This window comes from Legionella sp. 39-23 (assembly GCF_001897665.1).
In the GTDB taxonomy this organism is placed as follows: domain Bacteria; phylum Pseudomonadota; class Gammaproteobacteria; order Legionellales; family Legionellaceae; genus Legionella; species Legionella steelei.
Genome location: NZ_MKTO01000037.1, coordinates 57,672 through 115,342 on the forward strand (window position 1 = coordinate 57,672; position 57,671 = coordinate 115,342).

The window sequence follows — 57,671 nt, forward strand, 5'->3', positions numbered from 1 at the left end:
AAAAATGGCGGTTACTTTAATCAACGAAATGACGACTAAATGGCAACCTGAGAAATATCATAATGAATATCGTGACACATTGAAAAAATGGCTCGATCAACAAATAGCCAAACAACCGGTCATCAAAGAAGAGGATGCTGCAGAAATTGCTGAAGAAAGCTCAGCAGATGTAGCTGATTTTATTACACTTTTGAAAGAAAGTATGAAAAAGAAAAAATCCACAGAAAAAACGAGCAAGAAAAAGAGCTCGTAAATCAGAAAATAGACCTGTCAGTAAACTGATGCTCTTGCCAAATTAAGTCATTTTATGCAAAGATAATTCTTGAAACACTTTGATAAATAATTGTAACGTGTTCACGCTAATCTCGGAGGGACCTATGATGAAGCGACTATTTAAGATTGCCAAACCCACACAACAAACTAACGCCACATTTAAAACGACCCAAGCACAATCGGTGCCTTCGGCAAAAAAAATAACCCCAATGAGCGCCCCCCCAAAAAAAGAAAGCAATCCTGTTGCGAAAGAACCCCAATCCCATTTTTTTAAAAAATTAAAAGCAGAAGAACACAAGCAATTTTCAGATAGAAGACACCGTTTTGATTACAAAGACAATTACAGTGCTGCACTTAAATTACCACACTCAAATTTTTTCTTAACAATAAACCATCAGAATCAAAATGCACTTCTTAAGCTCTCTAAAGGAAATATCATAGAGCATGCAAGTCGACGTGTTGATTTATTTTTTTATACCTTAATTGCTTATTATAAAACAGGGGTTTTGCCGACATACGGTCATACCACTTTGCAACATGGAAAAGGGCGTACCACCAGAAAAAATATAAGCCTTTCTGAGGCCTGTCATAGTAGTTTCACCCCCTCATTACTTGATAAAAGCATTTATCAAAATTACAAGACGGGAGAAAAACATAAGAGCTTATTATCGGATACGCATCTTATGGACAGTCTGAATTCAACTGTTGAGTTACCTCCGTTTGTTAATGATTTGGATGATCTATTAGAAAATTTATGCAGAGAAAAATGCCTAAGCATTTTGCGTGCAGTGTCACTTGGAATAACCAATCCCATTGCCGGATTAACTCAGTTTCTACAAATAATGAGCACCACTTTAAACAAACTTAAAGAGGATGCTGAATCTGATTCATCCCGGCATTCGATTAACCCGAATCTGCTTGAGCTGGTTACCAAAGGCACCCTATCAACAACTTTTTCAACACAAACACGAACCGCAACAGATGCATACATCCAATTGTTGCTTAGAATGACACCCACAGAAAAAGCATTATGCAAGGACAAACTGAGTAAAGAAGAAATGTATATGGAGAAAGTTATGGAATTACAGGATGAAATTTTAAATTCGAAAAGTAAACATCATTCGCCTTAGGCTAAGAATCTTGAGAAGTCAGTTTTGCGTGTAGCCTAGTTGCAGGCAACCAGGCTACCGAGCAATGCCCCGCATTCAGGGAACCACAACTGAAAAACATAAATAATCTCTGGCCATGCCTTAAGGATTTAACTAGAATGAAACAGTTTAACTACTGATAAATAAATACTTTTTACACAGGCATCCATTCATGAATATCCACACGGTTGTTGAAGAGCAGAGAAAGTTTGCAGCTGGCGGAAAAGCGAAAGCAATTGATTTTCGTAAGCAACAACTTCAGAAATTAAAAACCATTCTTAAGCAAAATGAGCAACTCCTCTCTGAGGCACTCTATGCGGATATCAAAAAATCGCAATTTGAAACGTATTTGACTGAACTTGCCATAATTTATCATGAACTTGATAAAGCAATTAAATACGTACACAAATGGGCGAAACCCAAAGCAACACGCACCGAATTGGTAAACCAACCAGGAAAAAGTTTTATCTTGCCAGAACCTTATGGTACAACGCTGATTATCGGAGCATGGAATTACCCTTATCAGTTAACGTTAGTTCCTTTGATTGCCGCTATGGCAGCTGGCAATACCAGTATTATCAAACCCAGTGAGCTGCCACAGCATACTTCTGCAGCGCTAGCAAAAATAATCAATCAAAATTTTGAGCCGGCTTATCTTTATGTCGTAGAAGGCGGCGTTGATGTCACTCAAGAGCTTCTTAGTATACGCTTTGACAAACTGTTTTTTACCGGCAGTACTACTGTAGGTAAAATTGTTGCTAAGGCTGCGGCAGAACACCTGACACCCATTACCCTGGAATTGGGTGGAAAAAGCCCTTGTCTTGTTTTTGCTGATGCAGATCTGAAAATTTCAGCACAGCGAATTATCTGGGGCAAGTTTTTAAATGCAGGACAGACCTGTATTGCACCTGATTATCTTTTAGTTGAGGAAAAAATTTATCAACCCTTATTAACAGAGCTTAAAAATCAAATCAGCAAAATTATTGGTCCCAATCCTCTTGAGAGCGATAGTTACGTGCGTATTATCGATCAAAAACACGTACAACGCTTAAAAAAACTCATTGATCCTCAAAAACTATTCACTGGTGGACAGGTCATCGACACAGAAAACTACATTGAGCCAACCATTCTGAAGGATGTGAGTTTTGCCGATGAAATCATGAAAGAAGAGATTTTCGGCCCAATTTTACCCGTTATTCCTTTTACTGATCTCGAGCCGGTCTTACAAGAAATCAAATCACGTCCACGTCCTTTGTCTCTTTATGTTTTTGGAAAAGATTCAAAATTGCAAACACGAATTGTCAATGAGGTTTCTTTTGGTGGTGGGTGTATTAATGATGTGATTATGCATATTTGCGATTCACACCTTCCATTTGGTGGGGTAGGTGAAAGCGGTATGGGAAGTTATCACGGTGAAGCCGGTTTTAAAACATTCAGCCATTTCAAAAGTATTTTGAAAAAAACGTTCTGGTTTGAGTTGCCCATTAAATACATGCCATATACCCAACTGAAATTAAAAATAATTCGCGCACTTTTAGGGTAACTCAGCGTGCTTGCAAGAGACTCCTATGTGTTTAAATATTAAAAGGATTTTTTCTTTATTATGCACTATTGTTGTTTGTTCAACTGCTTTTGCAAATGTACAAAATTTCGGTTCCTTTTGGTTGACCGGAATCTTTATTGGCCCCTTTTCTAATGAATACAAACAATGGAAATATTATGTGGAACCGCGGTTAATCCTAATTGATGATCGGTATGGAATGGATGAAGCACATATCTATTCCGGCGCTGGATATCAAATTACCCCTAATTTTACACCCTATATTGGGTATGCCTATTTTTTATCAGAAAATACTCAAGGAGTTATTTCACATGAAAATGTATTGTGGCAACAATTTCAGTGGAAACTCTATCACTCTAAATTGTTTAATGTATCCAATCGTTCCCGCCTTGAGCAACGAAAAAATACTCTATACTCCGACTGGGCAACACGTTTGCGGGAACAAATCACCCTTAAAATTCCTTTTAAGAATACCAAATATTCACTTTCAACCTTCGATGAAGTGTTTTTGAACTTCAATCATCCAATATGGGTTAGTGATAAATTTTTTGCTGAAAACCGAGCCTTTTTGGGTATAGAAAGGCAGCTCTCAAAAGCTGCCACATTTGATATAGGGTATATAGACCAAGTGAAATTTCAAAGACAAAACCAAAAGTTATTCACTCATGGCTTATACTTGAAACTTACCGTAACCCAATAATGATGCGTACTTCATAAGCTATAGCTTAGGTGCTTCCCAATTTTTTGGTTCTTTTTCTGCCATGCGTCGTGCCCTATGAGCAATAGCTTCTTGCAACTCAAGAAAAAAAGGAGAAGCCCCAAGAGAGATATTGGGCTCTGATTCAAGTTGCTTACCCCATGACTCGTCTAATTCGGGTCGAATCTTTAATTCAACATCCAACATTGAATCTAAAGCATGAGTCAGTTGTTGATAGGCAATTAAAAATAATTTGCATTGCTGCGCAAAACAGGAATTTTCATCCAAAATCAATGCAGAGGTACTGAGAAAACCAATAATTCGTTCGTCTTTATGATCTTTTTTATGTTGCAACACGAGAAACAACAAATCTTTTAATAAGGAATAGATCAAGGGGTAGTCTTTATCATTCTTTCCATCTTGTCCATATTGATCCACTAAGTTTTGCAACAGCTTAATGCATTCTTTACTCACAGACATTTTGGCTCCAAGTAAACAAACATTTATTTATTAAAGACCCTGATAGCTCATTAAGCAAGGAAAGATAATTCTTTGAAACATTTTTTAAAAATATGACTTGTTTGTCTTGTACGTGTTGAATATTAGGTCTATAACTTTAAAAATAAAGAGAGCAACTTATGTCAGAAAAGAAACGTAATAAAATCAAAACTAATCATTTCAAGGAACCCCCTACTCCAGTTCCATCTGCAGAAAATTCCTCTGTCATTTTAAGCATTATCAAAGCATTACCAGGAAGTATCTATTGGAAAGACAAAAATGGAGTTTATTTAGGTTGTAATGATGCGATGTTGGAAATGACTGGGATGAAATCTGTAATTGGAAAAACAGATTTTGAAATGCCTTGGGCTGCGTCTGCAGAAACGATTCGTAATAATGATTTAAAAGTAATGACACTTAATTCCCCATTGGAGTTGGAGGAAATTGGTACCATCGCGAATGGAGAACGCGTAGTCGTATTAACTAGGAAAACACCTCTGCACGATGCACAAGGTAATGTCACTGGTATTATTGGTATCTCATTAAATATAACCAATCGCAAGAAACAAGAAGCTGATCTTTGGTCGAGCCAAGAACAAACACAATCCACCTTGGAAAACATTCTGGCCCATATGCCAGGACACGTTTACTGGAAAGATAAAAACGGGGTTTATTTAGGGTGTAATAACCGACAAGCTCAAAGCGTAGGATTTCTATTTGGCTATGAAATCGTAGGCAAAACCGATTTTGATTTACCATGGGGTAAGAATCAAGCCGAATTATTTCGTCAAAATGATCTGCACATCATGCAAACTGGTGAAACCGAGATTATTGAAGAAAAGGCACTCACAGAAGGTAAAGATGCTATTTTTTTAAGTCATAAATCGCCAATGCGTAATAAAAGAGGGGAAATTACAGGTGTATTGGGGATTTCCATTGATATCACCGACAGGAAAAAAATTGAAGCGGAACTCAAGATTGCAAAAGAAAAAGCAGAAGCCGCGAGCCTGGCAAAAACTGAGTTTCTTGAGAATATGCGCCACGACATCCGCACCCCGCTCTCTGGGATTGTTGGCTTTACCGACATCATCAAAGCTGAAGCAGAAAGCCCTAGAATTAAAGAATATGCAGAGAATCTGATTGCCTCAAGCCATGCCCTACTTGATTTTATGGATGATGTACTCGAAGCGATTCATGTAAGCTCTGGTGAACTTCCCAAAGTGAGGAAAAAATTTATCTTAGAGAAAATAGTTCAGCATGTAATTGATTTGAATAAAGCCAAAGCGTCCTCTAAGCGTTTGACTTTATCTTTAGAGTTTGACCCCAATATCCCACGATTCTTTATCGGAGATCCCATTCGCATTCATAGAATTTTACTGGAACTGATTTCCAATTCATTAAATTTTACAGATGCTGGGTTTGTGAAATTAATAGCCATACTAGCGAAACGAGAAAACCGTGAAGTGGTCATCAAATTTGTCGTGGAAGATAGTGGCATGGGGATTCCCAAAGACAAGCAACAAGAAATTTTCTTGCAATTCAAACGCTTAACGCCTTCCTATAAAGGAATTTATAAAGGAGCAGGTTTAGGTCTTTCTGTAATCAAACAGTTCATTGATGAATTAGATGGGGAAATATATGTCGAGAGTACTGTTGCTAAAGGAACAACGTTCACATGCATCATCCCCTTAAAAACAGCACTCTTAGAAGATGAAACCGGTATTGATAAAGATTTTGAGCCTAAGATTGACCATCTTGAACAAAATACTGTAAATACCCCCTCTTCTCTAGCTCCATCAACAAAATCATTAAAACATCGTATCTTACTCGTTGAAGACAATTCTGTGGCGCAAACTGTAGCAAAAGTCATGTTGAGTGAATGTCACTGTCAAGTAGATACAGCGATTGATGGACAATCTGCATTACAACTATGGAAAAAAAATAAATACGATTTGATTTTTATGGATGTTGGATTACCTGATATGGACGGTTATCAAGTAACCCATCACATTCGTGTGCATGAAGTTGCAAAAAAATATTACACTCCCATCATTGCACTTACAGCCCATGTAGGTGAGGAAAACAAACAACGATGCATTGAGTCGGGCATGAATGCTGTAATCAGTAAACCACTAACACAAAAAAAATGTTGTGATATTTTAAGCTCATTCATTCCTTCCATACAAAAAGCAAAGGAAATCCCTGAACATAGACTTTTTGATTTACCTGCAACAGTAGAAGAACTTTTTGAGCTGTCTCAATTCCCAATATTTGATGTTGAAGAGGGAATTAAAACTACCGGTACAGAAGATACACTTTGCGACATACTCAATCTCATGCTCAATCAATCACTTGTCGAAGATATTGCGTTGCTCAAAAAAGCACATGCCCAAGGGGACTGGGAACAAACTCAAAAAATTATTCATAAAATTAAGGGAGGCGTAGTATATGTTGGCGCAACTCGAATAAAAATAGCATGCCAATATCTTGAGCGCTACTGGAAATCAGGGCAGCGCGATTTATTGGAGCAATTGTATCAGCAGGTGCTTAAGGTAATCAATGAAACGACTTTTGAGATGAAACAATGGGTAAACGCAAACGCCTCTCATTAATCCAACACCTACAAAATGTACAAAACCCAACGCCCGTCCTGTGCTATATCTTGGAGCTCTCTCGTTAGACTCGAGATGATGAAGTTCAAAGACACACTCAAAAACCGCCAATTGACTCACTTTCATGACCCGCTTTTTGCATTATTTTCAGGTTCTCTTCTGTTGCTTTTGCAGGATATTTTTTAAAGCGAAGGGCAACAGGTCTTAAATAGTCTGGATAATGAGGTTTAATTAAATATTCATAAGTCGCAGCCATCGCTTTGTTTCTGCCGCTAGGATAAACTTCGAAATCGTATGCCTTTTCTGTCCACAGACACATCACGGAACATTCTTCAATCAAATAATCAAGACAAAGTTGGAATGCTCGTTCAGAATCAACATCTTTCGTAGAAAATCGGCTCAGATATCGCGTTAAAAAATCATCAATGTTGGCATGCATTGCTTGCCGGAATAATTCATTGGAATCATATTCTTTTTGGACACGTACGTGGCCGTTAATGTAATTCTGACTGTTGTACCAATCATCCCAACGCATGATCTCAAAAGGTATGGTTAATTGATTGTACGCCATTTCATTACGCTTTAACCAATCATCCCCTTCTTTTACAGCAAGCTGGTATAATTCATCGGAAGATGCATGGTTCATAATGCCAATTGTATGGCGTTGCACGCTATCATCCACGAGGATGGTACACTGTTTAAATGAGGTATTAATTAGTTTAATTACTGCTGCAAATTTTTCGCCTTCATGGATTGCTTGTCCAACACTAATGGGCATAAGGCATGAGGATTGAGGAAACAATTTTCTTTCCTCTACGGGGTTTTCTCTAAAAGAAGCTTTCACAATCCTGTTCTCAACTAAACTCATCTTCCTTATCTCCTTTTACTCGATAAGCACTATAATTTGCATAAAAAGAGATCATATTTTATTTTATTAAAATCATCCTGTCTATTAATAAATCATTGACATAATACTTAATTAAGGTTTTTATTATATAATGTACTTAGAGTGGACCATTGATGCGAGTATAAAAATGACCTATAGAATCGATAATCCTGGCGGTGGCGATTGCGGGTTTTATGCGTTCGCAGTGGGTTTAATCAAAATAATTCAAGAAGAATATGCGCTTCATAAAAAAAGTGAAACTTTTGCTCGGTGGCAACGTAATGGCCTTAATAATACAAGCTTGGAAGACATTCTAAGTATTGATATCAATAAGTTATACAACTCGCCTTATGCTTATAAAAAAGACATTTTAGATAAATTGCAAATGTCTTTAAGAGGTATTTCTGCAAACGCACACAAAACCCATCTTTTGGATCAAATACAAGTTGAAGCCATTAGGGGTGGCGGTACCTACGTAGAAAGCACATCTGTATTCCATAAATTTATGGAGTTAGTACATTTTTACCTTAAAAAAGAGGATGCAAAAAAAGGTGCCCTAGATAAGGTAATCAAATTTAATGAATTAGCTTTATCACCTGAAGTTCTGAGCTTAGCAAAACAAACAGCCAAATCACTGAAGCCAAAGCTTAAAAGCTCGTTGAATGAAGCAGAAACGCACACAATAGAAAATGCCCATGTCAAAGCGGCCTTACTCAACGACGTAATGTCCGGCCGTGAAGCAAACCCTCGCTCCGTCATTTTAAAAGGTGCAGACAAGATTAAAGAGAAGGGTCGATGGGCAACCCACAGTGATTTAAAAGAAGTAGCCGATCAGCTTAGGGTAAATCTCAATGTAATCCAAGTAGACGCTGTTAAACCTATAGTGAATGGAGCACCTCTCCAGGGTCGTCCTACTGTTACGTTAAATAACGAAGGTGATACACATTGGACAACTCAAGTAGAGCAGCTCTCTGTCTCTAGTCAAGAACAAACACCAGATGAACGCCCCTCTGCTAAACCACAGGCAGCCAAAAGAGAGGTAACTCTCTCTGCAAAACAAGAACACGTTATTAACGCAACGGTAAGCAGTCAACCTAAAGCGGAAAAAGTTGAGCGTTATCGACAACACATAAAATCGCTTATGGAAGCTGCATCAACGCAGGGCTTATTTTCCACAGTGAAAAATACAATTACAAAACTTGATGATGAGAGCCTTAAAAAAGAAAAAGCTAAGTCAGGTGAATCAGATGAGGATTTTGCTAAGCGCTTACAAGAAGCTGAATACAGGCGCGCTCTGAAATAGCAATTTAAACCATCTTTGAAATAAAGCTTGTGGAAAACACAGGCTTTTTTTTTATTAAAATGATGTGGTATAAAAATCTTACGCGTTTTTCATTAAAGGATGTTTTGATGAGCACCATTCAACGCTTTATTAAAGCCCAACAAGGCCAAGAAATGTATACGCCCTTCCAGCAGGCATATAATGAGCTCAGAGCCGGTAGCAAACAAAGTCATTGGATATGGTATATTTTTCCTCAACTCAAACAACTCGGGTTCAGTACAACAGCCCAATATTTTGGGATTATTGATTTCAAAGAGGCGTGCGACTATTTACACAATGAAGAACTTTTTCAAAATTATTATGCAGTGGCTCAGCTAGTAGAGCAACAGCTAAAAACGATTCCTGTTTTGACGCTGATGAGTGGGCAGATTGACAGCAAAAAACTGGTCTCAAGTCTGACCTTATTTCATGCTGCAGCTTCTTTCCTGTTTCATCAAGGAGATACCTCTCAGGATTTTTTAGCACTTGCCAGTTGCTGTGAGCGAACTCTTGCAGAGACGGCAAAACAAGGTTATTTTCCCTGTACGCTTACTCTCAATTTTTTAACATCAAAAAAGTGAATCAAATTTTATAACTTCTGTTTTCTCTTTTTTAAAGCAGTGTATGATTGCTTACAGGTCATAACACAACTATTGGAAACAAAATAATGAGAAAACTCACCTGTGTTTTTTTTCTATTACTCAATCAAATAGCAAACGCAGCTCACCTCACTCCAGTAGAAAAAAATATAGCTCAATATATTACCACCCAGTCTCAAGAACAGCTGTCATTATTGGAACAATTAGTCAATATAAACAGTGGCACTACCAACATTACAGGAATTCGGCATGTAGGGAACATTGTACGCAAACAATTAGACCAGCTTGGATTTAAAACGTATTGGGTTAATGAACCGCCTGCACTACATCGAGCAGGAACCTTAATTGCTGAGCGCAGTGGAACTAAAGGCAAAAAACTGCTTTTAATTGGGCATCTTGATACAGTATTTCCTGAAAATAGCCCCTTTCAACATTTTGAGCGGAAAAAAGCTGTTGCAACAGGGCCAGGAGTTATTGATGACAAAGGCGGAGTAATTGTCATTCTTTATGCATTAAAAGCGTTGCAAGGGGCAAAAGCGCTAGATGATGCGAATATCACTGTTGTTTTAACTGGTGATGAAGAAGACTCTGGGAAACCTACTTCGATTTCAAGAAAACCTTTAATCGATGCAGCAAAAAAGTGTGATGTTGCTTTAGATTTTGAGTGGGCAATTACGTCAGATACTGCAACTGTTGCTCGCCGAGGCATAAGCCATTGGACATTAGAAGCACATGGTAATGAAGCGCACTCATCAGAAATTTTTCAAAAAAAAGCAGGTTATGGTGCGACATTTGAATTAGTACGAATTTTAAATACCATGCGTACGCAGCTTGGTAGAGAGAGTTTTTTATCATTTAGTCCTGGCCTTATTTTAGGTGGGACTACGGTTAAGAATAATCATATTCAAGGCGAGGCCTTTGGCAAAAGCAATGTCGTTGCAAAAATTGCTGTAGCAAATGGAGACTTACGCTTCATTAGCGAAGAGCAAAAAAACGATGCCGAGGAAAAAATAACCAATATTGTTGCCGATCATCTGCCAGGAACAACAGCCTCCATTAAGTTCCAAGATGGAATTCCAAGTATGCCACCTACTGCTGCCAACGAATCCTTATTAAGACAATATAGTTTAGTCAGTGAGGACTTAGAGCAAGGAATGGTACTTCCTCTTGATCCAGGAACGAGAGGTGCAGGTGATATTTCGCACATTGCTTCTATGATAAATGGTGCATTGGCCGGTTTAGGCCCTGTAGGCACAGGAGCACATTCTGTGAATGAAACCTTAGACGTTCCTTCGCTTACAACTCAAACTCAACGTTCGGCTTTATTGATTTATCGGTTAATCAATAAACCAAAATGAAATGAATTTTTCGACAGACTCATGATATAACGAATGGTGCATAAATTGTTTATATAAGCTGTTACTCCATCTGCGCTATAATAGATAAAAGGTTCCCTTTAATTCAGCAATGACTCTCGCTAAAATTTGGTGGAGAGTTATTGGGTTTTCTTAAATTCTAGTTGCTGCGCACATTGAAGGATTTTTGTTAAACATTTAATATACAATTTTTATGGGTTGGCTTGAATTTGATTCCCTATATTCATCGCAGTTCTTACTTAAAATTACCTTCTAATTTTTATGAAGTGATCGCCCCGACTCCGATCGCAAATCCTTATTTAGTCAAATTCAACCATGAATTAGCTGCTTTTCTTTGTGCGCCAAACTCCCCTTCTACCCCCGAAAAAGAGCGCCTATCTTTTTATGCCGGAAACACGGTTCCCACACACCTAAAAAGTATTGCCTTAGCCTATGCAGGACATCAATTCGGATACTATGTTCCTCTTTTAGGAGATGGTCGTGCTGTATTACTTGGCGAGATACGCAGTCAAGATGGAGCACGATGGGATATTCAGCTCAAAGGATCAGGAAGAACCAGGTTTTCACGAACAGGTGATGGCAGAGCCCCGCTTTCTGCTGTATTAAGAGAATATCTCATCAGTGAAGCAATGCATGGATTAAATATTCCCACTACCCGTTGTTTGGCTGCAATTGCAAGCAAAGAGCAAATCTATCGCCAAAACGGCCCCGTCCCTTTAGGTGTATTAACTCGTGTTGCCTCCAGTAGTTTACGCGTTGGTTCTTTTGAATATGCGGCTGCTCAAAAAGAGAGTCACTTACTAAAATCTCTAGCGAATTACGCTCTGGAACGACATTATCCTGAGCTTTTATCCTGCGAAAGCCCTTATCTTGAATTATTTAAACAGGTCGTGGATCGGCAAGCACATCTTATCGCTGAATGGATGGGTGTAGGCTTTATTCATGGAGTCATGAATACGGATAATATGACAATTTCCGGCGAAACAATTGACTATGGACCCTGTGCGTTTATGGACGAATTTGATTTTGGTACCGTATATAGCTCCATTGATGTAGCCGGTCGTTATGCATTTGGAAATCAAGCTTCTATCGCAAAATGGAATTTAGCGCAGTTTGGCAAAACTCTATTGCCTTTATTTGAAAGTAACGAAGCCCCCCAACAGTTGCAAGAAACTCTCGACTCATTTAACACAGTTTTTTCTCAATACTGGAATAAAAAAATAAGCGAAAAGTTAGGTCTGTCTGATGATAATGCGAACACCTTAGAACTTATTAAAAACTTCTTTGGCTTATTACAAGAACATAAACCTGATTATACCAATACATTTCGTCTTCTCAATCAAGCGATTGACTGTAGAAGCCGCCAGAACGAGTTAATAAACACATTGGGCAATCAGCCTAATAGTGAACGGTGGGTTTCTGACTGGTTGCAGCACATAAAACACCAAAATGCGGATCTCATGGCAATAAAAACCAGGATGAATCAAGTAAATCCCGCATATATCCCAAGAAATCACTTAGTTGAAAATGCAATTAACACGTTTATTGAAGACAATGACCCTACGTTAATGGACGCTCTTTTAAGTGTATTGAAAAACCCTTTTCAACAGCAAAAAAATACTGAAAACTTACAGGGTTTGCCTTTACCTCACGAACGAGTCCATCAAACATTTTGTGGTACTTAAATTAATTTAATATGTAGCCCGGGTGCAACGCAGAGGCCCCAGATTTAAAGGTTTATATCCAGAACTCCGGGTTCCGCTGCGCTGCACCCAGGCTACGAACCTACATATACTCAAATTTTGAGTTCAGTGAGAGCTTAAAGAGCTTTCTGATAAAGCACTTCCTTTAATAACGCCCCACCCTCATAAAACTCTTCTAACTTAGTCGAGTCTGTAGCCTCAAAACCTATGGCATCGTAGAATTTGCGTGCCTGAATATTGTCCTCAAATACCCATAAAAGTATCTTTTTATATCCCTGGTTTGCGAGTTCAGAAATTGCAGCCTTGCATAATTTGGTACCTAATCCAACTCGCCAATAGTCCGGGTGTAAATAAATCGCACTGATTTCACCCATAGTATTGTCTGCGCTAAAATCACGAAAACAACAAATGCTCGCAAAGCCAACGAGTTGATTGTCTACTTCGATAACTAATACATTCCCTCCCTGTTTTATCAAATCATACCATTGCTGAGTTCGCTCTTTTATGGATAAATTTTGTAATATAATTTCTGGAATAAAATCTCGATACATTTTTTGCCAAGAGCAGATATGGATTTGTGCTATAGCTTCGGCATCTTCTGATGTAGCAGTTCTTATATTAAGTGTTGAGTAATTTTTAATCATAGTAACAAACCTTAATGACGTACTTAATTTCCATCATTATTTAGTTTTTAAATTCAATATTTAGATAATGTCTTGCTAATATGCTATGTTAGAATGAAAAAATTGTCACTAAAAAGGATTTCTCCATGAAAAAAAACAAACAAAAAAAACAAATGATCATGGGGGCGTTGGTCTTATTTACAGCCTCAATAGCCACTGCAGATACGGTCACGAGTGATGTATCTACCACAGATGGAACCCCCATAGGTAAAGTTACTTTTGAAGACAGTAAATACGGTTTACTGATTAAACCTCAATTGACTGGACTTCCTGCTGGCATTCGTGGGTTCCACATCCATCAACATCCTGATTGCGGTGATCATGCTAAAAATGCTGGTAGCCATTTAGACCCAGCGAACACTAATAAACATCTTGGCCCATATGGCGAAGGTCATTTGGGAGATTTGCCAGTGCTCGTTGTTGACAGTAACGGAACAGCAAACACCCCCACATTGGCGCCTCGTTTAAAGACTCAAGATATTAAGGGTCATGCCGTAATGGTTCATGCTGGTGGAGATAATTATAGCGATACCCCTCCTTTAGGTGGCGGTGGTGATCGCATTGCTTGTGGAAAAATTCCGGCATAAGATATCGAGAGTTTTTTGAACAATCATGTCGTTTAGCAAGTGTTTGCAGTGCTCCGCCATCCCGATCATAGTGAGGGCTCTCCATGATGAGGTGACGAGGGCGCGAACATTCTTTTTTATGGATATATTAAATTTTCTGTCACCGCGTAGGCAGGAATGACAGAAAATTTAAATCAAACTATTTTCTTTTTTTTTATTAATTGGCATGATACGCCCCTCAAAAAAATAATAAAAAGGGATGTGTTATGGCTAGTTTTTTTTCAAAAGTAGAGTCACATTGGAATACTCACTCAGGCCTAAGAAGCAAATACTCTCAGCTGATCCCCATTCCACAACCATCTTATTTTCACCCCATTCATGAGCTAAGTGAGTTCACTGACTTACTTGTTCGCCCGCTCCATAATCCCATTTGGTTAGGAGTGAATGCATTATTACTCTTTTTGAAAGCTTTTCTTTATTTGGCAGCTACTTTATTACTCCTTGTGCCTGCTGTGCTATTAGCCGTTTTTGCCCCCAGGTCTGCAGCCAGTTCCAATACATGTTCCTCATTTAAATCATGCGCCGCCCATGTGGTTGTCGATGCAACTATGGGGATTATTGGAGCCTGCGCCGCTGTCGCTGCGGTTGTTTTTAATCCAATATATTTGCTAACGCGTTGCCTAAGCAGTGTTGTAGAGCATCTCAATGAAGTAACTAAAGAATGTTGTGGTTTAACCATTGCCCGATTTTAATTCTTAATACAACAACGCTCAATGACGTCAGTTTCGGAGTAGCCTGAGCAAAGGTCTGAAAGACCGTAACCCGGGCTTCACTTCATTACACCCAGGCTACAGAATAACTCATTGACTGTATCTGCCAATAAATTCAGTCTGGCCAATAATATGATTTTGCATTGCGGTCTCTATCTCTTTTTTCGTCGCATCTTCACCTAAATTTAAAAAGGTATCCAACGCATAGAGCTTGAAAAAATAACGATGAGTACCACTTGGCGGGCAAGGCCCCCCATAACCTGTTTTTCCCCAACTATTTCGCGCACTAATTGCTTTTGATGGAATACCAATTCCTGTTTTAAGTTCATGGCAGTCAGAGGGGATATTAAATAAAATCCAGTGCACCCATAATCCTGCTGGCGCATCAGGATCATCCATAATTAAAACAAAAGACTGGGTATTTGTGGGTGCGTCTTTCCACATTAATGGGGGTGAATGGTTGCCCCCATTACAAGTATATTCTTGAGGAATAAAAGCATTATGGATGAATGCAGGACTCTCAAGTATCATGACACACTCCTTGTGCGAGCAGTTTAATTGCAATTTAGACTAAATTTGCGCAAAAATACAGGAAAAACCAAAATTAGAACTTTAATTTTCCACTTAAAATCTGCCAAAGCATGACAAAATCACCCATTAAGCTGTATAGCGGGTAATGAAATGTAGCTGGTTTATTTTTTTCAAACACATAATGCCCGATCCAAGCAAATCCGTAGCCTGTAACAAGCATGAGAACAAGCCATAGCCAATTCCAGGTAAAAAGGAACAAGAGTAAACATAAACAGGCTAAAGAGGTTCCGACAACATGCAAACGCCGGCACATGATTGTCTTATGTTCATTGAGATAAAAAGGATAGAACTCATTAAAGTTCGCAAATTTCTTATCGTTCATAATCGTAAGAAAATAAATCTAAGTCTCCTAAATTATAGTTTAAAAAATTAGAATTGTGTTTGCATCTGCATTGATAGTCTTTATTGTTCCATCTTCAGAATATGCTCAGTTTATTTTTGTTTGATTCTTGATTTCACGGGAATGAACGGTACTAAATTGCTGCGGCGCACATAATTTTCAATATTGATACAAAGGGATAGGCTCAATAAGTTAGGCTTATGTTTAAACATAGTCTATATTGTATAGATATTCTGCAGTTCGGTTGTTGTTCTCTTGCTATATAAACATGGATTAATTCATAAGGAAACTTGATTAGCAAGCGAACCTGTATTAGTAAGAAGTCTAATAAACATGGAAACTTTAATTAATACTCTAAGTCAAAATGCAACACTTTTTCCAGAGAGGATAGCCTATACCTTTTTAGGCGCAAATAAAAAAAATACTTTAACCAATAAGGAACTGCTACATAACGTAATTGATATTGCGTCGAGATTACTGGTAGTGACTCAACCCGGTTCACGATGTATTTTATTATTGCCGCCAGGATTAGAGTATATCGCCTCTTTTCTTGCTTGCCTAATGGCTGGCATTGTTGCTGTGCCCGCCTATCCTCCTCGTAGTAATCGACATACTCAACGTATTTTAGCAATTATTGATGATGCTAAAGCAGAGATTATCCTGACAACTACTGCAATTGCACAGCAATATGTTTTTGAAAAAGTACAAGTCATTGCCATCGAAGATGAGTCTCATGCGTCTTATAGTGGCGGAATGCCTCAGGTTTCTCTGGATGACTTAGCATTTTTACAATACACCTCTGGCTCTACCGGAAATCCTAAGGGGGTTATGGTCAGTCATGGGAATATTATTGCTAACACAACAGTTATTGATACTCTCTTTGAGGGAAAAATTGAAACGGTTTGTTCCTGGTTACCTCCTTTTCACGATATGGGATTAATTGGCGCCATTTTATATCCTTTAGCATATAACAAACACAGTGTTTTAATGGCACCGACCACATTCTTAAAAAATCCTTTCATTTGGTTAAAAACAATTAGTGATTATCGAGCAAATATTTCTCCGGCACCTAATTTTTCTTATGAAATGTGTGTGACGTCGATAACCGATGAGCAAAAAAAACAATTGGATTTAAGTAATTGGCTATTTGCTCTTAATGGTGCGGAGCCTGTAAGTGCGAAAACCTTGGCTCGATTTAGCGAAGCATTTAAGGCATATGGTTTTCGAGCAGAGTGTTGTTATCCAGTATATGGGATGGCAGAAACAACGTTAATGGTTAGTGGTAAAAAAACGGCCAGTAGTACGCGAATTCTACAGGTAGATAAACACTCTTTACAGAATGAACACCAGATCCAATTGAATGAAACAGGAATTGATCATTTGGATTTGGTTGGCTGTGGTTATGCTTCTTCTGAGCATGAAATTAAGATTATCGACCCTCAAACTCTTACTGAATTAAAGGCATTCCAAATAGGTGAAATTGTTGTTTCTGGGCCTAGTGTTACCCAAGGATATTGGAATAAACCAGAGATTAGCCAGCAAATTTTTGAACTTAAGCTGCTAAATTCCGATAAGAAATATTTACGTACTGGTGATCTTGGGTTTTTGGATGAGTATGGTGAATTATTTATTACTGGCCGTTTAAAAGACTTAATTATCATCCGAGGTCATAATATTTATCCGCAAGATATTGAGTCAATTGTTCACGACAGTCATCCGGCGTTAATTCAACATGGTTGTGCTGCATTTACCTTAGAAATCGATGAAGAACCCGAATTAGTGATTGTACAAGAGGTGCATCGTCGCGCTAAAGATCACGATGAAGTTTTTAACGCAATTCTCCAACGTTGTAGTGAGGATTTACCCTTATTACCGGCTCGCATTATTTTAATTCAACAGGCAACGTTACCTAAAACCTCAAGTGGAAAAGTTCAACGCAATGCCACTCGTCAGGCAGTGGAGCGAAATGAGTTAAAAATTATTGCTCAATGGCAAAAAGCAAGCTTGGATGTTAAAACACAACAAATTGATTTAAATCCAAATGAATTACAACAATGGATGAAGCAATGGTTTGCGAAGCGGCTCCATCTAAATCCAGAAGCAATTAATTCTAGAGCTAATTTTGCTTATTATGGCGTTGATTCCAGCTTGGCGGTTCAGTTTTGTGGGGCTCTCGAATTTAAAGTTCAGCGTGAAGTTAATCCAAGTTTGCTCTGGGAACATTCAACCATAGAGCAATTAGCCTATTATTTGGAAACTGACCAAGACGGAAGGCAGGCACAGGTTACTCAGGAAATGGATAAAGAACATCCAATAGAACCGATTGCTATTATTGGCATGAGTTGTCGTTTTCCAGGAGGAGCGAATAGTCCTGAAGCATTTTGGGAGTTTTTAAAAGCAGGTGAGGATGGGATTACGCAAGTCCCTCCTGAGCGTTGGGATAGTGAATTATATTATGCGGCACAACCAGGCACTCAGGGAAAAATGGTAACCTCTAAAGGTGGATTTATTGATAATATTGATCGTTTTGATGCTGCTTTATTCAATATTAGTCGCCGTGAAGCAGAAGCAATGGATCCCCAGCATCGCCTCTTGCTGGAGTTAACATGGGAAGCATTGGAACGAGCAGGTATTGCACCTTTATCTTTAGATAATAGTGATACGGGTATCTTTATTGGAATTTCTTCGAATGATTATAGTCAATTAGCTCACAATACCATATCTAATCATGCAGATGCCTATTATGGAATAGGTAATGCGCACAGTGCGGCAGCTGGGCGTATTGCTTATTTTTTAGGGACCCATGGTGAATCAATAGCTGTGGACACGGCATGCTCTTCTTCGCTGGTTGCAGTGTTTAATGCATGTCAGGATTTGCATGAAAAAACCTGTAGCTTAGCTATTGTTGGTGGCGTAAACAGCATTCTTGACCCTTCTTTAAGTGTGAGCTTTTCACAAGCAGGTATGTTATCCCCTAATGGTAAATGCCAAGTCTTTGATGCTAAAGCGGATGGGTATGTCCGTAGTGAAGGGTGTGGCATTTTAATCTTAAAACGTTTGTCAGATGCGCAACGCAATAAAGATAATATCATCGCTGTGATTCAAAGCGCCGTAGTTAATAGTGATGGGCACAGTAATGGCATTACCGCACCTAGTCCTAAAGCACAACAGGACTTAATTGGTAAAGCACTTCATATGGCGGGCATTTTTCCAGATGCAATTGATTATGTTGAGGCTCATGGAACAGGTACTCGTTTAGGCGATCCGATAGAGTTTAATGCGCTGAAAAAGGTTTTTGCGACAAGTACACGCCAAAAGGATTTATATATTGGTTCTGTGAAAAGCAACATAGGACATTTGGAAGCTGCAGCGGGTATGGCTGGCCTTATCAAAACAGTATTGATGTTACAACATCGACAAATTCCACCTAATTTGCATTTTGAAATGGTGAATCCTTTAATTAACTTGGCATCAATTCCTGCGCGAGTTCCTACGGCACTGCATGAATGGGAAACTGGTGATGGAAAACACATACGTTATGCGGGTGTAAGCTCCTTTGGTTTTACTGGAACTAATGCACATTTAATACTTGCCGAATCTCCAACTACTGATGCAACCATTACACCCACTGATGCTCCTCAGCGGCCTTTGCATGTTTTTACTTTATCGGGACATACGCCAGAAGCTTTAGCCGCACAACAAACAAGATTATTAGAGTTTATCCAAGGTGAAGACTGTGTTGATTTGGCCAGTTTATGCCATAGTCTTGCTATTGGTCGCAGTACATTAGATTATCGATTTGCTATTTCAGTACAAACACATGGTGAATTAATTGAGAAACTGCGCGCCGCAATTATATCTAATGAGTCTGTGGGGCTAAATGTTGGTAAAACTACCTTTTTATTTACCGGGCAAGGATCACAATATTCTGGGATGGGGTGGGAACTTTATAATAGCCATCCATTATTTAGGAAAGAAGTGGATCATTGCAGTCAATTATTGGCGGATTATTTGCCTGAACCACTCACGACCGTGATGTTTGCTTCAGAGAAAGCTTATTTACTGAACCAAACTCAGTATACCCAACCTGCTTTGTTTGTTCTTCAATACGCTTTAGCTCAATTATGGATGAGCTGGGGGATTCATCCTACAGCAGTTATTGGCCATAGTGTGGGCGAGTATGTTGCTGCAACTGTAGCTGGCGTTATGAATTTGGCTGATGGTTTAAAACTTATTGCCGCTCGCGCAAAACTCATGCAAGCACAGCAAAAAGGCAGTATGCTTGCGGTGAATGTGGAAGAATCCCAGGCTTTAGCATTACTTGATGAGTTCAAGGCTTGTTCACCCCATGCTATCTTAAATATTGCTGCGGTAAATAGCGTTAGCCAGGTTGTATTTGCAGGTGAGGAAGGGATAATTCGTCTATTAGATCAGAAGTGTCAGTTACAAGGCCTGAGAACAACTGAGTTGCAAGTGTCTCATGCATTTCATTCAGAACTCTTGCGCCCTATGATTGCTGAATTTAAGCGGATTTCTGCAAGCATTCAGTATCATGCACCTAAAATGGTACTTATCTCGAATGTCAGCGGCAAAGCGATCTCGGCTATCAATGCAGATTATTGGGCCGAACATGTGCTCGCTACAGTTCAATTTAGCGCCGGGATACAGGAATTACTTTTAGAAAATTATCGCACTTTTATTGAAATAGGGCCTCAGCCAGTTCTATTAAATTTTGCCAAGGAACATTCTATTCAGCCACAACAGATATTGTGGCTTGCTTCCCTCAGGAAAAATCAATCCAACTGGCAAACGTTATCTGAGTCAATCGCTCAACTTTATAAGAACGGGAATACAATTGATTGGCATGCTTATGATGCTCCATTTAAGTTACAGATTTCTGCAAAACCTTTACCTACGTATCCTTTCCAGCATCAATCTTATTGGCTGACCGTGGATCCTATCGCTCAAGAGAATAGAGTCCTAGATAGTTTTCTAAGCCAATCTCTTTATCAGGTGGAGTGGAAACCATTGGCTGAGGCTCATAACCCTGTGGAGCCAACGTCAATTACTGGTACATGGTTGATTTTTGCAAATAAAGATTCAGAAAGTAAGAATATGGTGCGTCATTTATCAACCTATTTACGGGATGTTATCGTGGTTAATCCCGAGGTAAAATATCAAATATCCCGAGATACAGTAATGCTTAATCCTTATCAACCAGAGCATTTTTTGAATTTCTTAAGCAAGCACTCAGAAATCCGGGGTGTTTTCTATTTGTGGGGTTTAGTTGGCAGTGAGTTTTTTCAAGAGGAGCAATTAAAAGCCGCAGCTTATGATGATTTTAATCAATTAATTAGATGCTCTTGTGCGGGTTTGCTTCATTTAGTGCAAGCACTCATGCACCAAAAGCAGAAGAGTAAGCTATGGACTCTAACCAGAGCTACAACGACCATACAGCATCAATCTCTGCCATTTTTTTCACCATTGGTGGGCATGGGTAAAACACTAGTGCTTGAATATCCCGAACTGGATTACCATCATTTTGATGTTGATGTGGGAGCAAAAGCCGAAAAAACAGCGCAAAAACTCCATCAACTTATCAGTCAACCTTTCCAGGATGAACCAGTTTTAGCTTATCAACAAGGTGCATTATATGTGCCACGTATTGTCACTGCACCATTGCCTCGTTCGATTGAAAATAAAAAAACATTGCGAAAAAATGGTTCTTATCTGATTACTGGCGGACTGGGGGGGATAGGATCGATTTTATGTAAGTGGCTAATGCATCAAGAAGTCAATTCTATTATTTTACTGGGAAGGCAGCCTTTAACCGATAAAATCACCGAAAGACTCAACGAGTTTCGTGTGAATGACATAGCAATCCAGTATCTGCAAGCTGATGTTAGCGATTACCAGAAATTGCGTCAGGTTTTAACCATGGCACAAAATACAATGCCCCCAATTAAAGGGATCTTTCATACAGCAGGTACCTTAAGTGATGGTTTGTGGTCGCATTTAACGTGGCAGCAGTTTGAGGAAGTTTTCCGTGCGAAAGTGCAAGGTTCATTTAATTTACACTGTTTAAGTAAAGAACTTATGCCTGAGTTAGAACATTTCATTATGTTTTCATCCATTAGCTCTTTATTTGGTTCGCCAGGACAAGCGAACTATGCTGCGGCTAATACATTTCTCGATAATTTAGCTCATTATCGCGCGCAAGCAGGATTACCTGCATTAAGTATTAATTTTGGTCCTTGGCAAGAAGTAGGTATGACCCGCAATTTAGTGCAATCTTGGTTGGCTTATGGTATTCAAAACATTAGTGAGAAAGTAGGGTTGGCTTCCCTAAAGCGTATGCTATCAAGTTCTTTCACACAATTGTGTTTGATGCCGAATAATATTGTTTCCGTGATGGAACATTTACCGCGCTCCTATAAGAAATTATTAGTAGAGATTCTTCCCGCGACCCAAGAGAACCCAACACCTATTTCTCAAGTAAGCAACCGACAAGACCAAGATTTTATTACGCGATTAAAGAAAGCGCACCAACAACAGCGACTGACTGATTTAACAAACTTATTCATCAATGAAGTTCGCATCATTCTTCGTTTAAAAGAAAGCGATGCGTTGCCGATGAATGCCAATTTGTTATCACTTGGGATGGACTCATTACTTGCTTCGGAATTATTACACCAGCTACAACGCAAATTATTGCTTGAAAATCTAAGTATTCAATCTTTATTATTTGAGAACCGCTCTCTTGAAGATTTGATTTATTTTTTGAATGAAAAAATAGGCGACGCCGAGAACTCGGAAGAAACCACCTTGTTAACTAAAGCGGCGCGTCATTTATTACAGCTTTCAGTGCAACAAATCCGAATTTGGAGACATATCCAGGATCAGCCCGCCAATCCTGCTTATGTAGTGACTAATTTGTTTCAACTTGACGGTTCTGTGGACGTGTTGATTTTGGAAAAAAGTATCCAACAGGTCATTGAGAGACATTCCATGTTACGTTGCAGTTTTCATATTTCTATGGGAACGCCATTTCAATTTTGTCATGACCAAGTTGATTTTAAATTACATTATTTTGATTTTCGCACTTTAGAAGCCAAGAACCAAAACAAACAAATCAATCAATTGTTGAAAAAAATAAGTCATCATCAATTTGATTTGCATAAAGCTCCATTATTGGAAAGTTATTTGATTCAATATGCTGAGAAACAATATGTTTGGGCCTTTAGTGTGAGTCATTTGCTAACAGATGGGGGCAGTAGTCTTATTCTGTTTCAAGATATTCTGCATTTTTATGCATTAAATCAAAATCGAAGCAGCCAAACCTTACCTGCGGCAACACCTTATGAAGATTTTGTTGATTGGCAATTAGCGAATGTAGTGAATGGTACTTACGAAAAATACGTTGCGTTTTGGCATGATACCTTGCTGAACTATAATCCTCCCGTTTTGCCTACGGATAAACCCATCCCACAACAGGCATTAGCCATAGGAGCGAAAGAACCTATTCATTTCTCTGTAGAACTACTTAATAAGTTACAAGATCTGACAAAACAAAGTCAGGTGACTCTTCCTAATTTATTATTTACGGCTTATGGATTGTTACTCGCACAGTTTGCTCAAACCGATCAAGCTTTTATTACTATGCTTTGTGCTGGGCGAGAAACAGAAAAATACCAGACAATTATGGGTAACGTGGCTAATGAGCTACCCTTGATTATCCATTATTCTCCGGTAATGAGTTTCATTGATATAGCAAGACAGTTACAAAACTGCCTGGTTCAGTTTTCTGAATATCAGTATTTACAACCAGAACAAATTACAGAGATTGGTTTGCCGGTACCGGATGTATCTTTCGACTTTCAACATTTGGAGATCAAACCTGTTGATCCTGGTTTTACGCTGAAACCATTCGCTTTTGATGATGCAAATATCCCTCTTTGGGGATCTAATCCCCGTAAGCTTTCTTTAAAGTTTACTTACAATAGAACCTTATTAACTGGATACCTTAAATATCGAGTTGATTTGTATGACTGTGAAACGATTGCTCATCTTACTAGGCAGTTTCAGACGATAATTAAGGAGGTTGTCGATAAACCTGAAAGGACATGTAGCATCTTAACTGATTTGTGTGGAGCCAGATTATGAGTAAGTCCTACTTAATAAAACCCCCTTTGTCCATATTCAAAGAATACGATGTGCGCAGTCAAATTGGCGAAGATTTAAATGAAAATACTTACTACACCCTAGGGCTAGCAATTGGGACTGAGCTGCAGGAAATCCATGGATTGCACGTGCTATTGCTCTGTCGTGACAGTCGTGCCAGTAGTGCTTCATTTACAGAGTCCTTAATCAAAGGCTTATTGGAAAGTGGCACCCGGATAATCGATATTGGTTGCTTACCAACCCCAGTGTTACATTTTGCAATGTATGACTTGCAATGCCAGTCTGGGTTAATGGTCACTGCGAGTCATAATCCCGCAGATTATAATGGTTTGAAGATCACTCTAGGCGGCAAGAACTATTACGGGAATAGGCTTCGAGCGTTATATCAACGCATTATGGATGAAAAATTTTTCATTGATAAGGAAGAAAGCGGAAAGTTGATTCAATACCCTCCTGAACAAGTGATAAATAAATACATTCGTGTCATCAAAGGACGTATGGGAGGAATGAGAAAATTTCGCGTCATTGTGGATTGTGGTAATGGTGTTGCAGGGCATGTGGCTCCTCAATTATTGACTGCTCTGGGTTGTGAGGTCATACCCTTATATTGTGATGTGCAATCAACGTTTACTCATCATCATCCAGATCCGTCAATAGAAGGAAATTTAAGTGATTTACGCCAGGCTGTTTTGGAGCAAAATGCTGATGTAGGTGTAGCTTTTGATGGGGATGGAGATCGTTTGGGTGTTGTAGATAATCAAGGCTGTATCATTCCTTCAGATTATTTGTTGCTGGCTTTTGCTGATGCATTGCTTAAAAAAGAACCTAATGTGGGCGTAGTATTTGATATTAAATGTACCCAACATTTAAATGAGTACATCTTAGCCCGCAAAGGACGCGCGATTATGACTCGAACCGGCATGGCGTATATTATGGCAGGCATGTCAGAGCATAAAGCCGCAATCGGCGGAGAGTATAGTGGGCATTTCTATTTTAATGATCGATGGCTGCAATATGATGATGGTATTTATGCTGCAGCACGTGCAATAGAAATGTTAAGTGCACAGATAGGAGATAGTCATCATTTTTTTGCGCAATTTCCTAAGTCATTAAGTACTAATGAATTAAAAATTAATATTGCAGAACATTTGAAAGAAGAGTTTATGAGGCAGTTAATTTTACATGCTCCTCTGCATATAGGAGGTGAGCTTACCTATATTGATGGGTTAAGAATAAACCTTGCCAATGCGTGGGGACTAGTTCGTCCCTCCAATACGGGGCCTTATTTAACGCTTCGTTTCGAAGCAAAGACTTATGATGCCATGCAAGACATTAAAGGGTTATTTGGAAGATTAATTACAATGATTAATCCCTTATTGGAATTGCCTTTTTAACGAGAAGCAAATGGATAAAACAGTTATTGCAGCATTTGATTTTGATGGGACGTTGACTACAAGTACGTCAAGTCGAATCCTATTTTTAAAGTACCTGGTTGGTTTACCTAAAGTAGTAAGTAGCCTATTGTCGAGTTTTGTTTATTCAGAGCTAGGACGCTTTAAGCTGGATAGGTTAAGTTGGCATGATTATCTCGATAATCTTATTTTAAAAGATCGAGATAAGAAGGAACTTAATGAGCAGGCTATGCAGTTTTTAGAACAAGTACTCATCAAAAAATTGCGTAAAGAAGCTTTAGAATGCCTCAATTTTCATCAACAACAAGGTCATACCTGTGTTTTAATTAGTGGAGCATGGGATATTTACCTGAAGCCTTTGGCAAGACGATATCACTTTAAGCAATTGATTTGTACTGAACTGGAGTTTGACCCTGTAAGTCATAAAAGTACCGGACGCATGCGAAATAAATATTGTCTGGGACAACAAAAATTAGAAGAATTTAAGAAGCTCTATGAACATAGAGAGGACTATGAACTTTATGCATATGGAGACAGTGCTAATGATATCGCATTACTCAATTACGCCGATCATGCTTTTTATAAATGTTTTAAGTAAATGCCATCCATAATAATGAATGAAATCCATAAGTAATTTTGTGAAAAGTCAGATTTGAATGCAGGTTGAGTGAAACTGATTCTCAAAAAGCGCAGCATAGACGACTAGGTGGGCATTTTTGAGAATCAGTTTCACTTAAGATGTGCCAAATATGGCTGTTCAGAAATAACAACCTACACCATCATAACCAATAACATGACATAATTTGTACGCACTGTGATCCAATCGATAAGTTACAGAACCATAATAGGCAATGATAGTTCCATTTTTATTTTGCTGAATATGCGGCGTCTGCAAGTGCTCTCCGGTTTCACAATTGGAATGATTTTGTACCCACACTCCTCCTTCAGAAACAATGCGTGTTTTACTTGGAGTAAATGCATTCTTTCCACAATCCCTAGCTGCCAACTGTTCCATTTTAGGGGCAGAAAAGACAAGATCATAACCTGCGGTGGCTGCTTTAACTGCTTGTTCGGCATCTAAAATACCATGTCCACAAGGTTTTTTACCCACACACGATTTATTGGGATCAGTACTTACCCCAAAATTATGGGTTGTTGCAAACAATAATTGCTCCACTTGTTCTGCGCTAAGTACCTTTTCACTCGCAGCAAAAATCAATCCCGCGACACCTGCAACATGTGGGGTAGCCATACTGGTTCCTTGATAAAAATCAAAACCCGAGCCATTATAACCGCCACCGGGATTCACTGTAGATAAGATCCCACCCCAAATACCATAACGCTTGTCTCCCCCTGGGGCAGCCAAGGTAATGCTTGGACCATAGTTAGAAAAATAGGATCTCAATCCTTCAGGGCCAGTGGATGCGACTTTCATGGTTCCATTGCAGACTGCAGGTGCATTAAAATGTTCCCAAACATTGTCATTTCCCGCGGCAACTGCCAATACGGCACCTTTTTTACGTGCAAAAAAGACTGCTTCTTGTAGAGCCTGGTCGCAATAATCAATTTCATCTTTAGGCCCCCTATCCACACCAAAGCTCATATTCAATATTTTTGCTGGATGGATGTTTGTTGGAACTCCGGGAACCTCGCCTCCTACGGCCCAATAAATAGCATTAATCACTGAACTTTCATAAAACATGCCATTGGCGGCAGGAATTTTTAAAGGCAGAATTTTCAAATCTTCACCCATACCACTCATGATGCTTCCATAACCTGCAATTGTTCCAGCAACGTGAGTACCATGGTAAGACCGTGTTTCATCAATCAGGTTGTTATTATTTCCTGCAAAATTCCAACCCCATAAATTCCCGACACTGTCCTTAACCAAGTTATTGATCAAGCTATCATTTAAGGCAATTCCAGTATCTAAAACTGCAACCACGATAGGTTTTTTAGAAATACCTGTGGTATAGGCCCAGGCACCATCTTTAAATCCAGGTTTCGATTCCAACATGATTCCCGCAGGGCGAGTAAACTCATCCCATTGGCTTTCATGAGATAATAAATCACCGGTGTCTAGAACCTCAGGATCAGGAACCGGTTTAAAGTAACTTACTCGGTCTTTAACCGCATATAAAACTTGAGGATTTTTACGTAGGCGCTCTAGAATCAAGGACGTTTCATCCTCATCATCTCCTTTAGCTAAAGGGCTATTTGTTGAATCTAAAACGAGTAAAAAAGCACCATTAGCCATAGGATTAAATTCTTTCACGGGTAATTGGGTCACTTGCTTTATTTGTGACTTTAAAGAAGAAGCGTTGCTTATTTGCTCTTTATATTTGATGATTACTCGAACTGTATTTTGCTCAGGCGCAGCAAAAACACTGTGCGCGATTGATAAAAGACCTAAACCTAAAATCCCTGATTTAAACATGCAACATCTCCTTATATAGTGCATCGCAATTCAGTATGCTATAAGGCACAGGGCAAAACAAGATCACCCTTGTCACAAAATATTATCCTCCTCTACAGAGTGTATTAGACTTAAAAATTTGCAATTGAAATTCTTGAGATGCTCTATATACTGAATCTATCTGTTTGTTTGTATTAAAAATTTCATTATGAACTTGCGCACTTTTTTTTATAAATCAGCCACGCGCTGCGTCCGAAAAATACAATCTTTGCTTGGTTTAATAACACTTGGTTCTCGAGCCATTATTGTGAATCATGACCATCGGATCCTTTTGGTAAAGCATACGTATCAACCGCATTGGTATTTGCCTGGTGGTGGTGTAAAAAAAGGCGAGTCCGCTCAAGCAGCATTAGTACGCGAATTAAAGGAAGAGGTCGGCATCATCCCAACTGAAGAGCCCCAATTATTTGGGATTTATTTTCATACTTATATGCAAGTAAATGACTATCCCGTGATCTTTATCATTAAAAATTTTACCTCTGTGGAAGCTTATTCTCATGAAATTGAACAAATGGCTTGGTATGATTACGATGATTTACCTGACATGGTAAGTCCAGGAACAAAACGCAGGCTTGATGAGTATTTCGGCAAGAATATTCGATCAGATAGATGGTAGAGAAATCATTCAGTAGTTACAATTTGATGTATTTATTTAAAACTAAGCACTCTATCGTTTTTCAATGATAGAGTGCAGTACCTTTTTTATTAAGATAGTTCTATTTGTGAAAGAACATTAACTAAATGATCAATATCGTCTTCATTATTGAAATAATGTAAGGAAATCCTAATTCCTCCGTCACGTTGGGTTACCCAAATATTGTTTTCTTCCAATTTTTTCATGACATGTTCTAAATTGTTAAAAGGCCCCAATAAAGTGATTCCAGATCGATAAGAACCTGGGTAATCAGACTTAATAGGAATGTTGATTGTTATGATCTTCTCAACTAAGTAATTTGTAAGCGATTGTATTCGTTCACTGATTCTAGGAATACTGAGTTCATTGATTAAATCTAAGGCAGCATCTAAACCAGAAAAAATGGTCATATTATCCCAACCAAGCTCGAAAATTCGCGCTGTATTATAGAAAGAGCACTTACCATCGAAACTCATAGCACTTTCTACACTACGCCAACCTACGAGACTAGGTTGTAATTTTTTGAAGAAGTCAGGGTGAATATACATAAATGCAATACCCTCCCCACACCCTAGCCATTTGTAACAAGAGCATATTAATGCATCGATTTTTTGTTTTTTGACGTCAATAGGAAAGGCACCGATTCCCTGAGTTCCATTAACAATAAAATTTGCATCTGGACAATATTCTTTAATGAGTTCTAAAGGAAGCTTATAGCCATTTCCATAATGAATAAAGCTAGTAACAATGGATGAAATTTGATTCATGTTTTTGTTTGAAATAGTTTCTAGCAGTTCTTGCATAGAATCTACCCAATGGATATTGTGTCCATTATTATTCCATGGCAAAACGGTAGAACCAAAATCGTTTTTTGCTATTAAGACAGAATTTTGTGGTTCGAGTGACTGTGCGATAGCATTCATACCAAAAGATACGTGCGGTATAAAGGCTATGTGTTCTTTATCTGCATTAATTAATTTTGCTATTTTTTCCCTGCAATGTTCCATTATTTGAATGTTTTCACCAAAAGCTCTTCCACCCAATTGAGCAACAGTTTCATATCTATTTTGAATTGCTTTAAGAACTGGCAGAGGAAGTGCTCCTCCTCCAGCAGTCATAAAATAGGTTTGTTGTTTTGCAACAGGAAAAAGATCTCTGATTACATCCCAATTTATCATAATAATTTACCTCTTCTCTTTGCACTTAAAACCTGAGCGATTCTCACAAACTTCTCTATTCTACTACCGCGCTTTATGCGCGGTATCTAGAAGATCCTTTAAAGCGCGAATATGGACTTGAATGAATCGATAGAACCAATTAGAAGTTAATCTGCAAACGTTCCGCAATTTCACTTTCACTTAAATTATCAATTTTATAAAGTGTTCCGGCCTTTGCTTTAGCAACCCCTAATTTGCTTGCTAATGCATTAGGGTTATAAATAGTGACTTTCTCAATATCAATATTTAATTGTTGCTTAATCTTCTCTTTTACCACCTTAATTAATTCATTTTTCTTATCATCAGTTAGGATTGAATTAAGTTCGATTTTAATTTCTATTTGATCATTCTTAGAGATAATTTGATAATCACAACCAATTTCTTCAAATTGGAAGAGGATCTCTTCAATTTGAATCGGAAATACTGAGAGTTTGTTTTTGGGACAGTATATCTTATCAGCAGCTCGGCCAAGTACATGAATCACAGGTGTATCGTATTCACAGCCGCAATGATGTTGGAGCATTCCAAAATCGCCCGTTTTATAACGCAATAAAGGCATGTAATTTACATTGGTATTGGTGAGAACGATATTGCCTATTTCATTTTCTTGAGTTACTGGAGTTTTAAAATCATCTTTAAGTAACTCAACAATCAAATAAGGATTGGAAGGTAAATGGTAGTTATGCTTGCTGCATGAAACCAAGCCACCACTATCCAGCTCAGTCAAGCCATACACGCCGTGTACAGAAGCACCGCCATATACTTTACTCAATCGTTGGAACTTCGTTTTTGAGATAATCTCACCGGTTAAGATGATTTTTTTTATAGAAGATTTGCAAGGATCAATACCTTGTTCTGTCATTGCTTGTGCATAGCGAAGAGTTTCTAGGGGTCTCCCAATCAGAAGCTCTGGTTTTAAACGCTCTATAAGTTCAATTACTTTTTGGGGCATACATACTAAAGTTTTTACCCCAGCTGGAATAGCAGTGATCCCGGCTTTGGTTAATCCTGCAAAATATTTTATTCCAATTGGATTCATTTCAAATGGAAGTGCGATTATAGCGCGCTTCACTTCATCTTTATCTAAATTAAGCCAATCAAAAATGAAGTTTGCAAATTCCCCGCCTCGTTCAGGTCCCAGATCAGGGATAACTGGAAAAGGATTTCCTGAAGTCCCACTTGTTTCGAAATAAGAAGGTGGATTAGTCTCTAACACTTCATTAACTAAAACAGAAATATTAGGTACATTTTTATCAATTAATGGAAAATGCTTTAAATCTTCCAAAGAATCAATAGGGTGTTCTATATGCTGATAATAATCCTTATAGAATTGAAAATTGCTTTTAACATGCTCTAATAATTGATTAAAACGACTACATAATACTTCTTGATCATTCTTGTTAAGTAAAAGGCTGGACATGTTTTACCTCAAGTTATATTAAAAATTAAAATATTCCAATGCCCCTTCATGGGGCACTGGATCTATAAATTGGATAGATAAAAAAATTATTGTTAAACAGTTTCAACGATATCTTCGAGTTCTTTCGCACCAAGATCATAATTACCTTTGATCCGTCTCATCAAATACCCTGCATATTCAATGGGTTCATATTTCGGAGGAACATTATTTATAACAAGTGGAGAAATATTCGCGTGCATATTGGGCTCAAAGAAAAATGGGATTGAATATCTTTCTTTTCCTGAAATATTGATAACACGATGTGGCGTAGAAATATAGGTATCATTACTTAAGCGGCGCAGCATATCACCTGTATTCAAGACAAATGCACCTTCCAAAGGTTCAACATCTAACCAGGAATCATCCTGTTGTTTCACCTGCAAGCCGCCCAGTGAATCTTGAGCTAAAATGGTGAGTATTCCATAATCAGTATGTGGTGCAATACCATATTGATGTTCAGGAATAATATTAGGCTGAGCTGGATAATTTTGTAACCGTAAGAAAGTAGTTGGGTTGACAAAGTATTTGTCTAAAGCGTAGTAGTCTTGTCCCATTGAAAGAGAAACCATACGAATTAAATTTCTTACTAATACAGTTAATTCATCTCGATAATGAATTAATGTATTCTTGAAATTAGGAAGTAACTTTTCATCGGGCCATTGATTTGGACCAGCAAGGTTAATCCTCTTTTTAAAATCTGGGTCATTGTCAGCAACTTCATGTCCAAGAATAAAAGCTGAACTTTGATTAGGCTTTACTGCTTCTCCAAGTGTTGATACAGAGAGGATAGAGGTCGCAAACGGCATGTAGCCTCTAAAAAATTCATTTTGAATAATTTTAAGTTTTTCTTCCTCTGGAAGATGGTGAAATAACTTAGCCTGTTCAAAAATAGAATCTATTAATTCTTTTGAAATTCCATGATTTTTAATATAAGCAAAGCCAATATTACTGTAGACATACTTAAATTCTTCTGCCAGCTCCATTAATTCCTGTTTAGTTTTTGCTGCACGTATCGCTGAAACATCAATTACAGGTATTTGATCATATATTTTCATTTGAATTTCCTAAAAAAAAGCACTTTAAATTAATTATCGGCATTAGCTGCAGAAGAACATCCTGGAGTATTTTTTTTCTTAAAACGAAGATAAAGCCATTGGCATTTATCTTGGTCTTCTTCAGAAAGGAATAATTCGCGAGTTTTAGCCATACCAATAGTGAGTGGTTTAGGATAAATAATAAAGTCGTAACCCATTTTTGCCCACATTGGCATGACGATTGGACATTCTTCTATTAAATAATCCAAGCCATGTCTGAATAATGTATCTTTATCGGTCAATGGATTGATCAGAGAAAGTCTATCAATGTAAGTAAGAACGTTGGCTTGGATTGCTTCAGCGTACTCTTTGTTTTCATGATACTCTTTGACTATTAACTCTTTTAATCCGTCATAATCCGAATGGTTAAGTAATTCATCCCAGCGAATAATTTGATGCGGTAACTTAAAAAGATTTAATGCATGCTGACTTCGCTCAAGCCAGAGATCACCTGCTTTTTTAGAATATTCAGTAGCTTTTTCTAATCCCATATTCCCTCTGTGATTATGTCTTTGCAGAGTATCTGCCATAACAATATCACATGACTTAAAAGCATATTTATTGACTAATTCAATCGTTGCTAAAAATTTACCCTTTTCATGGTAAGCTTGACCCACGCTAATAAATAATAATGCTTTCTTACCTGTAAAATCTGGAATCTTATTTTCACTATTATTCTCAATATCTAACTCCGAATATCTAAAAGACGCCTTATGCGTATATAGATCAGACAATGAAATGGCGCTGGGTTCTTGTTCAATTTGGAGAGTAGAAAACATAGATTGCTGTGTAGAAAACATGGTTATCCTTTGAATAAAATATTTATTAATTTTTTATACAACTATTGAACATCATGAGCTCTAATAAAATTTTATGATTTTAATATAAGCATATTGTTAGAGGCAGGCGATTATGCGACTTTTTTTGGAAATGTGCAACAATTTTATAAGCTGGTTATGAATAAGTCTTTTTTATCCAATGAAGATTAAGCTATAAGTTTGAATTTAAACGATATTTTATATATAAACAACTGTTACAAAATTGTAAAAAAAGGTAATAATATAGGACAGTAAGATCGAATACTGCCCATCGAATTTTAATTCAGCATACAACAAAAATTTTTCTGAAGATGGTTTATGAAACGCCCAAACTATAAACTCACAATCAATAACGATATTGATTTGACTTATAAGGACCATTAACCGCCACACCTAAATACTCCGCTTGCTCCTTGGTGAGTTGGGTTAATTTTGCTCCGATTCTCCCCAAATGCAATCGAGCTACTTTTTCATCTAATTGTTTGGGAAGAACATAAACTTGTCGATCATATTGAGTTGCATTTTTAAATAACTCAATTTGCGCTAAAACCTGATTGGAGAAAGATGCTGACATGACGAAACTTGGATGTCCTGTAGCACATCCTAAATTAACCAAACGTCCCTCAGCCAACAGAATGATACGCTTACCATCAGGAAAAATTACATGATCAACCTGTGGCTTAATATTTTCCCATTGATATTTCTTTAAACTGTGGACATCAATTTCAGAATCAAAATGGCCGATGTTGCATAAAATCGCCTGATTACGCATACGCTTCATATGTTCATGGGTCACTACATGATAATTACCTGTAGCAGTAACAACAATGTCCACCTGCTCGGCAACATCATCTAGAGTCACAACGCGATATCCTTCCATTGCAGCTTGCAGGGCACAAATAGGATCAATTTCTGCAATTAAAACAATAGCACCCTGACCACGCAGTGCTTGTGCGCAACCCTTACCTACATCTCCATAACCTAAAATTAGGGCAACTTTTCCTGCAATCATTACATCAGTAGCGCGTTTTATCCCATCCAGTAAGGATTCGCGACAACCGTATAGATTATCAAATTTGGATTTAGTGACAGAATCATTCACATTAATCGCAGGGACTTTTAAATCACCCTTTTTGGCCATTTCATACAATCGAGCGACGCCGGTAGTTGTTTCTTCAGAGATTCCTTTAATTTCTGATAACAACTCCGGAAATTTTTGATGTACAATTTGCGTCAAATCCCCGCCATCATCTAGCAATAAATTAGGAGTCCAATGATTCGGTCCAGTAAGAGTTTGTTCAACACACCACCAATACTCTTCCTCAGTTTCACCTTTCCAGGCAAAGACCGGAACACCATTGGCTGCCATAGCTGCAGCAGCATGGTCTTGAGTAGAAAATATATTACAAGAAGACCAACGCACCTCAGCGCCTAAGGCAATCAACGTTTCAATCAGCACGGCTGTTTGAATGGTCATATGCAAACAGCCTGCGATACGTGCACCCTTTAATGGCTTGGTTGTAGCAAATTCTTCACGCAGAGCCATTAACCCAGGCATTTCCGTTTCAGCAATCGCTATTTCCTTGCGTCCCCAAGAAGCCAGCGACATATCAGCTACTTTATAATCTTTTGTCATATTGCTTCCTGCTCCTACTTTATTGACTACTTCCATTTAGCATCTCCTTATAAAGCTTTACGTAACTCCGCCACTTTATCCAATCGTTCCCATGGAAAATTCTCGCGTCCATAATGACCATAAGTTGCCGTTTGTCTGTAGATTGGACGAAGCAAATCATGATGTTCAATAATACCCTGTGGCGTTAAATCGAAATGAGCCAGAATTAATTCAATGATCTCACTATCTTTTAAACGGCCCGTACCAAAAGTTTCAACAAAAATTGAAGTAGGTTCAGCCACACCAATTGCATAAGAAATTTGTAATTCACACTTATCCGCCAATCCCGCAGCAACGATATTTTTTGCCACATGCCGTGCTGCATAAGCTGCAGAGCGATCCACTTTAGAAGGATCTTTACCAGAGAAACATCCACCACCATGTCGCGCCATACCACCATAAGTATCTACGATGATTTTACGACCAGTCAGGCCACAGTCTCCTAAAGGACCACCAATAACAAAACGGCCTGTTGGATTGATAAAATAACGTGTTCTAGGAGTTAACCACTCGCTTGGTAACGTAGTCTTAATAATTTCTTCACGGACTGCTTCAACTAAATCATTATAACCAATATCAGCCGCATGTTGTGTGGAAAACACGACTGTATCCACTTCAACGGGTATTCCTTTTTCATATTTGAGGGTCAATTGACTTTTAGCATCAGGTCGCAACCAAGGTAATGCACCTGATTTACGTAAATGAGCTTGTTTTTCCATCAATCGATGTGCGTAAGCAATAGGAGCAGGCATGTAGACATCGGTTTCACGGCTGGCATAACCAAACATTAAACCTTGATCTCCAGCACCAAGAATTTTTGTTTCTTTATTATCTACACCTTGAGCAATATCAGGAGATTGTTTACCTATAGCAGAAAGTACAGCACAAGACTCCCAGTCAAATCCCATTTGTGAGCTGTTATAACCTATGTCTTTTACTACTTGCCTTGTTACAGCTTCCACGTCCACCCATGCTTTGGTAGTAATTTCGCCACCAACTAATACCATACCTGTTTTAACAAATACTTCACAAGCAACACGTGCAGAAGGATCTTGCATTAAAATAGCATCTAGAATTGCATCAGAAATCTGATCCGCGATTTTGTCAGGATGTCCTTCAGAAACCGACTCAGAAGTAAAAACGTGACTTTCATTCATTAGTTAATCCTCTTTGAATTTTTATATATCCTATTTCATCAATTGTATAAATTCATTAAATATTATTTCTATATCATGTGGTCCAGGGCTGGCTTCAGGATGTCCTTGAAAACCAAATGCCGGTTTTTCCTTATGTCTAATACCCTGTAAGGTGTTATCAAATAAAGAACGGTGCGTAATCGCTAGACAATCGGGTAAACTCGCTTCATCTACCGCAAATCCATGGTTCTGGCTGGTTATAAAAACACGTTTTTTCCCTTCAGTTTCAATTACAGGATGATTTGCTCCATGATGGCCAAATTTCATTTTTTTGGTCACACCACCACAGGCTAAAGCCAAAATCTGAAACCCCAAACAAATACCGAATAAAGGAATGCCTTGTGCTAAAAACTCTTGAGTGGCGCGTATGGCATAATCACAAGCCTCTGGGTCTCCTGGACCATTAGACAAAAAGATCCCATCAGGATTCATTGCTAAAACTTCTGCAGCAGACGTTTTCGCTGGAACTAAAGTTAAATGGCAGCCTTTATCATGCAAAATACGTAAAATATTGTGCTTTACACCAAAATCATAAGCAACCACATGGAATTGTTGCGGCTGAGAATCTCTGCCCCATTCACCTTGGCCATCATGCCATCGCTCTATGGTTTTTCTAGAAACTTCTAAAGCCAAATCCACACCCTGCAATCCAGAGAAAGCTCTTGCTTTGGCTAAAACCAACTCAGGGTTCTCTACATCAGTGCTGATGCAAGCCCCTACAGCACCATGTTCTCGCAAACGTAAGGTCAAATCCCTAGTATCAATTTCAGCAATAGCTACTACACCATTTTTTTTGAGCCAATCTGGAAGAGATTGCTCAGAACGATAATTACTAGGAATTATTGAAGAATGACGAAGCACTAAACCCGCAGCCCAAATTTTATTTGACTCCATATCCTCATGGGTGCATCCAGTATTCCCTACATGGGCCGTAGTCAAAGTAATGATTTGTCGTGTATAAGAAGGATCCGTGAGCATTTCCTGATAACCGGTTAGCGAGGTATTAAAAACCAACTCTCCGACACAATCTCCTGTTGCTCCTATCGAAATGCCTTCGTAAATGGTGCCATCTGCTAACACTAAAATTGCTGGTTGGTTCATCATGGATCTACTCTATTTCGTTATTCAATGTGTTTTTTAGCGGCTTGGGCTCTGCAACCTGGGTGAAGCGAAGCGGAATCCGGGGGGGCTGTTTGTCAGACACCCCGGGCTTCGCTTCACCCAGGGGCATAACGATTACAAATCATTTGGCCAGTACGCACAAAAAATGCACATTTGGGTAAATTTGAGCAATTGTAACGTAATTGGCTCAAAATTTCATGTCTTCAAAGAATTTTTTCACGCCGGCAAACCAAGAATTAGAGCGCGGAGAGTGTTTTCCTGTAGCATTTTCGAGAGATTCTTGAAATTTAGTGAGTAATTCTTTTTGCTCACGTGATAAATTCACAGGAGTTTCTACAACTACTTTGCATAATAAATCACCCTGACCATGACCGCGTACGGACTTCATCCCCTTCCCTCTTAAACGAAATACTTTACCGGTTTGTGTTTCTTCAGGGATCTTTAAAGTAACCCGGCCTTCAAGAGTAGGTACCTCTATAGAACCACCCATAGCAGCAATGATAAAACTTATTGGCACTTCACAATGCAAGTCATTTTCCTGGCGTTCAAATATGGCATGTTTTTTTACACTAATCTGCACATAAAGATCGCCTGGACCACCGCCATGCATACCCGCTTCGCCCTCCCCGCTTAAGCGAACTCGATCGCCATTATCCACGCCAGCAGGAATTTTAACTGTAAGTTTTTTGCTCTCACGTATTCGACCTTGACCGTGACAATCTGAGCAAGGATCAGAAATAATAGTCCCTTCGCCATGACAACTGGGACAAGTTTGCTGAATAGAGAAAAAGCCTTGTTGAATTCTGACTTGCCCCACACCATTACAGGTTTCACAAGTTTTTGGCTGTGTTCCTTTTTTAGCACCACTACCATTACACGTAGCACAAGCACCATGTCTGGGAACAGTAATTTGTACTTCTTTACCCAGAGCAGCTTCTTCAAGTGTTAATTGGACATTGAATTGCAGATCAGCGCCGCGTTGGCCACGAGATTGGCGTCCAGCGCCACGCCCGCCCGAAAAGATATTTTCAAAAATATCCTCGAAAACATCACCAAACCCACCAAAACCGCTAAAACCTCCATGACCACCTCTCATGGAAGGATCAACACCTGCATGACCAAACTGATCATATGCTGCACGTTTTTGTGGATCAGAAAGAATACTATAAGCGTTTTGGATTTCTTTAAATTTTTCTTCAGCTGCAGAATCGCCAGGATTACGATCTGGGTGATACTTCATTGCTAATTTACGATATGCTTTTTTAATTTCGGCATCACTTGCAGTTCGACTTACTTCTAAAAGTTCATAAAAATCCTGCTGTTCCATAACTACTCACATATTAAAATTAAAAAGGACAATATAGTCTGGATGCAGCGAAGCGAAACACGGGATTTCTGAATGAACTTCTTAAGCCCGAGTTTCGCTTCGCTGCACCTAGGCTACAAAGCACCTAGGTGTCTAAATCACGATATAACCAATTATTTCTTATCGTCTTTCACTTCTTCGAACTCAGCATCTACAACACCTTCATCCGCTTTAGCTGATTCTTGAGCATGTGGCTGCTCTTGGTGTGTTTGCTCTTGTCCTGCTTGTCCTTCAGATGCCTTTTTAGCATAAACACGTTCAGCCATTTTTGAAGAAACATCGCTGAGAACTTTTAATTTCTCTTCGATTTGAGCTTTATCGCTGCCTTGGATTGCTTCTTTTAATTCAGCAATAGCTTTTTCTATACCTTGTTTCTCATCGTCAGAAAGTTCGGCTGCTAAATCTTTCATAGACTTTTCACAGCTGTGAATCAGACTGTCCGCTTGGTTGCGCAACTCTGCCATTTCCTTAAATTTCTTATCTTCTTCGGCATGAGACTTAGCATCTTTAACCATTGCTTCTACTTCTTCATCGCTCAAACCACTAGATGCTTTAATAACAATCGATTGCGCCTTACCAGTCGCTTTATCCTTAGCAGAAACATTAAGAATACCATTGGCATCAATATCAAAAGTTACTTCAATTTGTGGTACGCCGCGTGGTGCAGGAGGAATATCACCTAAATCGAATCGACCCAAAGATTTATTCGCTGATGCTTGCTCTCTTTCACCTTGCAGTACATGCACAGTAACTGCTGTTTGATTGTCATCTGCCGTAGAGAATACTTGATTGGCTTTAGTAGGAATTGTGGTGTTTTTCTCGATGAGCTTGGTCATCACGCCACCCATCGTTTCGATACCTAAAGACAAAGGAGTTACGTCAAGTAACAGAATATCTTTCACTTCACCAGATAAAACCGCAGCTTGGATAGCAGCACCCACAGCAACTGCTTCATCAGGGTTAACGTCTTTGCGTGGCTCCTTACCAAAAAACTCTTCTACTGTTTTTTGTACCAAAGGCATACGTGTTTGACCACCCACCAAAATGACTTCATTAATTTGCGATACAGTCAATCCGGCATCTTTTAATGCAGTTTTACAAGGTTCAACAGTACGCTCAACCAGTTTCTCAACTAAAGACTCTAGTTTGGCACGTGTCAATTTAATATTTAAGTGTTTTGGTCCTGTAGCATCAGCCGTAATATAAGGCAGGTTAACGTCTGTTTGTTGTGCTGAAGACAGTTCAATTTTCGCTTTTTCAGCGGCATCTTTCAAACGTTGTAATGCCAATGGATCATTATGTAAATCAATACCAGAATCTTTTTTGAATTCAGAAGCCAGATAATCAATCAAAGCTAAGTCGAAGTCCTCTCCTCCCAAGAAAGTATCACCATTCGTTGCGAGCACTTCAAATTGGTGTTCTCCGTCAACTTCTGCAATTTCAATAATTGAGATATCAAACGTACCACCACCAAGGTCATATACAGCAATGATGGAATCACCACGTTTTTTGTCCATGCCATAAGCAAGAGCTGCAGCAGTAGGTTCGTTAATAATCCGTTTTACTTCAAGACCTGCAATACGGCCCGCATCTTTAGTTGCCTGGCGTTGAGAATCGTTGAAATAAGCAGGTACTGTAATTACTGCTTCTTTTACTTCTTCGCCGAGATAGTCTTCTGCAGTTTTTTTCATCTTACGTAATACTTCAGCTGAAACTTGTGGTGGCGCTTTATCTTGAGTTTTCACACGCACCCAAGCATCGCCATTGTCCGCTTTAACGATTTTGTAAGGTACCATTTTGATATCTTTTTGTACCACTGCATCATCAAAGCGACGACCAATCAAACGCTTAATTGCGAATAAAGTATTATCTGGGTTGGTTACTGCTTGACGTTTTGCAGATTGTCCAACCAATACCTCGCCATCATCAGTAAAAGCAACGATGGAAGGTGTAGTGCGGTGGCCTTCACTGTTTTCAATTACCTTAGGTTTATCCCCTTCCATTACAGCAACGCATGAGTTGGTGGTACCTAGGTCGATTCCTATAATTTTAGCCATTCTATTCTTGCTCCAAATTTAGTAGTTTCTTACTGCAATGATTCTTATATGGGGCATAACCTAACGATTTCAACCCATAAATTTCACATTTTTTATTTTTTTGATACGACAACACGTGCCGGTCTAATCACTCGATCACTCAATTGATATCCTTTTTGGAATACCGCGATCACGGTATTAGGTTCAGCATCAGGCACAACTTGCATCGACATCGCCTCATGAAGTTGTGGATCAAAAGGCGCTCCGATAGGATCAATTTGTTGCACCTCAAATTTCTTCAATACATCCGTAAAGAGCTTCAAAGTTAACTCTAAACCTTCTCGCATCGATGCATCTTCTGCTTTAACAGCCAATTGTAAGGCTTGCTCTAAACTGTCGATTACAGGTAACAAATCAGAAATCAATTTTTCAACACCATAGCGATGGGCGTTAGCGACCTCGCGATCGGCTCGGCGACGTACATTATCTAACTCAGCTTGGGCACGAACCGCTTTTTCCCAATTTTCGTGAGCCTGTTGCTCAGCAAGAGTCAGTTTCTCACTCAACTCAACATAATTTGGATGATCTAAGGAGGGCTCTGGGTGTGTTTCTTCAGATAAGTCCAAAGGTTCCTCGTGTCCCTCATTTTGTTTAGACCCTTTAGGTTGATGTGCTTCATTTTGATGTTGCTCTTTAAACTCATGCCAATTTTTTTTATCGTTTTTACTCATGAAAAATTACTCCTCTTCCACAGCCTAGCAATGTGAAAATCAGAGATGGGGGCAGCTCATAAGATTTCAAGCCCTTAAATTTTTTTTATTTATTGTAGCCTGGGTGCAACGCAACAGAACCCGGGAAATTCATACATAAAAAAAGCCCTGATTACAGCTTCGCTTTCAGCCAGGCTCCAATCATACTCAAATGACAATCACTACGAGAATCAGCGATTAGCTTGCAGTATGTGTTCATTTATTCCATACTAGACTCAAAAATGTTACATGGGTTTTTTTATGCAAAAATGGTCGCCTACCTCTTGGCTCCAATATTCTTACTTACAAGCTGCAACTTACGCTGATAACGGACAGTTAAATAAAATTGTAGAACAACTGGGCCTTTTACCTCCACTCGTTACAAGTAGCGAAGTAAAGAGTTTGAAAAAAGAAATTGCACGCGCAGGACGTGGGGAAGCGTTTATTCTTCAAGGTGGTGACTGCGCTGAATCATTTAATGACTGCCGCTCGGAAATCATCAGTAATAAATTAAAAATCATCCTACAAATGAGTTTAATTTTATTACACGGTTTGCGAAAACCCATTATTCGTGTTGGACGAATCGCTGGACAATATGCAAAGCCACGCTCTTCAGATTATGAAACAATTGATGGCATTACTTTGCCTAGCTATCGTGGTGATCTGGTAAACTCACCCGAATTTACTCCAGAAGCTCGTGAACCCAACCCTAAACTATTATTACAAGCCTACAATTGCTCTGCGATTACCTTAAATTTTATTCGTGGCTTACTCGACAGCGGTTTTGCTAGCCTTAATCATCCCCAACAGTGGGATTTAAGTTTTGTTGAACATTCAAAACAAAAAGAAGAGTACCAAACGCTGGTTAAATCAATCGCTGATGCTTTAGACTTTTTAGATACCATCGATGGAATACAATCCAGTAACTTATCTAAGGTAGACTTTTATACTTCTCACGAAGCCCTGCATTTGCACTACGAACAAGCATTGACCCGTCAAATGGAAGATGGCTTATGGTATAACCTCTCCACTCATCTACCCTGGATCGGCATGCGCACCGCCCAAATCGATAGCGCCCATTTAGAATTTTTGCGTGGCGTCGAGAATCCCATTGGTATCAAAATTGGACCCGGAGCTACTCCAGAGTGGTTAGAAGAAGTATTGCACAGAGCCAATCCTAAACGCGAGGAAGGACGTCTTTTGTTATTCACCCGTCTAGGAGCAAAACACATAGATAGATTACTGCCTCCTCTTATTGACGCGGTGAGAAAGACAGGAGTACCCGTTACTTGGTCTTGTGATCCCATGCATGGCAATACAGAGACTACATTAGATGGTATTAAAACCCGTCACTTTGACAACATCCTTTTAGAGCTGAAACAAGCGTTGGAAATTCATCGTAATATGGGCAGTTATCTAGGTGGTGTTCATTTTGAGCTTACAGGTGATAACGTCACAGAATGTATTGGCGGTGCTCGCGGATTAGCAGCTGATGATCTAAAAAAGGCATACCATAGCCTCGTTGATCCTCGACTTAACTATGAACAGTCAATAGAAATGGCCATTCAATTGAGTAGACAATTTAGGAACGAGTAACCCATTGCTTCATTGAGTAGCCTGGGTGCAGCATAGGAACCCAGGTTATGAACCTAGCTAATCAAAAACTGGTTTAGCCCAATCGTCTTCTAAACATGTAGTGCTCTCTTTGACCCTATGGATATAAGAAGAATCTACTTTTTTAGTATAAAGATGCTCTTTAAATAAGTTTTCAGAACTTAGGACAAGATCGTTCATCAAAACCATTTTCGATGTAACTTGATTCGATTGAAAAAAATGCTCCATAAATTCAGGATAAAGCCCAAATAGTTCAGAAAGACTTTTATTAAAAGGATTGTCACTGCCACCAAATTGAGTATAAAAATCTAAATAAGCAGTAGCGTAATCGCGTAACGCAATTTTCTCTGCTTCCACATCGACTTCTTGAGTGTATTTTGTTCTTAAAAGTGAAATTAACTGGCAGTAAAGCATATCAAACGCTGTTATCGCATCCTGATTATCAGCAGTTATTTTGACGTAAAAAGGGTTAGTTACCTCTTTATTGCCAATCATTATTTTTTTTATACTGCAGAAAGGCACAGCTAAAGCTATATGCTCTTTTTCTCGCTCCATTCGAGCAGGAAAATTTAGACAATGTTCATCAAAAGTTGCATGAACATCGACAATATAATTAGCAAATAAAGTAGGGTCAATGGCAATAAAGCCCCCTCTTCCCCAAGTTAATGCAACTTGAGAATCTGCTGACATACTCACCATATGATAATCATTAGAGAGATTAGTTAATTTGTGCAATTTTACTTGCTCAATATCTACTACTTTGGGAAAGCTTTGACAAAAAACACCTGTAAGTAGTGTAGGCAGAAGAAAAATGACCGACGAAAGATTATTATCACCTCGATATAATGTTTCGATTGTAGCAGGAGTTTTTACAACCCTTGAAAAACGCACCCCCGAGAAAGATGACGTGTTTTGACTTTGAAAAAATGGATATTTACTTTGCATGAGTTGTTTGATGAGTTGGTGATTTTGCTCAATAATATACCACATTGATCATAATATTAAAACATCCTCCCACACGCAAATTCTTCGATAGAAACGAGCTATACTATGATAAGTATCTCCTAAACAGAGATCGAGAATGTATGAAAAACTATGTGAGAAATTTGAGAAAAAAATCGCTCAATGGAATCAAGGCGAGATTTTAATTCAGAATTTATATGTCTATCCAGCATCTCAGGCACTTTCTTATGGTGAGGCACGAGGATATAAAAAAGGGATAGGTGAGCCAGAAAGTTCTATTGTAGAACGTTTGACAGAACACATATATCAATTGGCTGTAATAGCAAATGAGTTCCAACAAAAAAATTTGGCGAATAAAAAAAGTGGTGAAGAGATTATTACCCGAATTCTAATGCCCGAATTTGCATTATATTCGGAAAGGCCGCTTACTACCGCTGAATACAATAAACTATTAGACAATCTAAAGGAGCGACTTAAAGACTTCAGTAACATTCATTTACTCTTAAGTTCTATTGCAGTTCAGACAGAAGATAATCGTTTATTAAACACCGTGTGTTATGTTGAATGCAGAGATAAAATGGACCCTAAAATGACCTCTGTATCTAAAAGATGGAGCTCCGGAGCAGATATAACTTATGAAAAAACACTGAAACCTTTTGAACCATTTGGCATCGAAACTGAAGATGTGAATCTCTATAAAATGAATGAAAATGAGTCGCTACATGATATACCTAGTCAAAGAGCATTTGTATTGCAAGGAAACACTATCTATTTTATCGATAAACAACGAGATTTAGTATTGCCCCTTCTTGATGATGTAAGTGACGAGCTAAAGGAAAATTTAATTAGAAAATTTGAAGAAATTTTGAATAGTGATCCTGGTTGTAGTAGTGAGGATGCATTCAATAAAGGAGACGATGATTTATACAATCAAACTCGTCTTTATGAAAACGAAAAAGGAAAATTAATGTGCGCCTTATCAGGATATCTTGATCAATTAGCAACTCCTGAAAACATAGATGCGGCAAGTTTAGTTGCAGATTATAAAGACGGTCTTCTTATATCTAACTTAGCGTTATTTCAAGTAGAAATTGGGGACAAACGCTACTGGCAAGGGATTGAGGTTTGTACTGAGCATCCCAGACTTAGATTACCTACACTTGCAAAACAACTCGTAGAAGGTGAAAGTGAAGAGCTTTTAGCAGATAGGGTAGATCATCTGCTTACCTCTAATACGACCTCCGCGGGTGCTAATAAAGTGGTGCCTGTTGCCGAACAGGGAAAAATAACACAAATCGATCCAAGTATTAGAATAAAAAATACCCAAGGAATTATCGTAAACAACACCCCAGCTTTTGGCCCCCAATATTATGTTGTCCCTGGAGCTTTAGAAAAAGTATGTCATTTTTCCGAACAATTAATGGATAAGCTTAAAACGCATAATGCACGGGTGATTGACAAAAAAATTAAAGCAATTTTAGGTGAAAACCCTGAGCAAGCACGTGTTGAAAAAGAGGCTTCCAAACCGCCCCCATTGCCTTTTTTTAATCATGAACGAATGAAGCAAAAAGCAGACCGCCTCCGCAGCAAAAGAACTGACGATACACCGCCAGATGATTTCCAAAATAAAATGTGAGTTTAAGCGGAACTTTTCGGATCTTTTAATCTCATCACTTAGTTCTACTAGCATTATTCTGATTACTCATAGAAAATTGTCTTACACATAATTTACCTTTTCTTGACATGTAACCATTTGGTTACATATAATTTGACTATGGACAACGATCTTATTTTTAAAGCACTGGCAGATAAAAGTCGGCGCACCTTGCTTGATGCACTATGTGCTCGTAATGGTCAAAACCTTAATGAGCTGTGCGAACATTTAAGCATGAGCCGGCAGGCAGTCATGAAACATCTGCATATTCTGGAGGATGCGAATTTAGTCGTTGTGCATTGGGAAGGCCGAGAAAAGTTACACTATCTCAATCCAGTACCACTACAAGAAACGTTTGGCCGCTGGATTGCAAAGTATGAACAGAATCGGCTACTCGCTTTAGATAACTTGAAAACTATTTTAGAACAAGACAAGTCATCATCGTCACCTAAAAAAAGGAAATGAACATGAACAAGCCACAATTCGTTTATACAACTTATATCCAAACCACAGCCGAAAAACTTTGGGAAGCCTTAACGAAAGGTGAATTCACCCAGCAATACTGGAATGGTTTTCGCGTTGAAAGTGATTGGCACGTTGGTTCACCTATGAAATTTTATGCACCAGATGGCAGTCTGGCACATTCAGACAAGGTATTACGCGCTGATAAGCCGAAGGTACTTTCGTACAGTTGGAAGCCCATAATGAAAGGTATGCCCGACGAGCCCGCATCAATGGTGATTTTTGAACTTGAACCAGAAGGTAATCTAGTGAAATTAACCGTCACACACTGCGACTTTCCGGATAACTCTGAGATATTGCCAATGATCAGTAATGGCTGGCCACTCGTGCTTAGCAGTCTGAAAAGCTTCTTGGAAACAGGTATTGCGTTAACTTATTCGTTCAAGTCTGATTGCTCAAAGCAATACAGTGAGAAGGCCTAATACTCAACAGTTTGAACGCTCTTAAAGTGACTATTCGTAGGTAACGTCACTGCCGCAAAGTAGTCGTACCCGTTAAGGGTATGCTTGGTGATAGTCTGGATTTGAGCACAGCTTGCGCGAAAATGATTCTGAAGAAACGTAGCATTTTCGCCAAGATGTGCCAAATTCAGCCTTTCGGTCCATAAATCATGAACACTTACAATTAGTAACACGTCAAAATGAACCAAATATTGAGCCCAGACAGATAACGACACCAAGGGCAATAATTGAACCAATAATGCCAACAACCACAATGTCAAAGTAACTTTCGCGATGCGATGATTGGCAAACTGCAAGAAGTGTTACAACTGCCCCATTATGAGGAAGGCTGTCAAGTGTGCCTGATGAAATCACAGCGACTCGATGCAATAAAGCAGGGTCAATTCCGTATTTCTGTGCCAGGATCAAATAAGTGCTACTGAGCGAATCAAGCGCAATGGACAGCCCGCCAGATGCGGAACCAGTAACTGCGGCAAGTACGTTGGTTGCAGCTGCAAGTGAGATTAATGGTCCCCCACCAATTCCCAGAACCCAATCACGCACTACCGCAAATGTAGGAAGTGATGCAATCACTGCACCAAAACCAACCAAGCTTGCGACACTTAAAGCCGGTAAAACCGATGCGTTCGCACCAGCATCCATTGTCTCTCGCAATTTGGGAAGTCGTTTGCGATTGATGATGATTACAGCAAAAATTGCTGTGGCTAGCGCAGTAACAACAGACCATACCCCACCAACTGCCGAAAGAGAGGTTGCGCCCCACTCTTCCTGAGCCAAAAATGACACATCAAAACGTGGAAGCACGATGAGAGTCATTAAGAAATTAACCCCAATAACAATGATAATCGGTAATACTGCAGAACTAATTGTGGGCAAATTCTTGCTATGATATCCATGCGTGATCTCTGCGATATCAAATTCATGAGCGGTAGTGGCTCGCTCGCGAATCAGTTGATCATGCACAATATTGTCAGCTGTGGCGAGCGTGGTTTCTCTCAATTGTTCATTTGTGCGTTGGGCAGCAGCTTCTGCTCTTTTAAGCCACCATATTCCAAATACGATCATCACGACTGCGGCGATGACTCCCAATCCAGGTGCTGCAAATGGTGTCGTGCCAAAAAAAGGCATGGGAATGGCATTTTGTATTGAGGGTGTTCCTGGCAAAGCAGACATGGTGAATGTAGAAGTTCCGAGCACAATTGCAGCGGGCATGAGTCTGCGTGGAATAGCCGCAGCATGGAATAACGATTGGGCCATTGGGGCAAGCACGAAAAATGCAACAAATAAACTGACACCACCATAAGTCACTAATGCTCCAGCAAATACAACGGCCAATATGGCGTGTTTTGTCCCCAGTTTCTGCGTCATAAAATCTGCAATTGCTGAAACTGAACCGCTGTCATCCATTAATTTACCAAACAGTGCACCCAACAAAAATAACGGAAAGTATTGAGCAAGAAAATGGGCAGCGCCACTCATGAATGTCTGTGTCCAGTTTGCAAGCAAAGGCTCACCTGCAAAAAACGCAGCAACCAATGCCGCAGCGGGTGCGAGCAGGAGTATACTCCAACTGCGCAATGCTAAAACAATCAGCAGCAATAGGCCAAGTAAAATCCCGAGGATTCCCATGAATTAAATTCCATCAAGTAATACATCGAGATCAAGTGACGAACGTTGACCCAGATCATGTGCATGTCCTGTAAGAAACGCTTCAGCAGCTCGACGCCCTTCATCTCGAAGCATGAGTAAAAAGTCCCATTCTGCATTGAGCTTAGAGGAAGAGCCCAGTTCAAGCATGATGTCACTACTCACTCGGTGTATTCTCATGCCGGCCCATTTTGCACCTTCAGAATTACCTGGATGTGCCAACTGCCGTAACAAAGCAATCATGCGTAGTTCCTTAAGTAACACTGAATTGAATGAAACTTCATTCAAGCGATTAAGGATATCTCGTGCTGACCGAGGGAAGCCTGGTCTTGTGACCGGATTAATTTGTACTAAAATCGTATCTTGTGATTTACATTCTCGTACCAGCGGTGTAATTGTGGGATTCCCTGAATACCCGCCGTCCCAGTAGTGTTCCCCATCAATCTCAACAGCCTTGAAAATAGTGGGAAGACATGCCGAAGCAAGAAGCACTTCAGGAGTAATTTCATTATTGCGAAATACTCTGCCTTTGCCAGTACTCACGTTTGTCGCAGTAACGAATAATTTGATTGAACTTTGTGACAAGCGTGTGAAATCGATGAGCTCCTCTAAAATATTGTGGAGAGGATTAACCCCAAATGGGTCAATATCGTATGGAGAAAAAAGCCGCGACATGACATCCATAGTAATGAAAAAAGGAGAATGATCAAGCGACCATTGTCCCAGCAACATATCAAGAGGGCTGCGTTGTAAAAGACTAAAACGTGCGGCATTGGAGACACTCTTCCAGAACAATTCGAGCGAATTGCGCGCGCCTTGCGCCCCATCTTTGATGTATCCATCGGCAAGAACCACAGCATTCATAGCACCCGCAGAGGTGCCCGAAATACCATCAATTTGTAGCTTCTGTTCTTCTAATAAGCGGTCTAACACACCCCAAGTGAAAGCGCCATGAGCACCACCACCTTGTAGTGCTATATCAATAAGAGTGTCATCAGTTATTTTTTGAGAGTGAGTCATGGTGGCAGGCATCCGTTTCTTTGATTGTATGTATCGAAGAATCCATTTCTTCATTTATAGTTGAATAATTTATAATTACTTTCTGGCCTAGGGCCTATCCCAAGGATTAAAAATCACTCATTGAAAATCATTATTGCATTAACCTAGAAGCGGGTCAAAAAAATTAAGCACAGCATTTGGGTTTTAGCGCATTACAATTTGCCCAATTCGTTCATTTATTTCATGGATAAATTTTATACTTTCTATCGATTTGAAATTGATCAAATTTTCACTATAATCGGCTCCAAAAAACTTGTGTGGGAATAACGTTATGGCTAACGTTTCAGAGTTAAAACGTGGCGACATCATTCTAGTTAGGCATAACGGAAAACCCTATCATGTGGCGATTTATGCACCTAATCCTGATTATATTGGGGATGTAATCCATATGGGTACTGGTTTTAAACGCACCGGCGCACTAAGAGGGACACTTGCAAGCTTGTATCGCCTGCATGCAGGACTTAATAAAGCAGGTAATCTCTTTAATTTGTATCATAATACGCTTGATATCCAGGTGATTCGCAGTAAAACCCTAAATGGTGAAGATATAGCCCAACAAGCTGAACGTTGGTTACTTCAGGGGGTTATTTATGATGAAAAACGTTTGGTAGATGCACTTGAAGCCAACGAAAAACCGTATGATACAAGCCCTGAAGCACAAACAGCGAATACTTTTGAATACTTAAAATTTGCAGCACGCCGTAATACGACCCCCACCAAAACACCTTTTTTCCCCTACACCATGGCAAGCTTTCTTTCAGGATTCGGCTCATTCTTCTTGGCACCATCGCTGAATCTACCTCAATGGTTAATGAATTTAGCACGAAGCCTTATTCGCTATGCAACAAACTATACAGAGCGAGCCAAAGGATTTAATTGTGCGGGCTTTGTATTGGGTGTTGTTGGTGCTGTGGCATTAAAAGATGAAATTCAAGAAATTACCCCTGGGCACGGTTGGGTATCATTAAAACGCGGTAATGCTCCTGAGAATAAACAAAGCAACTATGCAAAAGCCTTAAAAACAATGCAAGAAAAAAGAGGCATCCAAGATGGGCCATCGCCAGGGCTGCACACTTTACTGACTGCAGAACAAATGCAAAATTTTGATATTGAACGACTCAAAACAAAATTAGGTGGCCTTGCGCTACTCCATCCCCATAAACCTAATCTAAATACGTTTATGGAACAAATTCTACAGAATAAAGAATATTGGGATGATCTCGGTGTGTTAAGTGAAAAAGAATTAGAAACGAGGGTGTCACCTCTCAGCAAGCCTTTTAACAAAGAAGAATATCACGCTGAAAAGAAACGTGATTTGCAAAACATCCAAAAAAACCACCAGCAATTTGGCAAATCATATGGTGATAACGCCTTTGCTGGCAAAAAATATCAATTATCTTTCTTTAGAAGAGTGGTTTCTTATATTAGCGAAGAGCCCATATCAGATATAACCCATAGAAAAACCTTGTAATGTGTGACAACGGATTACGCTGCGCTAATCCGGGCTACATTGTTGGTTTCACCCAAACTAATATCCATGTTGCAGAGAAACCTCTTGCACCATTTTAATCATCTCATCAAGGGTGAATTGAATTACACTTTTATCTAATGAAATAAAATGGTGTTGCGTAATAGAAAGCATATCGCTGAATGCCTTATCTCCTGAGCAATCTATAGGCAATATATGATAGTTATCTTGTAAGGAACTATTTAGAAGATTATTCAGGTGCCCAGAACCTACAATCATTATCTGATTTTTATTAATTTTTTTCGCATCAATAATCCAGCTTGCTTCACGCGCATCAATACCAAAATGGGGTTCTGGAATATCATGATATGGATATGGGCAGAGACGATTCTTATAATGTAGCTCCTGTTCAAGATCTTTTACTTGAAAACCAAGTTTGTTTTGTGCAAAAGAAATAAGTCTTTTTATTTCATTAACTTGTGCATCCCATCCATATTGCTCATGATAGATATTTATTGTTTCTACAAGTAAATGCCTCACTCCTATACTTTTTGCACAATGTAACATTATGGTATGAAAGAAGAAAGACTCTTTCGAGCCATGTACTTCGGACAACAATATGAGTAATGGCTTACTTACTTGTGCCGCCTGCTGAATGCCTTGAGTAATTAATTGGCTAATAGATTTGTAAATCCTAGTTACCGTTTCACGGTCTAATGGAGAAAGAAATAATTTGGGATAGTCATTTTTAATTGCTTGATATAACTCGGAAGTAATTTCATTAGAGATTAGATTTTTTTCGAGAAAATCAGGGATTTCTGTTGTAAAAACCTTGGTATAGGTGTTGTCAGTATGCAGTACAGTTAATTCAGGTAGCGCAAACTGTAGCGTAAAAACCGAATCGATCAATTTCCTTGTTGGTGATGTGTTTAGATAACGCTTGCTCACCCAGGTTTGCGATTCTTCAAATTTAAATGGATCATATAACCCTTCATGAAAGCAGGTTTTACGATCATGCAAGGTATATTGTTCTTTGTTTGCTTGTATTGAGTTATTAGAAGAAATACCCTTTATCAATTCATATTTTTTGGTGACGTAGAGACGAAATATTGAGTTATTTACATTACTAATAAATTCTTCTGCGGCAAGATCCGTAAACTCTAATGACTTAGCAGCATTTACAAAATGGCTCAACAAGCTAGAACTCGCAAAATCATGCTTGAACTGGCTGCTGATTTCCCGAGATAGCAGGAGCTTTTTTTTAATCGTTAATTCGATATGTTGCCATAATTTATTAACCTGTACCGATTCACTCGCATATAACTCTTCATTTCTTCGTATAAACTCTAGTGAAGCATTCTTTGTAAGAAAGAATAAGATCATCATGAATTTTACTGTCTTATTCGTCGATAAGGCAGTTATCTCATCTTGAGTTAGCGCTCTGTTTTTATATAATTTTTCATTAATGATTATTATGTTTGCTTTTATATGATTAATGTGTTTTTGGCCGCAATTTTCTTTAACTGCAAGAGATAAAATCTGCTCAAGATCATTCACTGTCAATAGATTCATAGATGCAAACCTTAATCATTCTCTAGATTCTTTATATCACACTAAAGGGAGCAACAATGGATATTATATTTTAATTCTCATATTTCTCATATAATATACTAATGAGGACGACCTCATCCATCAAGGTTTCATTCTGGACGGCCAGACCATTACATTGGAGCTTTTATGGACTGGTTATTCTTATTTTTTGCAGGAATACTCGAGATTGTATGGGCTTACTTTATGAAGCAATCTTTGGGTTTTACAAAAATCATCCCCTCAATTCTTACAATCCTCACTATGGTCGCTAGTTTTACGCTTTTATCAATCTCAATGAAAAGTATTCCTTTAGGAACAGCATATATTATCTGGACAGGAATAGGTGCTGTCGGCGCTTTTTTAATCGGTATTTTTTTTATGGGAGAAGCAGCAAATGCATTGAGATTTACTGCTGCAACCCTAATTATTTCAGGATTGATATTAATCAAGCTATCGTAAGGATTATCGTAGGTCAGGCCTTGGCTCGACAAAATCAAGATGTCATTTGTAAAATAAATTTTTTATTGTATCCAAAATCGTCGGGCCAAGGCCCGATCTGTAATGGCCCTATTTGCATTGATTCTGGTTTAATAGTTCATACAAACATTGTTTCTCATCATAACGTATAAAGGTATCTGTAAGGCTCATTCCTACTTCCTCTAACAAAGAACAGGATCTGGAGTTAGCCTCTTGGGTGATAGCAATTATTTTTCCTATATTTAAATGTAGAAAACCATAGTTCAGACTTGCAGTGATTGCTTCATAAGCCAATCCTTTTCCCCACCACTCTGGGAAAAACATATATGAAATTTCTATCCCATCTTCTGAATGATGCAGCCCGCAAATGCCAATTATTTGTTGTGTATTTTTGCTAAGAACAGTACATAGACCAAATCCCATACTCTCCCAATGATTTTGGATGGACTTAATTCGCGCATTAACCATACCATTATTAACGACGCCACCAAGATACTTGCGTACCGCCTCATTTTTCCACAAGTGTACAAGATGTAGGAAATCAGATGGGGCAGGCTTTCTAAGTATTAATTTTGCTGTTTCAATTGATATAAAATGATGCATATCACTCACATTAAAATCCCATCATCCAAACGTAATGAAGGATGGCAGGAGTTGGTCTAGATAGTAGAATTGTAAACAGCCCCTAGTTTGTTTCCACATATTGTTTAAAGTTGTTAAGTATCGCTTGCCAACCATTTTTCTGTACTTCTATTGGGTGTTCCGTTTCTGGGTCAAACGTTATGGTAACCTCTGTTTGGTTGCTATTTTTTTTGAAAACGACGGTTACTTGCCTGCCATTAGGCATGGTATAGGTAAACAGTTCACCGTCAATAATCTCATCATAAATCGCTTCGAAATCAAAACCAAAACTTCCATCTTTCGCCTCCATTATTGCTAAATACGTCCCACCTACACGCATATCATTTACTGCAAAAGGACACTGCCACGAAGAGTCCGCAAAGTTCCATTTTGTTATGTGTTCAGGAATCGTATAGTAATCCCAAACTTTTTGTACGTCGGCATGGACTGTAGCGGTAATAGTTACTTTTGTACTCATCTTTTTCCTCGATTTGTAATAAATCATAACCATTGAACTTTAACAGTATTTTAGTTTTATTAAAGCATCTTGTGATGTGAATAAGAGGTGCAGAAAATAATAACTTGCCGTACTCCAAACTCGACTGGGCCAAGGCCCAACCTACGCATTTACAAGTGCCATTGTAGGCACTGGGATTTTCCTGTCGGCACTGCATAAAAGCATAGAATATTCAGTCGTACTATCACTTTCGCTGCCTTGATACGCGTCAATGAACACTGACTCCTTATTCTCCTGCATATTCTGTATCACGAGGTTATTCAAAGCCTTAAGCGCGATTTGACGCAGCATGCTGTCAACGTCTTTACTGTTCACCATATGCAGCAATTGCTCCGTTTCAGCTTGATAGTCACTATGATATGCTTCTAACCCAAGCACAAAACCTGTAAGAAGAGTAGCGAACGCGGAGGCTTGGCGCTCAAAAAACTCTTGATGTTCTTTATTATTCATCAGCTCAATTGCCATGCCGAGCACCCTTTTTATTTGGTCTGCCTCCATGTAGCGGGTAACCGAAAACGGCTTATTGTCAAAGGCTAACAACATCTCCCATCCAGAGATTTTCGGGGTGGCATTTGCATCATGTAAGGATGAGATGATGCATTCGAATACAGAAGATGGATCTTCCATTGCTTCCAGCGGGCTTACCAATGCAGCAATGGTATTTTGAGTTGCCTCTCGCACCAACTCATCGTGATGCTGTAAGTTGTTCTGCAATTCAGGAAGAATCTGTATCACTTGGTTTACGTTCAACTTGCTTGCTAATGTAGCGATGGCCTTTAGAGCTGTCTTGCAAGTCAAGAAGGGATTTTGATGCCGCATGTTCTCCTCTAGATCAGGAAGAAGTTGTGCCACTTGCGTTGCGTTCAACTGACTTGCCAAAGCGGCAATAGCCTCTAAAACATTTTGACGCACCTGATTGTCTTGCCCCCTCAAGTCTTCCTGTAATCCGGTTAAAAGCTGCTCAACTTGTTTTGCGTTCCACTTGTGTGCCAAAACAACGATGCCATTTAGAGCATCGTGACGCACCCGGACATCTTGATGCCGCATGCCTGTCTGCAATCCAGTAAAGAGCTCTTCAACTTGTTTTACATCCCATTTGTGTGCCAGAGCATTGGCGGTCTCTATAGCAGCTTTACGTACCCAGCTGTCTTGATGCTGTAAGTTTTTCTGCAATCCAGGAAAAAGCAGCTTAAGTTGTGCTGCACTCCATTTATGCGCCAAAGCATTGACAGTCTTTAGAGTAATTGCATACATCCAGCTATCTGGATGCTGTAGGTTTTCCTGCAATCCAGGAAAGAGCTGCATAAGGTGTGCAGGCTCCCATTGACTCGCCAAAGCGCTGATAACCTCTAGAGCGTTAGTACGTACCTGTTTGTCTCGATAAGCCAGGTCTTTCCGCAATCTAAAAATGAGCTGGTCAACTTGTTTGAGATTCATCTCACGCGCCAAAGCCGCGACGGCTTCCAGAGCCGCTTGATGCACCCAACTGTCTTGATACTTTAGGTTTTCCTGTGCTTTCACAAACAGCAGCGCACGCTGGCTTGTATTCCATAGGGGTGCCAAAGCACTAATGGCCTTTAGAGTATTCTTACGCACGGAGCTGTCTTGATGTCGCAAATTGTCCTCTAATCCAGTCAAGAGCCGCTCAGCATGTGTTGCATTCCATAGGTGAGCTAAAGCAACAATAGTTCCTAGAGCAGCGTCGCGTACCCAGCCGTCTTCATGTTGCAGATTTTTCTGCAATCCAGTTAAGAGCTCCTCGACTTGGGTTGTCTTCCATTGTGGTGTCAAAGCACTGATAATCTCTAGAGTAGCTTTGTGTACCCAGTAGTCTGGGTGCCACAGATTTTTCTGTAATTCAGCAAAAAGTGGAGCAAGTTCTGCTTCGTTCCATTGATGTGCCAAAACAGCAACAATCTTTAAAGCAACCAGGCGCGTCCAACTGTCTTCATGAAGCAAGCTCTCCTGCAATCCGGGAAGCGACTTAACTTGGAGTACACTCAACTGACGCGTCAAAACGGTAATAGCGTTGCAGGCTTCTGTTTCTTGTTGCTGATAGTGCACTAACAACAGTTGTAGTGTTTGTTGTATTTGCGTCACACTTAAGAGTGGAACAATATCTTGCAAGCGATGCCATTCGGTAAAGTCCATTGCATCAGTACTGATTTTGTTGGAGAGCTCATTGAGAAACGGATTAATATAACCCTGAAGCTCGCCCTGTACCATATTGGTTGTTCCCTTGATAAAACTTAAGCCTATGAGTTGATAAGGTACATCCAGATGCTTTAGGGTTTGCAAAAGCACAGGAGTCAATTTTCTTATGGTTAATGAATTAGGCTCTTGCCTCATCCATAGTGCCAGTAGTTTTTCTTGATAGCGTCTAGCATCATCCGTCGTCCGCGTAAACAACTCCATCATAGCTGCCTGTCGCGATTTTAGATTGCCTGTTGTGGCTATAGTTAATAGTTCATCAAGAGAAAGTCTTTGATTAATATTCCGCAATGCATCTTCGGAGAGTGCATGAAACAATGTTGGCACGAGGGTTTATCTCCTAATAGAACCGATGATATTGCGCAAATATTATACCGAAAGATAATATGCAGATCAAATATATTAAATTCTTTCCGAAAACTCTATTAGTAATATGTTAGGTTAGATACCTGAGGAAAATGCAGTTCACTTGAACTATGCTTGAAGTTACTCAGCTACATTTTCTTATATTAAGGGAGTAAATCATGCGCTTGGAAGCAATAAAACCTGAAAACCTTAATTCAGAACAAAAAGCTTTATATCAAGATATGAAAGCGGGTATTGAAAAAAATTTCCAAGGCTTTCAAGCCATACGAGAAGATGGTGCATTGATAGGTCCCTGGGATCCTTGGATTAAATTTCCACAAATTGGAGGCCCTATATGGGAGCTGACGAAGGCGCTTTCAATGAAATCTACATTACCTAAATCAGTACGAGAAGTAGCAATATTAGTAACCGGTACTAAATTTCATTCCGGCTATGAGCTTTATGCCCATATTTTAATAGCAGAGTTACGGGGATTAAGTGATGAGAAAATTGCAACCATTGTTTCTGGACAACGCCCTGTTGATTTAGAGGAGGATGAGGCTTTAGTCTACGACTTTACTTTTGCATTAGTTAATGGGGGGCTATTACCCGAATTAGTCTATAAAAAAGCGATTCATCAATTTGGTGAAGAAAGCACCGCTGAGCTTATTTATTTAATTGGGCTATATTGTATGGTATCGATAACACTGAATGGATTTGATGTTCCTATTCCTGAATAAGAGAATGAAGCATGTAGGTTGATTATTTTTATCCAACCGACATGCGGCACCTATCGCTCCTGATATCAATTTTGATGATAATATGGGCTGAACTCATACACTGCCTCAATCATCGCAGCAACATGCTCAGGTGGGACATCAGGAGTAACCCCATGACCAAGATTGAACACATGTCCTGAACCGGCTCCATAGGATGCTAATACTTTTTTCACTTGTTCCCGAATACATTGTCTTGAAGTGAGCAACACTGAGGGATCAAGGTTTCCTTGTAATGCAACCTGATTACCAACTCTTCGTCGTGCGTCACCTAGATCGCAAGTCCAATCGATTCCCAATGCATCACAACCCGTAATGAGCATTTTTTCTAACCATTGGCCTCCCCCTTTAGTAAATAAAATAACGGGGATTTCAGGGTAATTGGCTTTTATTTGCTGTACGATTTTCTGCATATATTGCAGAGAAAAATTTTGATAATTCTCAGGAGTTAAAATGCCCCCCCAAGTATCAAAAAGCATAACAGCATTCACACCTGCTTTGATTTGCTCCATCAAATAATCTGCGACTGATACTGCCAACTTATTTAGTAAAACATGTGCAGCCTCACTTTCGGTATAGATCAAATGTAAAATACGTTTAAACTCCCTCGTACTTTTGCCTTCAACCATATAACAAGCTAAAGTCCATGGGCTGCCTGCAAAACCAATTAGAGGAAGCTCTTTTGGC

The 57,671-nt window shown here is 39.1% G+C and carries 46 protein-coding genes (2 of these 46 cut by a window edge); 22 read left to right on the top strand and 24 right to left on the bottom strand.

The window, feature by feature from the left end; translation table 11 throughout:
- The 4 genes from ku to BGO44_RS13040 all read left to right on the top strand — a co-directional run.
- Positions 1 to 253, top strand: partial view of a non-homologous end joining protein Ku gene (gene ku, locus BGO44_RS13025; RefSeq protein WP_273197246.1) — the final stretch only. 578 nt of this gene lie to the left of the window's left edge; 253 of the gene's 831 nt are visible here — the last part of the coding sequence; its start codon lies off the left edge, out of view; it ends in the stop codon at positions 251 to 253.
- 124 nt (positions 254 to 377) lie between these two features.
- Positions 378 to 1,403, top strand: a complete 1,026-nt coding sequence (locus BGO44_RS13030; protein ID WP_272947110.1) for a hypothetical protein — start codon at positions 378 to 380, stop codon at positions 1,401 to 1,403.
- A gap of 190 nt (positions 1,404 to 1,593) precedes the next feature.
- Positions 1,594 to 2,964 carry an aldehyde dehydrogenase gene (locus BGO44_RS13035; protein ID WP_273197249.1) on the top strand — a complete coding sequence of 457 codons (1,371 nt, stop codon included), beginning with the start codon at positions 1,594 to 1,596 and terminating at the stop codon, positions 2,962 to 2,964.
- Positions 2,965 to 2,989: 25 nt separating this feature from the next.
- Entirely contained in the window at positions 2,990 to 3,682 is a 693-nt protein-coding gene (locus BGO44_RS13040) for a DUF2490 domain-containing protein (RefSeq protein WP_273197251.1), read from the top strand.
- An 18-nt stretch (positions 3,683 to 3,700) separates the two neighbouring features.
- Here the strand turns inward: BGO44_RS13040 and BGO44_RS13045 are convergent, their stop codons facing one another.
- Positions 3,701 to 4,159, bottom strand: coding sequence for a hypothetical protein (locus BGO44_RS13045; RefSeq protein ID WP_273197254.1), 459 nt, complete (start codon positions 4,157 to 4,159; stop codon positions 3,701 to 3,703).
- 158 nt (positions 4,160 to 4,317) lie between these two features.
- Here BGO44_RS13045 and BGO44_RS13050 point away from each other — a divergent pair, with 158 nt between their 5' ends.
- Positions 4,318 to 6,789 carry a PAS domain-containing sensor histidine kinase gene (locus BGO44_RS13050; protein ID WP_058509449.1) on the top strand — a complete coding sequence of 824 codons (2,472 nt, stop codon included), beginning with the start codon at positions 4,318 to 4,320 and terminating at the stop codon, positions 6,787 to 6,789.
- Positions 6,790 to 6,886: 97 nt separating this feature from the next.
- Here the strand turns inward: BGO44_RS13050 and BGO44_RS13055 are convergent, their stop codons facing one another.
- Positions 6,887 to 7,657, bottom strand: coding sequence for a hypothetical protein (locus tag BGO44_RS13055; protein ID WP_273197257.1), 771 nt, complete (start codon positions 7,655 to 7,657; stop codon positions 6,887 to 6,889).
- A 130-nt stretch (positions 7,658 to 7,787) separates the two neighbouring features.
- Here BGO44_RS13055 and BGO44_RS13060 point away from each other — a divergent pair, with 130 nt between their 5' ends.
- From BGO44_RS13060 to BGO44_RS13075, 4 genes are all read left to right on the top strand, one after another.
- A complete protein-coding gene (locus BGO44_RS13060; RefSeq protein WP_273197259.1) occupies positions 7,788 to 8,978 on the top strand; it encodes a hypothetical protein in 1,191 nt (396 codons plus the stop codon).
- Positions 8,979 to 9,085: 107 nt separating this feature from the next.
- The gene (locus BGO44_RS13065) at positions 9,086 to 9,577 is read left to right on the top strand and encodes a DUF1810 family protein (protein WP_058509447.1); all 492 of its coding nucleotides are present in this window, start codon (positions 9,086 to 9,088) and stop codon (positions 9,575 to 9,577) included.
- An 86-nt stretch (positions 9,578 to 9,663) separates the two neighbouring features.
- A complete protein-coding gene (locus BGO44_RS13070) occupies positions 9,664 to 10,953 on the top strand; it encodes a M20/M25/M40 family metallo-hydrolase (protein WP_058509446.1) in 1,290 nt (429 codons plus the stop codon).
- A gap of 221 nt (positions 10,954 to 11,174) precedes the next feature.
- Positions 11,175 to 12,656 (top strand): protein adenylyltransferase SelO, encoded by a 1,482-nt coding sequence (locus tag BGO44_RS13075; protein WP_273197261.1) that lies wholly within the window; start codon positions 11,175 to 11,177, stop codon positions 12,654 to 12,656.
- 134 nt (positions 12,657 to 12,790) lie between these two features.
- Here BGO44_RS13075 and BGO44_RS13080 read toward each other — a convergent pair whose 3' ends face one another.
- Positions 12,791 to 13,318, bottom strand: coding sequence for a GNAT family N-acetyltransferase (locus BGO44_RS13080; RefSeq protein ID WP_058509444.1), 528 nt, complete (start codon positions 13,316 to 13,318; stop codon positions 12,791 to 12,793).
- Positions 13,319 to 13,443: 125 nt separating this feature from the next.
- On the opposite strand from BGO44_RS13080, the gene BGO44_RS13085 reads away from it, so the two are divergent.
- Both BGO44_RS13085 and BGO44_RS13090 read left to right on the top strand, forming a co-directional pair.
- Entirely contained in the window at positions 13,444 to 13,944 is a 501-nt protein-coding gene (locus tag BGO44_RS13085; protein ID WP_058509443.1) for a superoxide dismutase family protein, read from the top strand.
- 245 nt (positions 13,945 to 14,189) lie between these two features.
- On the top strand, positions 14,190 to 14,675 hold the full coding sequence (locus BGO44_RS13090) for a hypothetical protein (RefSeq protein ID WP_273197264.1): 486 nt from the start codon (positions 14,190 to 14,192) through the stop codon (positions 14,673 to 14,675).
- 108 nt (positions 14,676 to 14,783) lie between these two features.
- Here BGO44_RS13090 and BGO44_RS13095 read toward each other — a convergent pair whose 3' ends face one another.
- Both BGO44_RS13095 and BGO44_RS13100 read right to left on the bottom strand, forming a co-directional pair.
- Positions 14,784 to 15,224 carry a YbhB/YbcL family Raf kinase inhibitor-like protein gene (locus BGO44_RS13095; protein WP_273197266.1) on the bottom strand — a complete coding sequence of 147 codons (441 nt, stop codon included), beginning with the start codon at positions 15,222 to 15,224 and terminating at the stop codon, positions 14,784 to 14,786.
- A gap of 73 nt (positions 15,225 to 15,297) precedes the next feature.
- On the bottom strand, positions 15,298 to 15,606 hold the full coding sequence (locus BGO44_RS13100; RefSeq protein WP_058509440.1) for an Mpo1-like protein: 309 nt from the start codon (positions 15,604 to 15,606) through the stop codon (positions 15,298 to 15,300).
- Between the two features lie 351 nt (positions 15,607 to 15,957).
- Here BGO44_RS13100 and BGO44_RS13105 point away from each other — a divergent pair, with 351 nt between their 5' ends.
- From BGO44_RS13105 to BGO44_RS13115, 3 genes are read left to right on the top strand one after another with little or no spacing between them, the layout of a single operon-like run.
- Entirely contained in the window at positions 15,958 to 23,787 is a 7,830-nt protein-coding gene (locus BGO44_RS13105; protein WP_273197269.1) for a type I polyketide synthase, read from the top strand.
- Positions 23,784 to 25,199 (top strand): phosphomannomutase/phosphoglucomutase, encoded by a 1,416-nt coding sequence (locus BGO44_RS13110; protein ID WP_058509438.1) that lies wholly within the window; start codon positions 23,784 to 23,786, stop codon positions 25,197 to 25,199. Before BGO44_RS13105 ends, BGO44_RS13110 begins: the two co-directional genes overlap by 4 nt.
- A 10-nt stretch (positions 25,200 to 25,209) precedes the next feature.
- Positions 25,210 to 25,815: an HAD family hydrolase gene (locus BGO44_RS13115; RefSeq protein ID WP_273197272.1), complete on the top strand. Its 606-nt coding sequence runs from the start codon at positions 25,210 to 25,212 to the stop codon at positions 25,813 to 25,815.
- A gap of 159 nt (positions 25,816 to 25,974) precedes the next feature.
- Here BGO44_RS13115 and BGO44_RS13120 read toward each other — a convergent pair whose 3' ends face one another.
- On the bottom strand, positions 25,975 to 27,654 hold the full coding sequence (locus BGO44_RS13120) for a S8 family serine peptidase (protein WP_273197273.1): 1,680 nt from the start codon (positions 27,652 to 27,654) through the stop codon (positions 25,975 to 25,977).
- Between the two features lie 187 nt (positions 27,655 to 27,841).
- Here BGO44_RS13120 and BGO44_RS13125 point away from each other — a divergent pair, with 187 nt between their 5' ends.
- On the top strand, positions 27,842 to 28,309 hold the full coding sequence (locus BGO44_RS13125) for an NUDIX domain-containing protein (RefSeq protein WP_273197276.1): 468 nt from the start codon (positions 27,842 to 27,844) through the stop codon (positions 28,307 to 28,309).
- 89 nt (positions 28,310 to 28,398) lie between these two features.
- Here the strand turns inward: BGO44_RS13125 and BGO44_RS13130 are convergent, their stop codons facing one another.
- The 10 genes from BGO44_RS13130 to grpE form a co-directional block, all read right to left on the bottom strand.
- A complete protein-coding gene (locus BGO44_RS13130) occupies positions 28,399 to 29,505 on the bottom strand; it encodes an aminotransferase class V-fold PLP-dependent enzyme (protein WP_273197278.1) in 1,107 nt (368 codons plus the stop codon).
- A gap of 139 nt (positions 29,506 to 29,644) precedes the next feature.
- Positions 29,645 to 30,964 carry a phenylacetate--CoA ligase family protein gene (locus tag BGO44_RS13135; RefSeq protein WP_273197280.1) on the bottom strand — a complete coding sequence of 440 codons (1,320 nt, stop codon included), beginning with the start codon at positions 30,962 to 30,964 and terminating at the stop codon, positions 29,645 to 29,647.
- 92 nt (positions 30,965 to 31,056) lie between these two features.
- Positions 31,057 to 32,058, bottom strand: coding sequence for an isopenicillin N synthase family dioxygenase (locus BGO44_RS13140; protein WP_273197283.1), 1,002 nt, complete (start codon positions 32,056 to 32,058; stop codon positions 31,057 to 31,059).
- A 29-nt stretch (positions 32,059 to 32,087) separates the two neighbouring features.
- Entirely contained in the window at positions 32,088 to 32,897 is an 810-nt protein-coding gene (locus BGO44_RS13145; protein WP_058509431.1) for a hypothetical protein, read from the bottom strand.
- 364 nt (positions 32,898 to 33,261) lie between these two features.
- Positions 33,262 to 34,587: an adenosylhomocysteinase gene (ahcY, locus tag BGO44_RS13150; RefSeq protein ID WP_273197285.1), complete on the bottom strand. Its 1,326-nt coding sequence runs from the start codon at positions 34,585 to 34,587 to the stop codon at positions 33,262 to 33,264.
- An 11-nt stretch (positions 34,588 to 34,598) separates the two neighbouring features.
- Positions 34,599 to 35,747, bottom strand: coding sequence for a methionine adenosyltransferase (gene metK, locus BGO44_RS13155; protein WP_273197288.1), 1,149 nt, complete (start codon positions 35,745 to 35,747; stop codon positions 34,599 to 34,601).
- Between the two features lie 30 nt (positions 35,748 to 35,777).
- Complete coding sequence (gene carA, locus BGO44_RS13160; protein WP_273197291.1) at positions 35,778 to 36,890, bottom strand: glutamine-hydrolyzing carbamoyl-phosphate synthase small subunit; 1,113 nt, start codon at positions 36,888 to 36,890, stop codon at positions 35,778 to 35,780.
- 205 nt (positions 36,891 to 37,095) lie between these two features.
- Complete coding sequence (dnaJ, locus tag BGO44_RS13165) at positions 37,096 to 38,235, bottom strand: molecular chaperone DnaJ (protein WP_058509426.1); 1,140 nt, start codon at positions 38,233 to 38,235, stop codon at positions 37,096 to 37,098.
- A gap of 152 nt (positions 38,236 to 38,387) precedes the next feature.
- Positions 38,388 to 40,331 (bottom strand): molecular chaperone DnaK, encoded by a 1,944-nt coding sequence (dnaK, locus tag BGO44_RS13170; protein WP_058509425.1) that lies wholly within the window; start codon positions 40,329 to 40,331, stop codon positions 38,388 to 38,390.
- A 92-nt stretch (positions 40,332 to 40,423) separates the two neighbouring features.
- Positions 40,424 to 41,041, bottom strand: coding sequence for a nucleotide exchange factor GrpE (gene grpE / locus BGO44_RS13175; protein ID WP_058509424.1), 618 nt, complete (start codon positions 41,039 to 41,041; stop codon positions 40,424 to 40,426).
- Positions 41,042 to 41,320: 279 nt separating this feature from the next.
- Between grpE and BGO44_RS13180 the strand changes: the two genes are divergently transcribed.
- Positions 41,321 to 42,655, top strand: a complete 1,335-nt coding sequence (locus tag BGO44_RS13180) for a 3-deoxy-7-phosphoheptulonate synthase class II (RefSeq protein ID WP_058509423.1) — start codon at positions 41,321 to 41,323, stop codon at positions 42,653 to 42,655.
- Between the two features lie 57 nt (positions 42,656 to 42,712).
- Here the strand turns inward: BGO44_RS13180 and lart1 are convergent, their stop codons facing one another.
- Complete coding sequence (gene lart1, locus BGO44_RS13185; RefSeq protein ID WP_273197483.1) at positions 42,713 to 43,618, bottom strand: NAD(+)--arginine ADP-ribosyltransferase Lart1; 906 nt, start codon at positions 43,616 to 43,618, stop codon at positions 42,713 to 42,715.
- Between the two features lie 136 nt (positions 43,619 to 43,754).
- On the opposite strand from lart1, the gene BGO44_RS13190 reads away from it, so the two are divergent.
- The 3 genes from BGO44_RS13190 to BGO44_RS13200 all read left to right on the top strand — a co-directional run bounded on the left by BGO44_RS13190 (position 43,755) and on the right by BGO44_RS13200 (position 46,234).
- Positions 43,755 to 45,272, top strand: coding sequence for a hypothetical protein (locus BGO44_RS13190; protein ID WP_058509422.1), 1,518 nt, complete (start codon positions 43,755 to 43,757; stop codon positions 45,270 to 45,272).
- Between the two features lie 138 nt (positions 45,273 to 45,410).
- Entirely contained in the window at positions 45,411 to 45,755 is a 345-nt protein-coding gene (locus BGO44_RS13195; protein ID WP_058509421.1) for an ArsR/SmtB family transcription factor, read from the top strand.
- Between the two features lie 2 nt (positions 45,756 to 45,757).
- Complete coding sequence (locus BGO44_RS13200; protein ID WP_058509420.1) at positions 45,758 to 46,234, top strand: SRPBCC family protein; 477 nt, start codon at positions 45,758 to 45,760, stop codon at positions 46,232 to 46,234.
- Positions 46,235 to 46,447: 213 nt separating this feature from the next.
- Here BGO44_RS13200 and BGO44_RS13205 read toward each other — a convergent pair whose 3' ends face one another.
- Both BGO44_RS13205 and BGO44_RS13210 read right to left on the bottom strand, forming a co-directional pair.
- Positions 46,448 to 47,902 (bottom strand): GntP family permease, encoded by a 1,455-nt coding sequence (locus tag BGO44_RS13205; protein ID WP_058509418.1) that lies wholly within the window; start codon positions 47,900 to 47,902, stop codon positions 46,448 to 46,450.
- A gap of 3 nt (positions 47,903 to 47,905) precedes the next feature.
- Positions 47,906 to 48,940 carry a patatin-like phospholipase family protein gene (locus BGO44_RS13210; protein ID WP_273197298.1) on the bottom strand — a complete coding sequence of 345 codons (1,035 nt, stop codon included), beginning with the start codon at positions 48,938 to 48,940 and terminating at the stop codon, positions 47,906 to 47,908.
- Between the two features lie 310 nt (positions 48,941 to 49,250).
- On the opposite strand from BGO44_RS13210, the gene BGO44_RS13215 reads away from it, so the two are divergent.
- Positions 49,251 to 50,450 (top strand): C40 family peptidase, encoded by a 1,200-nt coding sequence (locus BGO44_RS13215; RefSeq protein ID WP_273197300.1) that lies wholly within the window; start codon positions 49,251 to 49,253, stop codon positions 50,448 to 50,450.
- Between the two features lie 57 nt (positions 50,451 to 50,507).
- On the opposite strand, the gene BGO44_RS13220 is transcribed toward BGO44_RS13215, so the two are convergent.
- Entirely contained in the window at positions 50,508 to 52,019 is a 1,512-nt protein-coding gene (locus BGO44_RS13220; protein ID WP_273197303.1) for a hypothetical protein, read from the bottom strand.
- Between the two features lie 165 nt (positions 52,020 to 52,184).
- Between BGO44_RS13220 and BGO44_RS13225 the strand changes: the two genes are divergently transcribed.
- Positions 52,185 to 52,496, top strand: a complete 312-nt coding sequence (locus BGO44_RS13225; RefSeq protein ID WP_058509414.1) for a DMT family transporter — start codon at positions 52,185 to 52,187, stop codon at positions 52,494 to 52,496.
- 108 nt (positions 52,497 to 52,604) lie between these two features.
- Here BGO44_RS13225 and BGO44_RS13230 read toward each other — a convergent pair whose 3' ends face one another.
- The 3 genes from BGO44_RS13230 to BGO44_RS13240 form a co-directional block, all read right to left on the bottom strand.
- Positions 52,605 to 53,117: a GNAT family N-acetyltransferase gene (locus BGO44_RS13230; RefSeq protein WP_273197305.1), complete on the bottom strand. Its 513-nt coding sequence runs from the start codon at positions 53,115 to 53,117 to the stop codon at positions 52,605 to 52,607.
- 82 nt (positions 53,118 to 53,199) lie between these two features.
- The gene (locus BGO44_RS13235; protein WP_273197307.1) at positions 53,200 to 53,613 is read right to left on the bottom strand and encodes an SRPBCC family protein; all 414 of its coding nucleotides are present in this window, start codon (positions 53,611 to 53,613) and stop codon (positions 53,200 to 53,202) included.
- A 141-nt stretch (positions 53,614 to 53,754) separates the two neighbouring features.
- Positions 53,755 to 56,190, bottom strand: a complete 2,436-nt coding sequence (locus BGO44_RS13240) for a HEAT repeat domain-containing protein (protein ID WP_273197310.1) — start codon at positions 56,188 to 56,190, stop codon at positions 53,755 to 53,757.
- 197 nt (positions 56,191 to 56,387) lie between these two features.
- Between BGO44_RS13240 and BGO44_RS13245 the strand changes: the two genes are divergently transcribed.
- Positions 56,388 to 56,948, top strand: a complete 561-nt coding sequence (locus BGO44_RS13245; RefSeq protein ID WP_273197312.1) for a carboxymuconolactone decarboxylase family protein — start codon at positions 56,388 to 56,390, stop codon at positions 56,946 to 56,948.
- Positions 56,949 to 57,013: 65 nt separating this feature from the next.
- Here BGO44_RS13245 and hemE read toward each other — a convergent pair whose 3' ends face one another.
- Positions 57,014 to 57,671, bottom strand: partial view of a uroporphyrinogen decarboxylase gene (hemE, locus tag BGO44_RS13250; protein WP_273197315.1) — the 3' portion only. 401 nt of this gene lie beyond the right edge of the window; the window shows 658 of its 1,059 coding nt (coding positions 402–1,059); its start codon lies off the right edge, out of view; its stop codon occupies positions 57,014 to 57,016.

Coding starts and splice junctions, on each gene's coding strand:
- BGO44_RS13205 (WP_058509418.1), bottom strand. CDS start 47,902: ATGGGAATCCTCGGGATTTTACTTGGCCTATTGCTGCTGATTGTTTTA.
- BGO44_RS13100 (WP_058509440.1), bottom strand. CDS start 15,606: ATGAACGATAAGAAATTTGCGAACTTTAATGAGTTCTATCCTTTTTAT.
- BGO44_RS13110 (WP_058509438.1), top strand. CDS start 23,784: ATGAGTAAGTCCTACTTAATAAAACCCCCTTTGTCCATATTCAAAGAA.
- BGO44_RS13040 (WP_273197251.1), top strand. CDS start 2,990: ATGTGTTTAAATATTAAAAGGATTTTTTCTTTATTATGCACTATTGTT.
- BGO44_RS13115 (WP_273197272.1), top strand. CDS start 25,210: ATGGATAAAACAGTTATTGCAGCATTTGATTTTGATGGGACGTTGACT.
- dnaK (WP_058509425.1), bottom strand. CDS start 40,331: ATGGCTAAAATTATAGGAATCGACCTAGGTACCACCAACTCATGCGTT.
- BGO44_RS13070 (WP_058509446.1), top strand. CDS start 9,664: ATGAGAAAACTCACCTGTGTTTTTTTTCTATTACTCAATCAAATAGCA.
- BGO44_RS13135 (WP_273197280.1), bottom strand. CDS start 30,964: ATGTCCAGCCTTTTACTTAACAAGAATGATCAAGAAGTATTATGTAGT.
- BGO44_RS13060 (WP_273197259.1), top strand. CDS start 7,788: ATGTACTTAGAGTGGACCATTGATGCGAGTATAAAAATGACCTATAGA.
- BGO44_RS13105 (WP_273197269.1), top strand. CDS start 15,958: ATGGAAACTTTAATTAATACTCTAAGTCAAAATGCAACACTTTTTCCA.
- BGO44_RS13210 (WP_273197298.1), bottom strand. CDS start 48,940: ATGACTCACTCTCAAAAAATAACTGATGACACTCTTATTGATATAGCA.
- BGO44_RS13145 (WP_058509431.1), bottom strand. CDS start 32,897: ATGTTTTCTACACAGCAATCTATGTTTTCTACTCTCCAAATTGAACAA.
- BGO44_RS13085 (WP_058509443.1), top strand. CDS start 13,444: ATGAAAAAAAACAAACAAAAAAAACAAATGATCATGGGGGCGTTGGTC.
- ahcY (WP_273197285.1), bottom strand. CDS start 34,587: ATGGAAGTAGTCAATAAAGTAGGAGCAGGAAGCAATATGACAAAAGAT.
- BGO44_RS13180 (WP_058509423.1), top strand. CDS start 41,321: ATGCAAAAATGGTCGCCTACCTCTTGGCTCCAATATTCTTACTTACAA.
- carA (WP_273197291.1), bottom strand. CDS start 36,890: ATGATGAACCAACCAGCAATTTTAGTGTTAGCAGATGGCACCATTTAC.
- BGO44_RS13230 (WP_273197305.1), bottom strand. CDS start 53,117: ATGCATCATTTTATATCAATTGAAACAGCAAAATTAATACTTAGAAAG.
- BGO44_RS13080 (WP_058509444.1), bottom strand. CDS start 13,318: ATGATTAAAAATTACTCAACACTTAATATAAGAACTGCTACATCAGAA.
- BGO44_RS13055 (WP_273197257.1), bottom strand. CDS start 7,657: ATGAGTTTAGTTGAGAACAGGATTGTGAAAGCTTCTTTTAGAGAAAAC.
- BGO44_RS13195 (WP_058509421.1), top strand. CDS start 45,411: ATGGACAACGATCTTATTTTTAAAGCACTGGCAGATAAAAGTCGGCGC.
- BGO44_RS13200 (WP_058509420.1), top strand. CDS start 45,758: ATGAACAAGCCACAATTCGTTTATACAACTTATATCCAAACCACAGCC.
- BGO44_RS13235 (WP_273197307.1), bottom strand. CDS start 53,613: ATGAGTACAAAAGTAACTATTACCGCTACAGTCCATGCCGACGTACAA.
- BGO44_RS13220 (WP_273197303.1), bottom strand. CDS start 52,019: ATGAATCTATTGACAGTGAATGATCTTGAGCAGATTTTATCTCTTGCA.
- metK (WP_273197288.1), bottom strand. CDS start 35,747: ATGAATGAAAGTCACGTTTTTACTTCTGAGTCGGTTTCTGAAGGACAT.
- BGO44_RS13130 (WP_273197278.1), bottom strand. CDS start 29,505: ATGATAAATTGGGATGTAATCAGAGATCTTTTTCCTGTTGCAAAACAA.
- BGO44_RS13215 (WP_273197300.1), top strand. CDS start 49,251: ATGGCTAACGTTTCAGAGTTAAAACGTGGCGACATCATTCTAGTTAGG.
- BGO44_RS13045 (WP_273197254.1), bottom strand. CDS start 4,159: ATGTCTGTGAGTAAAGAATGCATTAAGCTGTTGCAAAACTTAGTGGAT.
- grpE (WP_058509424.1), bottom strand. CDS start 41,041: ATGAGTAAAAACGATAAAAAAAATTGGCATGAGTTTAAAGAGCAACAT.
- BGO44_RS13245 (WP_273197312.1), top strand. CDS start 56,388: ATGCGCTTGGAAGCAATAAAACCTGAAAACCTTAATTCAGAACAAAAA.
- BGO44_RS13190 (WP_058509422.1), top strand. CDS start 43,755: ATGTATGAAAAACTATGTGAGAAATTTGAGAAAAAAATCGCTCAATGG.
- BGO44_RS13120 (WP_273197273.1), bottom strand. CDS start 27,654: ATGTTTAAATCAGGGATTTTAGGTTTAGGTCTTTTATCAATCGCGCAC.
- BGO44_RS13225 (WP_058509414.1), top strand. CDS start 52,185: ATGGACTGGTTATTCTTATTTTTTGCAGGAATACTCGAGATTGTATGG.
- BGO44_RS13050 (WP_058509449.1), top strand. CDS start 4,318: ATGTCAGAAAAGAAACGTAATAAAATCAAAACTAATCATTTCAAGGAA.
- lart1 (WP_273197483.1), bottom strand. CDS start 43,618: ATGCAAAGTAAATATCCATTTTTTCAAAGTCAAAACACGTCATCTTTC.
- BGO44_RS13065 (WP_058509447.1), top strand. CDS start 9,086: ATGAGCACCATTCAACGCTTTATTAAAGCCCAACAAGGCCAAGAAATG.
- dnaJ (WP_058509426.1), bottom strand. CDS start 38,235: ATGGAACAGCAGGATTTTTATGAACTTTTAGAAGTAAGTCGAACTGCA.
- BGO44_RS13140 (WP_273197283.1), bottom strand. CDS start 32,058: ATGAAAATATATGATCAAATACCTGTAATTGATGTTTCAGCGATACGT.
- BGO44_RS13035 (WP_273197249.1), top strand. CDS start 1,594: ATGAATATCCACACGGTTGTTGAAGAGCAGAGAAAGTTTGCAGCTGGC.
- BGO44_RS13125 (WP_273197276.1), top strand. CDS start 27,842: ATGAACTTGCGCACTTTTTTTTATAAATCAGCCACGCGCTGCGTCCGA.
- BGO44_RS13030 (WP_272947110.1), top strand. CDS start 378: ATGATGAAGCGACTATTTAAGATTGCCAAACCCACACAACAAACTAAC.
- BGO44_RS13095 (WP_273197266.1), bottom strand. CDS start 15,224: ATGATACTTGAGAGTCCTGCATTCATCCATAATGCTTTTATTCCTCAA.
- BGO44_RS13090 (WP_273197264.1), top strand. CDS start 14,190: ATGGCTAGTTTTTTTTCAAAAGTAGAGTCACATTGGAATACTCACTCA.